At 70.7% G+C, this 57,671-nt stretch carries 45 protein-coding genes and 1 tRNA gene (2 of these 46 cut by a window edge); 32 read left to right on the top strand and 14 right to left on the bottom strand.

The annotated features are described in order from the left end of the window. Together VF632_RS08180 and VF632_RS08175 are read left to right on the top strand one after the other, a co-directional pair. On the top strand, nt 1–531 hold the 3' portion of the coding sequence (locus VF632_RS08180; RefSeq protein WP_331022385.1) for a hypothetical protein. 63 nt of this gene lie to the left of the window's left edge; the window shows 531 of its 594 coding nt (coding positions 64–594); its start codon lies beyond the left edge, outside the window; it ends in the stop codon at nt 529–531. A 168-nt stretch (nt 532–699) separates the two neighbouring features. Beyond that, a complete protein-coding gene (locus VF632_RS08175; RefSeq protein WP_331022384.1) occupies nt 700–2,820 on the top strand; it encodes a TonB-dependent receptor in 2,121 nt (706 codons plus the stop codon). A 117-nt stretch (nt 2,821–2,937) separates the two neighbouring features. On the opposite strand, the gene treY is transcribed toward VF632_RS08175, so the two are convergent. Further along, a complete protein-coding gene (gene treY, locus VF632_RS08170) occupies nt 2,938–5,832 on the bottom strand; it encodes a malto-oligosyltrehalose synthase (RefSeq protein WP_331022383.1) in 2,895 nt (964 codons plus the stop codon). Between the two features lie 659 nt (nt 5,833–6,491). Between treY and glgX the strand changes: the two genes are divergently transcribed. The 7 genes from glgX (at nt 6,492) to VF632_RS08135 (ending at nt 15,743) form a co-directional block, all read left to right on the top strand. Next, nucleotides 6,492–8,687: a glycogen debranching protein GlgX gene (gene glgX / locus VF632_RS08165; RefSeq protein ID WP_349263984.1), complete on the top strand. Its 2,196-nt coding sequence runs from the start codon at nt 6,492–6,494 to the stop codon at nt 8,685–8,687. Beyond that, nucleotides 8,680–10,569, top strand: a complete 1,890-nt coding sequence (gene treZ, locus VF632_RS08160; RefSeq protein ID WP_331022381.1) for a malto-oligosyltrehalose trehalohydrolase — start codon at nt 8,680–8,682, stop codon at nt 10,567–10,569. The genes glgX and treZ overlap by 8 nt, the downstream gene beginning before the upstream one ends. A 450-nt stretch (nt 10,570–11,019) precedes the next feature. Beyond that, a complete protein-coding gene (locus tag VF632_RS08155) occupies nt 11,020–12,321 on the top strand; it encodes an erythromycin esterase family protein (RefSeq protein WP_331022380.1) in 1,302 nt (433 codons plus the stop codon). 190 nt (nt 12,322–12,511) lie between these two features. Beyond that, nucleotides 12,512–12,787, top strand: coding sequence for a hypothetical protein (locus VF632_RS08150; protein WP_331022379.1), 276 nt, complete (start codon nt 12,512–12,514; stop codon nt 12,785–12,787). 77 nt (nt 12,788–12,864) lie between these two features. Then, nucleotides 12,865–13,113: a Txe/YoeB family addiction module toxin gene (locus tag VF632_RS08145; protein ID WP_331022378.1), complete on the top strand. Its 249-nt coding sequence runs from the start codon at nt 12,865–12,867 to the stop codon at nt 13,111–13,113. A gap of 239 nt (nt 13,114–13,352) precedes the next feature. Continuing rightward, a complete protein-coding gene (locus VF632_RS08140; protein ID WP_331022377.1) occupies nt 13,353–13,892 on the top strand; it encodes a hypothetical protein in 540 nt (179 codons plus the stop codon). Between the two features lie 30 nt (nt 13,893–13,922). Beyond that, nucleotides 13,923–15,743 (top strand): DEAD/DEAH box helicase, encoded by a 1,821-nt coding sequence (locus tag VF632_RS08135; protein ID WP_331022376.1) that lies wholly within the window; start codon nt 13,923–13,925, stop codon nt 15,741–15,743. Nucleotides 15,744–15,834: 91 nt separating this feature from the next. Here the strand turns inward: VF632_RS08135 and VF632_RS08130 are convergent, their stop codons facing one another. Next, a complete protein-coding gene (locus VF632_RS08130) occupies nt 15,835–16,677 on the bottom strand; it encodes a 1,4-dihydroxy-6-naphthoate synthase (RefSeq protein ID WP_331022375.1) in 843 nt (280 codons plus the stop codon). A 425-nt stretch (nt 16,678–17,102) separates the two neighbouring features. On the opposite strand from VF632_RS08130, the gene VF632_RS08125 reads away from it, so the two are divergent. From VF632_RS08125 to VF632_RS08115, 3 genes are all read left to right on the top strand, one after another. Further along, nucleotides 17,103–18,449, top strand: coding sequence for a sigma-54 interaction domain-containing protein (locus VF632_RS08125; RefSeq protein WP_331022374.1), 1,347 nt, complete (start codon nt 17,103–17,105; stop codon nt 18,447–18,449). A gap of 128 nt (nt 18,450–18,577) precedes the next feature. Continuing rightward, nucleotides 18,578–19,186 carry a hypothetical protein gene (locus tag VF632_RS08120; RefSeq protein ID WP_331022373.1) on the top strand — a complete coding sequence of 203 codons (609 nt, stop codon included), beginning with the start codon at nt 18,578–18,580 and terminating at the stop codon, nt 19,184–19,186. A gap of 8 nt (nt 19,187–19,194) precedes the next feature. Next, complete coding sequence (locus tag VF632_RS08115; RefSeq protein ID WP_331022372.1) at nt 19,195–20,205, top strand: tetratricopeptide repeat protein; 1,011 nt, start codon at nt 19,195–19,197, stop codon at nt 20,203–20,205. Nucleotides 20,206–20,608: 403 nt separating this feature from the next. On the opposite strand, the gene VF632_RS08110 is transcribed toward VF632_RS08115, so the two are convergent. Continuing rightward, entirely contained in the window at nt 20,609–22,195 is a 1,587-nt protein-coding gene (locus VF632_RS08110; RefSeq protein WP_331022371.1) for a peptide chain release factor 3, read from the bottom strand. 139 nt (nt 22,196–22,334) lie between these two features. Between VF632_RS08110 and VF632_RS08105 the strand changes: the two genes are divergently transcribed. Next, nucleotides 22,335–22,952 (top strand): plastocyanin/azurin family copper-binding protein, encoded by a 618-nt coding sequence (locus tag VF632_RS08105; protein ID WP_331022370.1) that lies wholly within the window; start codon nt 22,335–22,337, stop codon nt 22,950–22,952. Between the two features lie 76 nt (nt 22,953–23,028). Here the strand turns inward: VF632_RS08105 and VF632_RS08100 are convergent, their stop codons facing one another. Together VF632_RS08100 and VF632_RS08095 are read right to left on the bottom strand one after the other, a co-directional pair. Next, a complete protein-coding gene (locus VF632_RS08100) occupies nt 23,029–24,273 on the bottom strand; it encodes a hypothetical protein (RefSeq protein WP_331022369.1) in 1,245 nt (414 codons plus the stop codon). A gap of 711 nt (nt 24,274–24,984) precedes the next feature. Further along, complete coding sequence (locus tag VF632_RS08095; protein WP_331022368.1) at nt 24,985–25,383, bottom strand: DUF4383 domain-containing protein; 399 nt, start codon at nt 25,381–25,383, stop codon at nt 24,985–24,987. Between the two features lie 94 nt (nt 25,384–25,477). Between VF632_RS08095 and VF632_RS08090 the strand changes: the two genes are divergently transcribed. Continuing rightward, the gene (locus VF632_RS08090; protein ID WP_331022367.1) at nt 25,478–26,044 is read left to right on the top strand and encodes a hypothetical protein; all 567 of its coding nucleotides are present in this window, start codon (nt 25,478–25,480) and stop codon (nt 26,042–26,044) included. A gap of 491 nt (nt 26,045–26,535) precedes the next feature. Here VF632_RS08090 and VF632_RS08085 read toward each other — a convergent pair whose 3' ends face one another. The 8 genes from VF632_RS08085 to VF632_RS08050 all read right to left on the bottom strand — a co-directional run bounded on the left by VF632_RS08085 (nt 26,536) and on the right by VF632_RS08050 (nt 39,040). Continuing rightward, nucleotides 26,536–26,997, bottom strand: coding sequence for a hypothetical protein (locus VF632_RS08085; RefSeq protein ID WP_331022366.1), 462 nt, complete (start codon nt 26,995–26,997; stop codon nt 26,536–26,538). An 86-nt stretch (nt 26,998–27,083) separates the two neighbouring features. Next, nucleotides 27,084–28,073 carry a cyanophycinase gene (locus VF632_RS08080; RefSeq protein WP_331022365.1) on the bottom strand — a complete coding sequence of 330 codons (990 nt, stop codon included), beginning with the start codon at nt 28,071–28,073 and terminating at the stop codon, nt 27,084–27,086. Then, complete coding sequence (locus VF632_RS08075) at nt 28,070–29,125, bottom strand: cyanophycin synthetase family protein (protein ID WP_331022364.1); 1,056 nt, start codon at nt 29,123–29,125, stop codon at nt 28,070–28,072. Before VF632_RS08075 ends, VF632_RS08080 begins: the two co-directional genes overlap by 4 nt. 675 nt (nt 29,126–29,800) lie before the next feature. Then, the gene (locus tag VF632_RS08070) at nt 29,801–32,248 is read right to left on the bottom strand and encodes a PBP1A family penicillin-binding protein (RefSeq protein WP_331022363.1); all 2,448 of its coding nucleotides are present in this window, start codon (nt 32,246–32,248) and stop codon (nt 29,801–29,803) included. Between the two features lie 24 nt (nt 32,249–32,272). Next, on the bottom strand, nt 32,273–34,534 hold the full coding sequence (locus VF632_RS08065; protein ID WP_331022362.1) for a PBP1A family penicillin-binding protein: 2,262 nt from the start codon (nt 34,532–34,534) through the stop codon (nt 32,273–32,275). A gap of 731 nt (nt 34,535–35,265) precedes the next feature. Beyond that, nucleotides 35,266–35,541 carry a hypothetical protein gene (locus tag VF632_RS08060; protein ID WP_331022361.1) on the bottom strand — a complete coding sequence of 92 codons (276 nt, stop codon included), beginning with the start codon at nt 35,539–35,541 and terminating at the stop codon, nt 35,266–35,268. A gap of 77 nt (nt 35,542–35,618) precedes the next feature. Beyond that, on the bottom strand, nt 35,619–36,608 hold the full coding sequence (locus VF632_RS08055) for a polyprenyl synthetase family protein (protein ID WP_331022360.1): 990 nt from the start codon (nt 36,606–36,608) through the stop codon (nt 35,619–35,621). A gap of 71 nt (nt 36,609–36,679) precedes the next feature. Next, nucleotides 36,680–39,040, bottom strand: coding sequence for a tetratricopeptide repeat protein (locus tag VF632_RS08050; protein WP_331022359.1), 2,361 nt, complete (start codon nt 39,038–39,040; stop codon nt 36,680–36,682). Nucleotides 39,041–39,318: 278 nt separating this feature from the next. Here VF632_RS08050 and VF632_RS08045 point away from each other — a divergent pair, with 278 nt between their 5' ends. Continuing rightward, nucleotides 39,319–39,939 carry a DUF4142 domain-containing protein gene (locus VF632_RS08045; protein ID WP_331022358.1) on the top strand — a complete coding sequence of 207 codons (621 nt, stop codon included), beginning with the start codon at nt 39,319–39,321 and terminating at the stop codon, nt 39,937–39,939. A 553-nt stretch (nt 39,940–40,492) separates the two neighbouring features. Here VF632_RS08045 and VF632_RS08040 read toward each other — a convergent pair. Further along, nucleotides 40,493–42,679 carry a S8 family peptidase gene (locus VF632_RS08040; RefSeq protein WP_331022357.1) on the bottom strand — a complete coding sequence of 729 codons (2,187 nt, stop codon included), beginning with the start codon at nt 42,677–42,679 and terminating at the stop codon, nt 40,493–40,495. A 782-nt stretch (nt 42,680–43,461) separates the two neighbouring features. Between VF632_RS08040 and VF632_RS08035 the strand changes: the two genes are divergently transcribed. From VF632_RS08035 to VF632_RS07955, 17 genes are all read left to right on the top strand, one after another. After that, the gene (locus VF632_RS08035; protein ID WP_331022356.1) at nt 43,462–44,646 is read left to right on the top strand and encodes a DnaA ATPase domain-containing protein; all 1,185 of its coding nucleotides are present in this window, start codon (nt 43,462–43,464) and stop codon (nt 44,644–44,646) included. Nucleotide 44,647: 1 nt separating this feature from the next. Further along, entirely contained in the window at nt 44,648–46,264 is a 1,617-nt protein-coding gene (locus VF632_RS08030; RefSeq protein ID WP_331022355.1) for a DUF4388 domain-containing protein, read from the top strand. After that, entirely contained in the window at nt 46,261–47,121 is an 861-nt protein-coding gene (locus VF632_RS08025; RefSeq protein WP_331022354.1) for a protein-glutamate O-methyltransferase CheR, read from the top strand. The genes VF632_RS08030 and VF632_RS08025 overlap by 4 nt, the downstream gene beginning before the upstream one ends. Continuing rightward, the gene (locus tag VF632_RS08020; protein WP_331022353.1) at nt 47,118–47,615 is read left to right on the top strand and encodes a chemotaxis protein CheD; all 498 of its coding nucleotides are present in this window, start codon (nt 47,118–47,120) and stop codon (nt 47,613–47,615) included. Before VF632_RS08025 ends, VF632_RS08020 begins: the two co-directional genes overlap by 4 nt. Then, nucleotides 47,602–48,792: a chemotaxis response regulator protein-glutamate methylesterase gene (locus tag VF632_RS08015; RefSeq protein ID WP_331022352.1), complete on the top strand. Its 1,191-nt coding sequence runs from the start codon at nt 47,602–47,604 to the stop codon at nt 48,790–48,792. The genes VF632_RS08020 and VF632_RS08015 overlap by 14 nt, the downstream gene beginning before the upstream one ends. Continuing rightward, entirely contained in the window at nt 48,789–49,280 is a 492-nt protein-coding gene (locus VF632_RS08010) for a chemotaxis protein CheW (RefSeq protein WP_331022351.1), read from the top strand. The genes VF632_RS08015 and VF632_RS08010 overlap by 4 nt, the downstream gene beginning before the upstream one ends. Beyond that, nucleotides 49,277–49,801, top strand: coding sequence for a chemotaxis protein CheW (locus VF632_RS08005; RefSeq protein WP_331022350.1), 525 nt, complete (start codon nt 49,277–49,279; stop codon nt 49,799–49,801). Before VF632_RS08010 ends, VF632_RS08005 begins: the two co-directional genes overlap by 4 nt. Further along, nucleotides 49,798–50,643 (top strand): tetratricopeptide repeat protein, encoded by an 846-nt coding sequence (locus tag VF632_RS08000; protein ID WP_331022349.1) that lies wholly within the window; start codon nt 49,798–49,800, stop codon nt 50,641–50,643. The genes VF632_RS08005 and VF632_RS08000 overlap by 4 nt, the downstream gene beginning before the upstream one ends. 95 nt (nt 50,644–50,738) lie before the next feature. Further along, nucleotides 50,739–51,593, top strand: a complete 855-nt coding sequence (locus VF632_RS07995) for a peptidase MA family metallohydrolase (protein WP_331022348.1) — start codon at nt 50,739–50,741, stop codon at nt 51,591–51,593. A 40-nt stretch (nt 51,594–51,633) separates the two neighbouring features. After that, on the top strand, nt 51,634–51,912 hold the full coding sequence (locus VF632_RS07990; RefSeq protein WP_331022347.1) for a hypothetical protein: 279 nt from the start codon (nt 51,634–51,636) through the stop codon (nt 51,910–51,912). Continuing rightward, nucleotides 51,896–52,327 (top strand): PIN domain-containing protein, encoded by a 432-nt coding sequence (locus tag VF632_RS07985; RefSeq protein WP_331022346.1) that lies wholly within the window; start codon nt 51,896–51,898, stop codon nt 52,325–52,327. Before VF632_RS07990 ends, VF632_RS07985 begins: the two co-directional genes overlap by 17 nt. A 101-nt stretch (nt 52,328–52,428) precedes the next feature. Further along, nucleotides 52,429–52,662: a hypothetical protein gene (locus VF632_RS07980; protein ID WP_331022345.1), complete on the top strand. Its 234-nt coding sequence runs from the start codon at nt 52,429–52,431 to the stop codon at nt 52,660–52,662. A 13-nt stretch (nt 52,663–52,675) separates the two neighbouring features. Continuing rightward, a tRNA-Val gene (locus tag VF632_RS07975) sits at nt 52,676–52,749 on the top strand. Nucleotides 52,750–52,870: 121 nt separating this feature from the next. After that, nucleotides 52,871–53,164 carry a DUF6968 family protein gene (locus VF632_RS07970; protein WP_331022344.1) on the top strand — a complete coding sequence of 98 codons (294 nt, stop codon included), beginning with the start codon at nt 52,871–52,873 and terminating at the stop codon, nt 53,162–53,164. 371 nt (nt 53,165–53,535) lie between these two features. Further along, nucleotides 53,536–55,767 carry a PAS domain S-box protein gene (locus tag VF632_RS07965; protein ID WP_331022343.1) on the top strand — a complete coding sequence of 744 codons (2,232 nt, stop codon included), beginning with the start codon at nt 53,536–53,538 and terminating at the stop codon, nt 55,765–55,767. Between the two features lie 55 nt (nt 55,768–55,822). Further along, the gene (locus VF632_RS07960) at nt 55,823–56,254 is read left to right on the top strand and encodes a response regulator (RefSeq protein ID WP_349263983.1); all 432 of its coding nucleotides are present in this window, start codon (nt 55,823–55,825) and stop codon (nt 56,252–56,254) included. Then, nucleotides 56,251–57,671, top strand: the 5' portion of a protein-coding gene (locus VF632_RS07955; RefSeq protein ID WP_331022341.1) for a PAS domain S-box protein. 904 nt of this gene lie beyond the right edge of the window; only the first 1,421 of its 2,325 coding nucleotides appear in the window; its start codon is at nt 56,251–56,253; the stop codon falls past the right edge of the window. The genes VF632_RS07960 and VF632_RS07955 overlap by 4 nt, the downstream gene beginning before the upstream one ends.

The following is a 57,671-nucleotide window of genomic DNA, read 5'->3' as shown; positions in this document are numbered from 1 at the left end:
CTGCTTGCCTGTGCAATCGGGCTCGGCACGTCGCACATCGGCCACGCCGGATTGCTCTCGCTGCACCTGGCGACCGCCCATCACGAGACGCCTCCGCCGCCCCCGGCCGATCCGCCTCCCGCGATCCACACGCAGGCCGTCGTGCACGTCGCCCCTTCGGATGAGCCGCACGAGCATTCCGGGCGTGGAACCGACGCGCACGAGCATCCGGCGCATCATGCCGGAACGCACGAGCATCCGCGGGACGAGGATCATCACCACGCGGCTGATCGGCACGAGCCTGCGCCACCGGCGGAGCGGCCGATCGCGAACGCGCCGCACGAGCACGGCGGTCTGATCCACACCCACGACCCGCGGTCCGACGAGGAGCTGGTGCTTCCATCGGCACCGTACTCCGAATTCTACCTTCCTGCATCCGCGGCATCCCTGCCGCGCGTCGCACGGAACCGGTCGCGCACGCCGTGGATCGTCGCGGCGCCGGACCAGGCCGTTCCCTCCATCGAATCTCCCCCGCCCCAACTGCCGGGCTGAAGTCGTTTTTCAGCTTTTTCTCGCCTGGTTCCCAAGCGCGCGTGCGCTCGGCGGACCAGGCGCGGGGTGCGCGTTCGCATGCCCGAATCCGGCCGCGCCTGCGCAGCCGGATCCAGGCCCGCGCATCCCTGAAACCCGGCAAATCACGGACAGGGGACATTCGGGACGATGATCGATCCACACACAGGAACACACGAGCGAGCGCACCGTCTGACGAGGGCGATCCTGCTCGCGGCGCTGATGGGCATCGGTGGCGCGGGCGCGGCTGACGCGCAGACGCAGCCGGCGAGGCGCGACACGGCCGCGGCACCGGTGGTGATGGACACCATCAGCGTCACGGGCCGCATCGACGACTTGATCGGCATCGCGGGCACCGCGTCGGAGGGCTACGTGGGCGCGGCGGACCTTCGCTCGCGCCCCATCACGCGAGAGGGTGAGCTGCTGGAGACGGTGCCCGGGGTGATCGTCACCCAGCACTCGGGCGAGGGAAAGGCGAACCAGTACTTCGTCCGCGGCTTCAACCTGGACCACGGGACGGATTTCCAGACGCGGATCGAAGGGATGCCCGTCAACATGCCCACGCACGGCCACGGGCAGGGGTGGACGGACCTGAACTTCCTGATCCCGGAGCTGGTGGATCACCTGGAATACAAGCTGGGCGTCTACCACGCCGAGCTGGGTGACTTCGGCAGCGCGGGCGGCGCCGTGTTCCACCTGGTGCGCCGGCTGGACCGCCCCTTCGCCACCGTATCCGGCGGGCAGAACGGCCTGGCGCGCGTGGCGGCGGGCGCATCGGCCCCGGTGGGTGCCGGCGACTTCCTCGTCGCGGTGGAAGCGAAGTCGTACGACGGGCCGTGGGAGATGGGGCAGGACCTGCGCAAGCTCAGCGGCGTGGCGCGGTATTCGTGGGAGCGCGGGCCGTCGCGGTTCTCGCTGCTGGGGATGGCGTACCGCAGCCGGTGGAACGCGACGGACCAGATTCCCGCCCGCGCGGTGGCGAGCGGGTTGGTGGGCCGGTTCGGGCAGATCGAGGAGGATGACGGCGGAGATTCGGAGCGCTTCAGCCTGGCGGGCTCGTGGAGCCGCACACTGCCGGGCGCGGTGCAGCAGGTGCAGGTGTACGGCATCCATTCCGACCTGGACCTGTACTCCAACTTCACCTACTATCTGGACGACCCGGCGCAGGGAGACCAGTTCAACCAGGTGGACCGGCGCTCGGTGCTGGGGGTGGACGCCAAGCACGCGCATGACGTCCGCGGCCTGGGCGCCGCGCACCTGCTCTCCGTGGGACTGCAGGCCCGCACGGACGGCATCGGCGGGCTGGGGCTGCACCGGACCCGCGCACAGGAGCGCGTCGGGACGGTGCGGGAAGACCGCGTCCGGCAGTCCTCGACGGGCGTTTTCCTGGAGGCGGATTCCCGCTGGAGCTCGCGCTTCCGCACGGTGCTGGGCCTGCGCGCGGACGGCTACGCGTTCGACGTCGAGAGCGACCGGGCGGAGAACTCGGGGCGTCGTGCGGCGGGCATCGTCAGCCCCAAGGCATCGCTCATCTTCTCTCCGTCGCGGCAGACGGAGCTGTACCTGAGCGGCGGATACGGATTTCACAGCAACGACGCGCGCGGCACCACCATCACCGTCGATCCCATCAGCGGCGATCCGGCGGCGCGGGTGGATCCCCTCGTGCGCTCCCGCGGGGCGGAGCTCGGCATCCGGGCGGCGCCCGTGCAGGGCCTGCGCTCCACGCTGACGGTGTGGGGGCTGGAGCTGGACAGCGAGCTGCTGTTCGTGGGCGACGCGGGGGCGACGGAGCCCAGCGCGACGAGCAGGCGGAGCGGCGTGACCTGGGCCAACTTCTACCGGCCGATCCCATCGCTTTCCATTGACGCCGACGTGTCGTTCGCGCGGGCGCGGCTGGCGGACGTGCCGGTGGAGGAGAGCCGGATTCCCGGCGCGCTGGAGAACGTCTTCGCCGGCGGCATCGCCTGGATGCCGGAGCGGGGGCTGACTGGCGCGCTGCGGCTGCGGCACTTCGGGGCGTACCCGCTGATCGAGGACAACAGCGTCCGCGCGGACCCGGCGACGCTCTTCAACGCGGAAGCCGGCTACGCCTTCGCCTCGGGGCTGCGGGTGGAGGCCACCGTGCTGAACCTGCTGGATTCCAACGCAAGCGACATCCAGTACTACTACGCGTCGCGGCTGCCGGGCGAGCCGGCGGGCGGCGTGGAAGACGTACACTTTCACCCCGTGGAGCCGCGCCAGCTCAGGCTTTCGCTCCACTGGGCGTTCTGAACTGCAACAGCAATCCCACACGGAGGGCACGGAGGGCACAGAGGAAAAAGAAGGAGACAATATCTCCTCCGCCGTTCCTCCGTGTCCTCCGTGCCCTCCGTGTGAGGCCTTCTTTTTTCAGCCGATGCGCTCGAGCAGGGCCACGGGGAAGTTCGCGAAGACGTCCTCGACGTTCAGCGATCCATCCGCCCCCGACAGCTCCTCGCCCGTGAGCACGTTGCGGTAGCGGCCGGCCAGGTGCGCCGGCAGCGTCAGGCGCGTCCCCGCGAAGTCACCCGCCTCCGGCAGCGCGAATTCGCGAACCCGCGTAAGCTTCGCCACCAGGCGCGGCACCACGGCGATCACCGCCGCGCCCTCCGCCGTCCGCGCGAAGGCCACCACGTGCTCCGCCTTCTCTCCCTCCGACTCCAGAGGCACGTAGTCGCCCGTCCCGAACACCGCGGGATAGGCCGCGCGCAGCCGCAGCCCGGACTGTACGACGTGAAGCTTGATCCGCCCGTCGTGCCAGTTGTCGACGAGATCCCGCGCCGCCGCCACGCCGTCGCCATCCTCCGCGCGGCGCTTCAGGTCGTCCATCAGCCGGCGGCGGAGGTCGAAGTCCACGGGACGGCGGTTGTCGGGATCCACCAGCGAGAAGTCCCAGATCTCCTGCCCCTGGTAGATGTCGGGCACGCCGGGTGAGGCCAGCTTCACCAGCGTCTGCGCTAGCGAGTTCACCATCCCCAGCCGTGAGACCAGGGGATGAAACTCCGCCAGGCTTTCCACGAACGCATTCTCGCCCGGACGAAGCACGTCGGCCACGAAGTCGCGCAGCCCCTGGTCGTACGCCTCCGACGGGTTGATCCAGCTGGTGTGCATCTTGGCCTCGCGCGTGGCCTTTTCCATGTACGCCTGCACCCGGCCGATGAAGTCCTGCCGGGCCTGGTCGCTGGTGTCCGCGAACGGCCAGGCGCCCACGATGGTCTGGTACAGCAGGTACTCGTCGTTCGCGTGCGGAATGGGCCGCCGCTCGGTCCCCCGCTTGAAGCGCGCGTTCTCCGCCGCCCACGCGTTCACCCGGTCCGACCACAGCACCGGGATCTCGGAAAGCACGTTGATCCGGGCGCGCACGTCCTCGCTGCGCTTGGTGTCGTGCGTGCTGCTGGCCGACATGGCGTGCGGCCAGCGCTCGGCGCGCTCCAGGTTGAAGGCGTGGAACTCGTCGGGGCTGATTCCGAAGCGGTCGGGCTCGCCGCCCACCTCATTCAGCGAGATCAGCCGGTTGAAGACGTAGAAGGTGGTGTCTTCCACCCCCTTGGCCATCACCGGACCCGTCAGCTGCTGCACCTTCATCACGAAGCGCGCGTGCTGCTGCCGCGCCTCCTCGTCCAGCGAATCGGGCCACTCCAGCAGCAGCGTGTCGCGAACGAAGTCGAAGAGCGAACTGGGCATGTTGTGGTTGCGCTCGCGCGCCAGCTCCACCGCCTGCATCACGTAGCCGCGGTCGCGCTCAATGATCCTGCCGGCAAAGGCGTCGATGTAGGTGCGGTAGACGGGAAAGCAGGCGATCACCTCGCGCAGCGCGTCGCGAAGGCTGCCCCAGGTGAAGTCGCGGTAGCAGCGGTTCTGCTCGCTGATGCGGTCCAGCATGGTGGTCAGCACCGTGAGCTCGCTGACGAGCGAGGTGCGCAGGATCAGCAGCTTCTTCTGGTAGACCAGGTCTTCGAAGTCCGTCCGCTGCCCCGTGAACGTGCGGTAGATGGCGTCCAGCGCCGCCTCGTTCCCCGGGTCTACGAACAGGCCGTTGACGCGGTTCATGTACTCGTAGCCCACCGTTCCCGCCACTGGCCACTCCTCCGGAAGCGTCTCGTCGCCGGTCAGGATCTTTTCCACCAGCACGTAGAAGCGCTCCTTCGCGTCCAGCCCCACGCACTCGCGCTGCAGGTCGCGCAGGTAGCCCTGCGGATCGAACAGCCCGTCGGGGTGGTCGATGCGCAGCCCCGTCACGTGCCCCTCGCGCACCATGCGCAGGATCAGCTCATGCGAGTCGTGGAAGACCGCGGGCAGCTCCGTGCGCAGCCCCGCCAGGTCGTTGACGTCGAAGAAGCGCCGGTAGTTGATCTCCTCCGCCGCCACCCGCCAGAACGCAAGCCGGTACGCCTGGTCGTTCAGCAGCGTGGCCAGGCGGTCGAACGAGTGGGGCTCGCCCGGCGTGCCGTTGAACTCGGCGACGGCCGCATCCAGCGCCTCGCGCACCGCGTCGGAGGTTCCGTACAGCACGTCCAGCCGCCGGCGGGCGACCACGCGCTCGCGGTCGCGTTCGGTGACGCTTTCCGGGTCGGTGCTGGCCCGCGGCGGCAGGTGGCGCAGGGCGGTGAGAATGCTTTCCAGCTCCATGCGGTCGGGGTGGTCGGCCGCCAGCCCGGTCTTTTCCATCGCCAGCTGCAGCACGGGCGCGGTGGCGCCGGGGGCCACGGGAAGCACGGTCTCGTAGTACTCCACCCGGAACTGGCCGTCCTCGTACACCAGCTTCAGCTCGCCCGCCTCGAGCACGCAGCCGAACTGGTCGCCCAGCACGGGAAGCAGCACCTTGCCGTGCAGCTCGGGGTTCAGCGGCTCCCAGTCGATGTCGAAGTAGCGGGCGTAGGGCGAGGCGGGCCCGTTTTCCAGCACGCTCATCCACCACGGGTTCCGGTGGCCGCGCACGCCCATGGCCACGCCCATGTGGTTGGGAACGATGTCGAGCAGGTGGCCCATGTTCTGCTCACGCAGCGCCGCCGTCATGCGCGCGTGGTCGTGCTCGGTGCCGATCTCGCGGTTGAGCGTGCGGTGGTCCACGATGTCGTAGCCGTGCATGCTGCCCGGGCGGGCCTGCAGGTACGGCGACGCGTACAGGTCGCTGATCCCCAGCTCTGCCAGGTACGGAACGATGTCGGCGGCCTGCCGGAAGGTGAACCCGGCGTGCAGCTGCAGGCGATAGGTGGACGAGGGAACGCGGGTGGGCGCTCCCGGGGTGGTTTCGGGCTGGTTCACGGTCTGCCTTGTAAATTCCGGTGCTCGTCGCTGCCGTCGGGATGCGGCGCGGGCCGGCGCGCGGCGAGGCAAGATCCGGGCGAACGCGGGCCCAGCGGGTTCCCCTCCCCCGGCCCCTCCCCCGCAAACCGCGCGGGAGAGGGGGGAACTTCGGGCGGGGTTCGACAAGAGGGTCGGCGCATGCCGCGGCGGGCCCCTCCCCCAGCCCCTCCCCCGGCAAACTGCGCCGGGAGAGGGGGGAACTTGAGTTGCGGGTTGGCGGGTTTTCGGTGCATGCCTTGGGAGCCCCCTCCCCCCGTCCCCCGCTGCGCAGGGGAGGGGGAGACCTGAACCAGCGCTTCGGCTGGCCCCGCGCACTCGACTGGCTCCCTTCCCCCGCGCAGTTTGCGGGGGAAGGGCTGGGGATGGGGGGCGCCGGCCCGAGCACCGGGCCTGGCCTGACGCACCATACTCTGAAGTGTACCCCCTGCGGTGCGCACGGCGGACTTCGTGCCTTTGAAAGACGCGGCTGCGACACGTTCGCCGCCCGCGAAACGACGGAAGGAACCGACGGAATGGAATTCGACCAGAACACCGATAGCGAGCAGCCGCAGCCCCACGGGCTTCACCCCGACCAGGCCCCGACCGTGCCCTCGGGCCCCGTCAAGCGCCAGCCGGAGATGTACGTCCCGGGCTTCCTGGAAACGGCGGTCACCGCCTGGCCCGGCAAGCCCTTTCCCCTCGGCGCCACCTGGGACGAAAAGACCGGAGGCACCAACTTCGCCATCTACTCCGAGCTCGCCGTCGAGGTGGAGCTCTGCATCTTCGAAACCCCCGACGACCCCGAGCCTTCGCGCACCTACCGCCTGCGCGAGCGCACCGCCTTCGTGTGGCACGGCTTCGTCGAGGGGATCGGGCCCGGAACGTTCTACGGCTATCGCATCAACGGGCCGTACGATCCCAGCCTGGGACACCGCTGCAACCCGTTCAAGCTGCTGATCGATCCGTACGCCCGCGCGCTGGCCGGCAAGGTTGACTGGAGCGCCCGCGAGCGCGGCGAGGGCATGCCGTTCGGCTACCTGATGGACCAGCCCGGCGAAGACTTCGTCCTCGACGACGAGTTCGACTACCGCGCCGTGCCCAAGGGCGTGGTCATCGACGGCCATTTCGACTGGGGCGACGACCGGCGGCCCGACACGCCCTGGTACCAGACGGTGATCTACGAGGCCCACGTGAAGGGCCTCACCATGCTTCACCCCGACATCCCCGAAGACATCCGCGGTACGTACCGCGCCGTGTCGCACCCGGCCATCATCGAGCACCTGAAGTCGCTGGGCGTTACCGCCATCGAGCTGCTGCCGGTGCACGAGATCGTCGACGACTCGTTCCTGGTGGAGCGGGGGCTGCGCAACTACTGGGGCTACAACACCATCAACTACTTCGCCCCGGCGGGCCGCTACTCCTCGGTGCGCGGCTTCTGCGACCAGGTGCGCGAGTTCAAGGAGATGGTCAAGGCGCTGCACGAGGCCGGGATGGAGGTGATCCTGGACGTGGTGTACAACCACACGGCCGAGGGCAACCACATGGGGCCCACCCTTTCGTTCAAGGGCATCGACAACCCCACGTACTACCGCCAGGTGCCCGGCAATCCCCGGTTCTACATGGACTACACGGGAACGGGCAACTCGCTGAACATGCGCCATCCGCAGACGCTGCAGCTGGTGATGGACAGCCTGCGCTACTGGGTTCAGGAGATGCACGTCGACGGCTTCCGCTTCGACCTGGCCTCTACCCTGGCGCGCGAGCTTCACGAGGTGGACCGGCTGTCGGCGTTCTTCGACATCGTGCACCAGGACCCGGTCATCAGCCAGGTGAAGCTGATCGCCGAGCCCTGGGACGTGGGCGAGGGCGGATACCAGGTGGGCAACTTTCCCGTCCTCTGGGCCGAGTGGAACGGCAAGTACCGCGACACCGTGCGCGCCTACTGGCGGGGCGACGAGGGAAAGCTGGGCGAGCTGGGCTACCGGCTGACGGGGAGCAGCGACCTGTACGAAAGCGACGGCCGCCGGCCGCACGCCAGCATCAACTTCGTGATCGCGCACGACGGCTTCACGCTGAACGACCTGGTCAGCTACAACCACAAGCACAACGAAGCCAACGGCGAAAACAACCAGGACGGCGACAACAACAACCACTCCTTCAACTTCGGCGTCGAGGGGCCCACCGACCGGCAGGACATCATCCGCGCCCGCGAGCGGCAGAAGCGCAACTTCATGACGACGCTCCTGCTTTCCCAGGGCGTGCCCATGATCTGCCACGGCGACGAGATGGGCCGCACGCAGCACGGCAACAACAACGCGTACGCGCAGGACAACGAGCTGGCGTGGGTGCACTGGGACCTGGGCGAGCGCGACCGCGAGATGCTGGAGTTCACCCGGCGCGTGGCACGCCTTCGCCGCGACCATCCCACCTTCCGGCGCAGCAAGTTCTTCCGCGGGCGGGAGATCCGCGGCAGCGACGTGCGTGACGTCATGTGGCTGACCCCCGCCGGCAAGGAGATGACGGACGAGGAGTGGAACGTTGGATACGTGCGCTGCTTCGGGATGGCGCTGGGCGGCGAGGCCATGGAAGAGTGGAACGAGCGCGGCGAGCAGATCACCGACCAGAACTTCCTGCTGCTCTTCAACGTGGACGGGGGAGACATCGAGTTCACCCTTCCCGACCTGGGCGTTTCGCGCGGGTGGTGCGTGATGCTCGACACCGCGCGCCCCGAGGTGCAGGAAAAATCCGTCTGCTATCCCGACGGTGCCACGTTCACGATGGCGGGCCGGTCGATGGTGGTGCTGATCGAGGACGAGGCGAGGGAAGGTGAGTGAATCCAGCGAGTGGCGCCTGCCCTTCGGCGCCAACGTAGTAGACGGAGGAGTGGAGTTCCGCGTCTGGGCGCCCGCCAGCGAGCAGGTGGACGTCGTCATCTACGGCCCCGATGCCGAGCGCGTCGTACCGCTGGATGCCGGGGCGGACGGATACTTCGCCGCGACCGTCCCCGGCGTGGGTGCCGGGGCGCGCTACAAGTTCCGGCTGGATGGCGAGAGCGCCTTCCCCGACCCTGCGTCGCGCCACCAGCCCGACGACGTGCACGAGGCGTCGGCGGTCGTCGATCCATCCGCCTTTGCGTGGACGGACTCGGCGTGGCGGGGGCTGGCGGACGACGACGACCTGGTGATCTACGAGGTGCACGTAGGCACGGCCGCGGACGAGGGGACGTTCGACGCACTGATCGAGCGGCTGGACGAGATTGTGGCGCTGGGCGCCAACGCCGTCGAGCCGATGCCGGTGGCCGAGTTTCCCGGCGCCCGCAACTGGGGATACGACGGCGTGTTCCTGTATGCGCCCGAGTCGTCGTACGGCGGGCCCGACGCGTTCCGCCGCTTCGTCAACGCGGCGCACGGGCGCGGGCTCGCGGTGATCCTGGACGTGGTCTACAACCACCTTGGGCCCGAGGGCAACTACCTGCACGCCATCACCGGCGGCCGGTACTTCACCGACCGCCACTGCACCCCTTGGGGCGACGCCATCGACTACGAAAAAAAGCCGGTGCGCGAGTTCGCCATCCAGAACGCTATCCACTGGGCGCGCGAGTACCACGTGGACGGCCTGCGGCTCGATGCGACGCACGCCATTTTGGACGATTCGCCCACGCACGTGCTGACAGAGCTGGCCGAGCGGGTGCGCGCGTCGGTGGACCGCCGCTTCGTGCTGATCGCCGAGGACGAGCGCAACGAACGGCGCGTGGTCCTTCCCCCGCCCGAGGGGCACGGGCTGGACGGCGTGTGGGCTGACGACTTTCACCACCAGGTGCGGCGGCACACGGCGGGCGACCACGAGGCGTACTTCAGCGACTACACCGGCTCCGCGGCCGACCTCGTGAAGACGCTGCAGCGCGGCTGGTTCTACGAGGGGCAGGTGTCCCAGAACCACGAGGCGCCGCGCGGAACGGAGGCGGCGGGGCTGCCGCCCGGCGCGTTCGTGCACTGCATTCAGAACCACGACCAGGTGGGCAACCGCGCCATGGGCGACCGGCTGACGGACGGCGTTCCGCTGCCGGTGTACCGCGCCGCCTCGGCCGTGCTGCTCTTTTCGCCGTACACGCCGCTCCTGTGGATGGGGCAGGAGTGGGCCGCGTCGACGCCCTTCCAGTACTTCACCGACCACCCGGAAGAGTTGGGGAAGCTGGTGACGGAGGGGCGGCGCAAGGAGTTCGGCAAGTTCAGCGCGTTCGCCGATCCTGAGGTGCGCGAGAAGATCCCCGACCCGCAGGCGGCGGCCACGTTCGCGAACAGCAAGCTTCGCTGGGACGAGCGCGAGCGGATGCCGCACTCCGGCATCCTGGAGCTGTACCGCGAGCTGCTGCGCCTGCGCCGCACGCACCCGGCCCTGCGCCGCCGCACCCGCGAGGGCTTCGACGCCGTGGCGCTGGGCGAGCACGCGCTGGCCCTCCGCCGCACCGGCGAGGGCGGAAGCGCGCTGCTGCTCGTCGCCTCCTTCGGCGGCGCGCTGGATGTGGACCTCTCCACGGCGCCCGAGACGCAGCCCGTGGGCGGCGGAACGTGGGAACTGCTGCTGTCCACGGAGGAGGGACGGTTCGGCGCGGAGACGGAGGGCGAGGTGGCGCGCCTGTCGCCGCACGGGCGGCTGGAGATGCGCGGGCCAGGGGCCGTGGTGCTGGCGGCAGGGCCCCCCACCCGGCCGCGCTGACACCGTCCTCAGCCCTGCGGGGGCGACTGAAGTCGCGGCAACGAAGGCCCAAAGTCCGCCTTCGCGGACTGCGTCCGCCAGTCGAGTGTGCGGGGCCAGCCGAAGCACGATCGAATTCTCCCTTTCTCCCGCTTGCGGGGGAGAGGGCCGGGGAGAGAGGGCTGCCAGGGGCATGCGCCGAGATCAGTCGAAGCGCAACGTTCCTGTGCCAGCGTTCCTCGACGAGTGCACTCGCCTAACCGAAGCGCACCACACTGGCTCCCTTCCCCCGCGCAGTTTGCGGGGGAAGGGCTGGGGATGGGGGGCGCCGCGGCGTGCACCCGCGCCCGGCTGCCCGCGATCGAAGTTCTCCCCCCTCTGCATCCACCACACGCCCAAAACCTGCAGTATCTCCCCGGCAATCTACCTGTAGAAGGAAACCGACCCAGCCCAAGGGACATGGAGGAAGGGATGCAGGAGGAACGGCTGATCGAAGGAGTAAAGCGCATCTCGCGCCCGCTGCAGGACGACGGCGACCTGCAGCCCCTGCTGGACCGCGTGGGCGATGCGCGCGTGGTGCTGCTGGGCGAGGCGTCGCACGGCACCTCCGAGTTCTACACGTGGCGCGAGCGCATCACCCGCCGGCTGATCACGGAAAAGGGCTTCCACTTCATCGCCGTCGAGGGCGACTGGCCCGACTGCTACCTGGTGAACCGCTGGGCAAAGGGCGTCGACGGGCGCGAGACCGCGCGCGAGATGCTCCACACCTTCGAGCGCTGGCCCACGTGGATGTGGGCCAACGAAGAGGTGGCCTCCCTCGCCGAGTGGCTGCGCGCCCACAACGAGGGGCTGCCTGAAGACGGCCGCGTCGGCTTCTACGGGTTGGACGTGTACTCGCTGTGGGACTCCATGGACGTGGTGACGCGCTACCTGGAGGAGGTGGACCCCGAGGCCGCGCGCCGGGCGCGCAACGGCTACGGCTGCTTCGATCCGTACGAGCAGGACGTGCAGGACTACGCCATGGCCACCGCCCTGGTGCCCACCTCGTGCGAAGAAGCCGTCATGCGCATCCTGATGGACCTGCGCGGCAAGGGCCCCGACTACCGCACCGAGGGGCGCGAGGCCTTCTTCAACGCCGAGCAGAACGCGCTCGTCGCCCGCAACGCCGAGCGGTACTACCGCGCCATGATCCGGGGCGGCGCGCAGAGCTGGAACGTGCGCGACACCCACATGGTCGAAACGCTGGAGCGCCTGCTGAACCACCACGGCCCGCAGTCCAAGGCCATCGTGTGGGAGCACAACACGCACGTGGGCGATGCGCGGGCCACCGACATGGCGCGCGTGGGGATGGTGAACGTGGGCTCGCTGGCGCGCGACCGCTGGGGCGGCGAGGTGGTGATCGCGGGGTTCTCGTCCCACAGCGGCAGCGTGATCGCGGGAACGGAGTGGGGCGCACCCATGCAGCGAATGACCGTACCCGATGCGCGCGAAGGCAGTTGGGAGCACGTCTTCCATGCCGCCGGCGCGCACGACAAGCTGGTGATGATGGATGAGCTGGACGACGTGGAGGGGGCGGCGGACGCGCGCGGGCACCGGGCCATCGGCGTGGTCTACCACCCCACGCGGGAGTCGCGGGGCAACTACGTGCCCTCCGTCCTCCCGATGCGCTACGACGCAATGCTGTACATCGACCGGTCCAACGCCCTCTGCCCGCTGAAGATGCCGGCCAAGCTGGACCACGAACCCCCGGAAACCTTCCCGACGGGGATGTAGGCCCAACGAAGAGTGCGCGGCGGGCCCATCCCCGTCGCGCACTTGGCGTCACGTGCGTGCTGCAGATCGGCTCGCAGTCGTCGGCGTTCCAGGGCGATACAAACGTTTTTAAGGATAGGCCGATCCCATGGTGCCACCTAGCAATCCTGAGGCAGAGTGGACAAAGACAACAAGACCCTTGCGTGACAGTGTGGACGCACGCATCATTGCCGGCGAGAGTAGTCCGGCACGGGTGCGTCCAAAGGCGAGGGAGGGGATCATGACACTTGGAGTCGTCAGGCGGTTCGCGGGCACGAAGGAACGGTGGAACGGGGATGAATACCACGGATACCAGGATGACACCGAGTATCTGCTGGCCTCCCCCGAGAACGCGCGCGTGCTGATGGAGGCCCTCGCCGAAGCTCGTGCGGGCAAGGGAACCCGGTTCGCGAACGTCGAAGAGATACGCCGTGCGTTCGGATTTTGACGCGACGCTCGACCCGAGGCGGCGGGTCTCCGCAGAAGACCCCGCCCACGGTTCCGGCGGGGGAGCGCAGCCTCGTCATGATGGGCCGCTTCCTTGACGACCTGCTCGCCTGGAGCCGGTCGGATCCGCGGATGGTCGTCCGCGTTCTGGAACTGGTCCAGAGCATCGCACATGACCCTAAACAGGGAATCGGCAAGCCAGAACCGTTGAAGTACGACCTGTCCGGCTGCTGGTCCCGCCGCATCGACCAGGAGCACCGGCTGGTGTACGAGGTGCTTCCCGACCGCATCGAGCTGCTTTCCGCGCGCTACCACTACTCGAAGTGAGAGCAGGCCAAGGCCCTGTACCCACATGGCTCCTGCTTTTCATGAGTGAGTCGAGTGGACGGACGGAACGGAATCCTGTGACGGTGGTATGAAGATGGCCGAACGCCTGGAAGCGGAAAGTCCGGCACGTACCACTACTCGAAATGAGGGCGGCCACGGGGCCGCCTTTCTGTTTTGCGTCCCTTCCGCCCGCGCTGGTCCGCTGCTTGCGCCCGTGCATCCGATCGGAATCCGAGCACATGGGAGGCAGAGTGGACCAGACGGGGCGGGAGATGACGGACGAGCAACGAGCGGAACACGCTCTCGACGCGTATCTTGAGCGGCGCCGGCGCCGGCGCGCCGAAGACACCTGGTTCGGCGACGCGCGCGGGCTGCTGGACGCCGCCGCGGCGGGGGGCGACGCCGAGGAGGTCAGCCGCCGCCGCATCGACGTGGTGCAGGAGGCGGTGAACGTGGGGATGGCGCCCGAACTAGCCGAAATGCTGTACGACGTGGCCCAGGCCGAGGGGCTGGACCCCGTGCTGGGCTTCGAGCTGGTGCGCTCGGGGCTGGGGGTGCAGCCGCCCGAGCGGCTGGACAACGCCCCCGACTTCGCCACCACCGACAAGTACCGCCCCGAGTGGCTGGAGCCGCCGGTGGACCCCGACTCGCTTCTGCGCGAGCGGACCCTGCGCATGTCGTTCCGGCGGCTGCGCGGATTTCTGGAGCAGAACGAAGACCCGGCAGAGGCGTTCGGCGCCTTTGCCCGCGAGCCCGACGTGGGCGCCGTGGGTTACTGAAGGCCGGGAGAACGATACAGGAACGGACAGATGCCGGAAGAGATCGAGAACATCCCCCCGTCGTTCGCGGACCTCGGGCTGGAACCTGAAATCGTGGCCGCCCTGGAGGGGCTGGGCTACGAGGAGCCCACGCCCATCCAGGTGCGCGCCATTCCCGTGCTGCTGGCCGGCCGCGACATGATCGGCCGGGCGGCGACGGGCACGGGCAAGACGGCCGCGTTCGCGCTCCCCATCGTGCAGCGCATCGACGCCTCCGTCCGCAACGTGCAGGCGCTGGTGATGGCGCCCACGCGCGAGCTGGCGGTGCAGGTGGCAGAGGCCATGCACCGCTACGGCGCGGGGCGCGGCGTCTCCGTGCTCGCCGTGTACGGCGGCCAGGACATCACCCGCCAGCTTCGCGAGCTGCGGCGCGGGGTGAACGTGGTGGTCGGCACGCCCGGGCGGCTGCTGGACCACATCCGGCGCCGCTCGCTGGACCTTTCCAGCACGCAGTACCTGGTGCTCGACGAAGCCGACGAGATGCTGGACATGGGCTTCATCGAAGACATCGAAGCCATCATCGAGGAGCTTCCGGCCGAGCGGCAGACGGCGCTCTTTTCCGCCACGTTCCCGCCCCGCATCGCCGACCTGGCGCGCAAGGCGCTGCGCGATCCGGAACGCGTCACCATCGAGCGCGAGCGGCTGGAAACGCCCCTCGTCCGCCAGGCGGCGTACCTGGTGCCGCGCCAGCACAAGCTCGAGGCGCTGGCCCGCATCCTTGACCTGGAGGCGCCCACCTCGGCCATTATCTTCTGCCGCACGCGCGGTGAGGTCGACGAGCTGACCGAGGCGCTGGGCGTGCGTGGATACCACCCCGAGGCGCTTCACGGCGGCCTGGCGCAGGGGCAGCGCGACCGGGTGATGGGCAAGTTCCGCCAGGGCTCCGCCGACCTGCTGATCGCCACCGACGTGGCGGCGCGCGGGCTGGACGTGGAGCACGTGAGCCACGTTGTGAACTACGACATCCCGCAGACGCCGGAGGTGTACGTCCACCGCATCGGGCGCACGGGGCGCGCGGGGCGCGAAGGCACGGCCATCACCCTGGTGATTCCGCGCGAGCGCTTTCTGCTCAAGGCCATCGAGCGCACCACCGGGCAGTCCATCGAGCACGCCAAGGTGCCGCGCCCGGGCGAGGTGAAGGCCCGCCGCCGCGCGCGCCTGGCCGATTCGGTGCGCGACGCGCTCGCCACGGGCGAGGCGCTGCAGCCCTTCCGCGAGGTGATCGGGCCGCTGCTGGCGGAGTTCGACGCGGCGGAAGTGGCGGCTGCGGCCTTGAGCGTGGCCGCGGCGGGACGCGGAACGGAGGAGCTGCAGGGGTCCGACGTGGAGATCCCCGAGTTCGAGGGGCGCCCGGACCGCGGCGGCGACCGCGAGAGCCGCGGGCCGCGCGGGCGGGTGGACCGGGCGGAGTCCGGCGGCGGAGGGGGCGGCGGGGGCCGGAGTTCGGCGGGCAAGACCACGCTGTACATCGGCATCGGGCGGCGGCGCGGCATCCGCCCGGCGGACATCGTGGGCGCCATCGCGGGCGAGGCGAACGTGCCGGGCGACCGCATCGGCGCCATCGAGATCACCGACCAGTTCACGCTGGTGGACGTGGACGAGAACGATGCCGACGACATCGTGAACAAGCTGTCGCAGGCCAGCATCCGCGGTCGTCCCGTGGCGGTCCGCCGCTCTCGCGAGGACCGCGGCTCCGCCGCCGATGCCCAGTCGCGCCGCCCGCGGGGCGACTTCGGCGAGGCGCCGCGTCCGCGCCGGCCGCGCGGCGAATACGGCGGCACCGACCGGCCGTTCCGGGGCCGCCGCGACTGATCTACGTGTTTCGAACACGACGGGGCGCATCCTCAGCCGGGATGCGCCCCTTCGTTTTTCCCAATCTCGCCGACGTTGATGATGCGCGGTTTCAGTCCAGGAACGGAGCGGGAACGTCGGACGGCAGGATTCCGGCCTGTGCCGCGCGGGCGAACAGCTCGCGGACGGCCCTCTCGCCCTCCTCGCCCAGATCGACGGAGAAACGGTTGACGTACAGGTCGATGTGCTGCTTCGCGACCGCGTCGTCCATCTCCTGCGCATGCTCGCGCACGTAGCCGCGCGACGCCTCCGGCTCGGCGAACGCGTGCTCGACGGAGCGGCGGATGGCGTCGTCGATGCGGCGGATCGTCTCATCCCCCAGCGCACGGCGCGCCATGATGCCCCCCAGAGGAATGGGGTGGCCGGTCGTCTGCTCCCACCACTCTCCCAGGTCCACCACCTTCACGAGCCCGTGTTGTGGATAAGTGAATCGCGATTCATGAATGATGAGCCCCGCGTCCACGTCGCCGCGTGCAATCGCGGGCATGATGTCGCTGTAGACGAGCTCCGTTCCGGGCTGCGCATCGGGCGCGAACAGGCGCAGCAGCAGGTTGGCCGTGGTGTTGCGGCCAGGAATGGCGATCGGCGCCGTACGAAGCTCGTCGCGCGAAAGCTCGCGCCGCGCCACGATCAGCGGCCCGCACCCGCGTCCCAACGCGCCGCCGCTGCGCAGGAGCACGTAGTCGCGCAGCAGTGACGCCGCGGCGCCGTACGAAATCTTGGTGACGTCCAGCTCGGCGCCCGCGGCCAGCCGATTGAGGGTTTCCACATCCTCCAGCCGCTCCGAAAAGCGCAGCCCGTCCGCCCTGACGATGCCGTGCACCAGCGCGTGAAAGATGAACGTGTCGTTCGGGCACGGCGAATAGCCGAGCGTAAGCGTGCGATTTTCGGCCATCGGCTTCGACGAGGTGCGTGATCGAGATAGGCGGAATTTCGCGAGGAGGAAAGGCGCATGCAACCGTAGTATCCGGCTCAATCCAATCGGTCCGGTAATCAAGGTTGACGATACCGCAGGGAAAGGCGGAACCATCGTCGCGAGCGATCCCCGAACGGCCACCTAAAGTAAGCCAGTCCGCGCAGGCGGACTTCGTGTGGTCGTTGCAGCGAATTCATTCGCCCCTGCCGGGGCTGCCCCATCCCTCCAGCCGCGGACGTGCCCGGAACTCTCAACTCCTTTCCGTGTCTACCCTTCCACTCCCGGGAGCCGCGCACTGGCGCCGCCACGGCTGTCGGCTATATCGTATCGAAACGAGACAGTGCGCCACGTGACGCGACGAATCGCTTCAGCCGCTCCATCCGCCTTCCGCCCTACCCGCCGTAGTGAGCACCCTGGACGTCATCGCACGCAGCGAATCGTTCTCCGCCCTCTGGCCGGAGCTGGCCGCGCTCGCCGGTGCGCAGGCGCGCGTGGCCGCGTCCGCCGGTGAGCTGGGACCCGTGGCGGACGCGGTTGCGCTGGTGCTGTCGGTGGCGGGAGTGGAGGACGAGGCCGAGGTGGTGCTGCGCGAGCTGGCGGCGGCGGGCGCGCCGGCCCCGCTGGTGGTGGGTGCCCGGGAGGACCACCGCCTGGCCGCCGCCCTGGTACGCGCGGGTGCCGCGGACTACTTCGCGCTCCCCGGCGACGTGCAGGCGCTGCGCGACGAAGTGGGCGAGCGGGCGCGCCGGCGCGGCGCGGCCGAGGCGGGGGGCCGGCTGGCCGCGTCGCAGCGAAAGGCGTTCGACTTCGGCCGCATCATCGGCCGGAGCCCGCAGCTGAAGGCCGCGCTGGACCGGGCCGCGCGCATCATCCCCCATGGCACCGCCACCGTGCTGGTCACCGGCGAAACCGGGACCGGCAAGGAGCTGATGGCGCAGGCCATCCACTACAACGGGCCCCGTGCGGCGGGCGCGTTCGTGGAGCTGAACTGCAACGCCATTCCGCCCACGCTGATCGAAAGCGAGCTGTTCGGCCACGAAAAGGGTGCGTTCACCGACGCGCGCACCGCAAAGCCGGGGCTGTTCGAGGCGGCGGACCGGGGCACGCTCTTCCTGGACGAGATCGGCGACCTGCCGCTGACCCTGCAGGGCAAGCTGCTGAAGGTGCTGGAAGACAAGCAGGTGCGCCGCGTGGGCGCGCTCAAGGCGCGGACGGTGGACGTGAGGATCATCGCCGCCACCCATGTGGATTTGGCCGGCGCGGTGAAGCGGGGAAGCTTTCGCGAAGACCTGTTCTACCGCCTGAGCATCATCCCCATCCACCTGCCGCCCCTGCGCGACCGCGGCGAAGACGTGCTGCTGCTGGCCGAGCACTTCCTGCGCACCCTGGCCGCCCAGTACGGAATGCCGGTGCCCTCCCTCACCCCCGACCTTCGCCGCGCCCTGCTTTCGCACTCCTGGCCCGGCAACGTGCGCGAGCTGCGCAACGGGCTGGAGCGCGCGGTGCTGCTGAGCGACGGGCCCATCCGCCCCGACGACCTGTTCCACCGCGGCGCGGGCGGGGCTGTCGCAGGTGGCGGGAACGGTGGCCCGCTTCCGTTCCCCGCGACGCTGGACGAAATCGAGAAAGCGGCGGCGTTCGCCATGCTGGAGCGGGTGGACGGCAACAAGAGCGCGGCGGCCGACGCGCTGGGCATCAGCCGGTCGCGGCTGTACCGGCTGCTGGAGGGAACGGACGATGTATCGGAATGAGACAGGGCGTTGCGTCTCCGCACGGTGGCGATCGGCCGAAATCCAGCAACGACGCGTGTTTCCAGGCGGCCCGGGCATTGCCGCATCACCGCTGGAGCGCGACTGCACACCTCTTTGAAGTGACGCACATGCCGATCAAGCGATTTCTCCTCCTGCTGGCCCTGGTGCCCGCCCTGGCCGCCTGCGAAGACCCGTCGGGCGGGGGCGCGACCGTGGACGAGGACGAGCTCGTTTTCATCCAGTCCGCACCCGACGCGCCGCCGCTGGAGTCGTACGACACCACCTTCTGGGCGGTGAAGGGCCGCGACACGGAGCTGCGCATCGACTACAAGGTGGCCGGCCAGGCCGCCGGGCCCGAGTGCCTGCGCTTCCGCGTGCGCGACGACGCGCTGCTGCGCCGGCCCGACGGCTCGGCCATCCGCGAGGGCGACTCGGTGCAGATCCGCATCCGCGTGGCGAACACGGGCGCCTTCAACTTCGAGTTCTCGCCCGCGGGGCTGAAGTTCGATCCCAAGGAGCCCGCCGAGCTCCGGGTGAACTACGCCTATGCGGACCCCGACTTCGACGACGACGGCGACGTGGACGACGACGACGAGGACTTCCAGTTCGGCTGGTGGCGGCAGGAGGCTCCCGGGTTGCGGTGGGAGCGCATCGGCAGCGTGCGCGTGCACGATGCCGAAGAGGTGCGCGCGGACCTTACGGGGTTCACCCGCTACGCCCTGGCCGGCGGGCACTGAGCTCCACCGTGGACGCCACCGCCCCCCTTCCGGATTCGGAGCTGCTGGACCGCGCCCGCGCCCTGCGCGCGGCCGGGCAGTGGCCCGCGCTGGAGCGCCTGGGCTCCGGGCTTGCGCGCGAGGCCCTGCTGGCCGAGCCGGAGCTGGGGTTTCTGTACGCGCTGGCGTCGCGGGTGGTGGGGAGCACCGAACGCGCGCTGGAGCTGGCGGAACAGGTGGAGCGCGCGGCGGGGCAGCGCGGAGACCGCCGCGTTCGGGCCGAGGCGGCCAACCTGGTGGGCATCGCGCACTTCGAGGCGGGGCGGCTGGCGCAGGCTGGGGAGGTATGGGGCGGGCTGCTGGAGGCCGCCGCCGGGTGGGGCGACGACGAGGCGGCGACCCGGGCCAGCAACAACCTGGGCGTGCTGGCCAACGTGCGCGGACGGCGCGACCAGGCGCTGGTGCATTATGAGCGCGCCCTGGCGGCGTACCAGCGAACCGGCAACGTGCGCGGCTTGGCCGAAACGCACCACAACCTGGGGATCAGCTACCGCGACCTGGGCTTCGACCGCGAGGCCGACGCGCACTTCCGCCGCGCGATCGAGCTGGCGGGGCAGGCGGGGGCCGAGGACGTGGTGGCCATCGCCGAGACGGAGCGCGCATCCTTGCGGGCGCGCGCGGGCGACGGCGCGCTGGCCGAGGCGATGGTGGTGCGGGCGCTGGAGCGCTTCGAGCGCCTGGGCGAGCCGCTGGGCCGCGCCGACGCGCTGCGCGTGCGTGCCTCCGCCGCCCGCGCGGGGGGCCGCGAAGACGATGCGGCCGCGTACCTGGAGTCGGCCCTCGACGTTGCCCGCCAGCACGCGGACCCGCTGCTGCTTGCGGAGGTGCAGCGCGACCGCGGGCTGCTCCTGCGCGACACCGGCGACGTGGAAGGGGCGCGCGCGGCGCTGGCGGAATCCGCCGGCCACTTCGCCACCCTGGGTGCCACCGCGGAGTCCGAGGCGGTGGCGGCCATCGAGCGGGGATTGGGCGAGGCGTAGTTCCCCTGGCAGAGCATCCGCCAGCCTCGATACACGGCCGCGCACGACACCGAAACACCCACCCGAGCAAGCCAGTCCGCGAACGCGGACTTCGTGTGGTTGTTGCAGCGAATTCATTCGCCCGTGCCGCGCTGGGGCTGTCCCACTCTTCGGGCCACGGGCGATTCCGGAACTCGCAAATCCGTACACTGTCCAAACTTCCCCCGCCGCCCACTGGTGCCGCTACGCCCGTGCCGCTATCCTATAATGACAGTTCTAAATGCGCCACGTGGCGAACATGCCGCATCCGCCGTACCTCGACCCTTCGTGCCGTCCGCCGTTCGTGACCAACCTCGACGTAATCGAACGGTGCTTCCACGGCCTTAGGCCGGAGCCGGCCTCGCTCGGGGGTGCGCGGGATCGCTCAGGGAGCCACGTCGTAGAACGCGATCGCCTTTTCGCGGTCGATGGTGGTGCGCATGGTCCACTCGCTGTCGAACAGGACCAGCGGCTTCTGCTTGGCGTCGTACACCAGCATGCGGCCGTGGCCGGCGGCAAGGCGGTCGATCTCGGCCTTGGGCGCATCCACCCACCGCGCCGCCACGAACGACATGCGCTCCAGCCGAGCCCGCACGTTGTACTCGTGCTCCAGCCGGTGCAGCAGCACGTCGAACTGGAGCTGCCCCACCGCGCCCACGATGGGCGCCGGGCCGGTGAGCGACTCGGCGTAGAACACCTGCGCCGCGCCCTCTTCCGAAAGCTGCTGCAGCCCCGTGTCCAGCTGCTTGCGCTTCATGGGGTCGCCAATGACGATCCGCGCGAAGTGCTCGGGCGAGAACCGCGGGATGCCCCCGAACTCCAGCGTTCCGTCGGCCGAGAGGGTGTCGCCGATGCGCAGGTTGCCGCGGTCGTGAATGCCGATGACGTCGCCCGGCCACGCCTCGTCGATCAGCGTGCGCTCGCGCGCCATGAACTGCGTGGGGCTGGCCAGGCGAATGGGCTTGCCGGTGCGCACGTGCTTCACCTGCATCCCTGCCTCGAACCGGCCGGAGCACACCCGCACGAAGGCGATGCGGTCGCGGTGCTTGGGGTCCATGTTCGCCTGGATCTTGAATACGAACCCCGTGAACTCCGGCTTCTCCGGATCGATCGTGCCCGTGCTCGACTCGCGAGGGCCCGGCGCCGGCGCCAGCTCCAGGAAGCGCTTCAGGAACGGCTCCAGCCCAAAGTTGGTGAGCGCGCTGCCGAAGAACACCGGCGACACGTCGCCCGCCAGGAACGCCTCGGGGCTGAACTCCGCCCCCGCCATCTCCAGCAGCTCCAGGTCTTCCAGCAGCTGGTTGATGGACGCGTCGGGGAGCGCCGCCAGGATGTGCTCGTCGTCCAGCGTGCCTTCCTGCGCCGTCACCCGCGACGAGCCGTGGTCCTCGCCCCGCTGGAACAGGTACACCCGCTCCGACGGGCGGTCGTACACGCCCAGGAAGCGGTCGCCGTCCAGGATGGGCCACATCATCGGGTAGCACTTCATCCCCAGCTCGCGCTCCACGTCGTCGATCAGCTGCAGCGTGGGCGCGCCCGGCCGGTCGCACTTGTTCACGAAGGTGAACACGGGGGTGCGCCGCAGCCGGCACACCTCGAACAGCTTGCGCGTCTGCTCCTCGACGCCCTTGCGGTTGTCCAGCAGCATCACCGCGCTGTCGGCCGCCATCAGCGTGCGGTAGGTGTCTTCGGAGAAGTCCTGGTGGCCGGGGGTGTCGAGCAGGTTGATGGACTTGCCGCCGTACTCGAACTGCAGGACGCTGGAGGTCACGGAAATGCCGCGCTCCTGCTCCATCTGCATCCAGTCGGAGGTGGCGTGCCGGGCCGCGCGGCGCGCCTTGACGCTCCCCGCCAGGTGGATGGCCCCGCCGTACAGCAGGAGCTTTTCCGTGAGGGTGGTCTTGCCCGCGTCGGGGTGGCTGATAATGGCAAAGGTCCGCCGGCGGCGGACCTCTTCGCTCAACCTGCTCATGGCGGCTCGCTGGGTGGCTTTGGTCTACAGCCGCTGAATGTAACACGTTTCCGGCCCCGCCTCAACGCGTAGCCGCTTTCCCCGGGCGCCCGGCACGCCGCCGGAGCCCCGTTCAACCCCCCTGCAAAGGGAAAATCGCATGACCACGAACATTCGTTTCATCGGCTCGCTGGCCCTGGTGCTGGCGTTTGGTGCCGCCGCCGCGTGCGGCGGCGATGGCCCGCCCACCCAGCCGCAGACGGGCACCGTTGCGGGCAAGGTGTCGAACGGGGCCGCGGGGCTGGCCGGCGTCAGCGTCAGCATCGCGGGCGGGGGAAGCGCCACGACCGATGCCGGGGGCAACTTCTCCATCAGCGGCGTGGCCACCGGCGCGCACTCGGTGGCCATCGTCATGCCCGCGGGCTTCATCACCACGAACGCCGGGGAGGGCGCCAGCAAGGGGGTGACGGTGAGCGGGGGGCAGACCGCCACGGTGAACTTCGCGCTCACGCGGGGCGTCCTGGTCTCGGCCACCAGCAACGTCTTCACGCCGCAGGTGGTCACCGTACCCCCCGGCGCCACCGTGCGCTGGGTGGGCGTGACGGGCACCCACACCGTCACCCCCACCAACCCGGGACAGCCCGGCGCCTGGGCGTCGGCCAACCTGCCCGCCGGTGCCGTCTTCGAGCATACCTTCGGCACCACGGGAACCTTCGATTACCTGTGCATCCCGCACCAGGCCATGGGGATGACGGGCACGGTCACCGTCGGCGGCTGATCCGGCCCACCGCGCGCGCCGGCCCTCCGGCGCGCGCGGAGCACGAGCGTCTTTTCGCGAGCCTTGCCGGAGGGGGCTAGCGCCGCGCCGTCGAGAGCCCGGTGGCGAGCCAGCTTCCGAGCGCGCTGCCCATGATCGAGACCAGCACGAGCTCGTCACCCCCGGTGCCCCACGTGGCCACGCCGAGCGCCCCCACCAACGCGACCGCGGCCGTGTAGGCACCCATCATCCACCGCGGCCAGCCGGGGCGCATCTTCAGGGCTCCCGCCGTGGGAATCACCAGCGCTCCGGTGGCCAGGGCAGCCGTCAGCAACCGGTCGTCGCCGGTGGCCAGCCCCGCAATGCCCGTGGCGATGGCCGTGATCAGCAGCACCGCCAGCAGCGCGCCCGCCAGCACCCGGCCGCGCTCGACGGCGGCGCGGCCCTTCTGGTCCAGTGCCAGCAGCGCGTCGAACAGCGGGTCGGCCGCCCAGGTCATCAGCACGAACACCCCGTACGCCATCAGCAGGGGAGCGATGAACGGCGCCAGCGCCGGCTGCGCGTTCCTCACCCGCCGCAGCACGTTGTATCCCACCACGCCCCCCACGATCACCAGCCACCGCGTTTGCGGCGACAGCGAGTCCATCCACAGGAAGTACCGCAGCATCACGCGGTACACCGGGTTGCGCGCCTTGAGCGCGGCCACCAGCCCCTCACGCGCCCACTCCTGGCCGGGGTCGATCTCCAGCGCGTGGTAGAAGTGGGGAAGCGCCGCGTCGGGCGCCGCCCCGCCCTGCAGCGCCTGCCATCCGCGCCCGGCGCGGGCGAAGGCGTTGTGGGGGTCGGCGGCGGACGCGTCGACGAACGCCTGCTCGGCCTCGGGCGAGCGCAGCACCTGCAGCGCCAGCGCGCGCAGGTTGGCGCACGCGGGATGCTCCGGGTCCAGCGCCAGTCCCCTGTCGGCCGCGGCCAGCGCGCCCGCCCAGTCCTTTCGCTCGCCCAAGCAGCGCGCCGCCAGCGCGTGCGGCTCGGGGCTGCCGGGGGTCAGGACCGCGGCCTCGCGGGCGCACGCCAGGGCCTCCGCGAACTTGTCCGCGTCGGCCAGCACGTGGCCCAGCGCCCAGTGGCAGTATCCCAGCTCGGGCTCGTCCTCCACCGCCTGGCGCGCCTGGGCCAGGGCCTCGTCGCCGCGCTTGAGCGCCGCCAGGCAGAGCGCCCGCAGCGAGCGGCTGGCGGCATCGTACGGGTCCGTTTCCAGCCAGCGGGCCAGCAGCTGCTCGGCCTCGGCGAAGCGCCCCTCGTGAAGGGCGTTGACGATCTGGGTCGACGAATCGGAGTACACGGAACCGTTCGGATCGAGGGACGGTCGCGGGGGACGCACCATGATAAACGAAGGCTCGGGCTTCGCAAAAGCCCGGGCCCGCTTCGGCCGGGTTCGGCAGTCCGGCGCATTTGTCATCCCGAAGGACAGACTGTGTCAAAACTCAGCCATTGGAAGGTGCTGCAAATATAGCACGCTCACAATTGGCCTGTGAGCCACAAGCGCGACCATCGGAGGGGTCCGAAGACCCCCGAATTTCGGACACTTCGACCTACGCGCGGAGTTTTGACACGGTCTGAGGAGCGGCCCCGGCGAGCCTGCCTGAACACGGTAGACCGCAGCGACTGAGGGATCCGCCACACACTCCGCGGAAACCGCCGTGGTCGCGGCGGCACCGAACCAGCCGTGCTCGGCCGAGGACCCGGTGCATGCGTCGGCGCCCCCCATCCCCAACCCTTCCCCCGCAAACCCCGCGGGGGAAGGGAGCCAGTCGGGTGCGCTTCGGTGGATTTCGTGCTCGGGCTGGCTTGCTCACAGGCGCTGGAGACGTTCGACGTGCGACGGCGCATGCCTCGGCTGCCCTCTCCCCCCGGCCCCCTCTCCCGCAAGCGGGAGAGGGGGAGAATTCGCGTGCGCCTCGCCTGGCGTCGTGCACTCGACTGCGCGGGCAGTCTGCGCAGGCGGACTTTGGGCCCTTGTTGCCGCGACTTCAGTCGCCCCAGCGAGCACCGGTCACACGCGGGCACCCGCCTCACGGTGCACGACGCCGAAGTAGCCCAGCCCGGCTGCCAGCACCAGGTGCAGCGCCGGGTCCAGCCCGCCCAGCGGCACCAGCCCGAACCCCGTCGGCGCCACGAACCCCAGGAGGGCCAGCACCACGTAGATGACGGCCGCGCCCCTGTGATAGCCCCGGGACGCCGAAAGCGACCGCGCGGCCAGCAGCCCCCACACGCCGAACGCCAGGTGCACCAGGTTGTGCAGCAGGTTCACGGGAAACATCCCCAGCAGGTCCGGGGCGGGATCGGGGTGCGACTCCATCCCCATCCCGCCGGGAAGAAGGAATCCCATCACCGCGAACAGCACGAATGCCACACCAAAGATCATCGCGCCACGTTGGGTCAGCGTTCTCATTATCTCCTCCTGCGCGTGGTGGATACTGCGGGAAAGCTTCTTGCTAGCTGTATGGGGCAAGATTCAGGCAGATGCAACAACACGGAGGCACACGATGGCCCGATATGATTCGCAGTACCGGGAACTGGAGCTGGGCCCGCAGTGGGGCCGACCGCAGCCGCTGGACCCCAACTGGCGCGACGGCGACTGGCACGGCCACCGCATGGAGGCCGACCACCGCCACGGCGCGTACGGCCGTCACCGGATGCAGCACCAGAACGACCTGGGTTTCGCGGGCGGCTTCAACGGCGTGTACGACGAGGGCGACGGCCGCTACGACCGCCAGGGCATCTTCCATCACCCGCGCCTCGAAGGGCACGCGCGGCGCGCTCCGACCGGGCAGGCTCCGCCGCGGTACACGTACGACCAGGGCTTCCGCCACGTGGAGAACGGCGGCGTGCGGCGCGACGCGGGGTTCGTGGGGCAGTACAACCGCAACAGCGTGGGCCTTCGGTACGGCGGAGACTACCGCGGCCACGGCCAGGCGCCGGGCCCGCGGGGGCATGGGCAGTACGCGCCCGAGAGCGCCCGCCGGCCCACCAACGAGCGGGGCTACAACGGCTACAACCGCGGCGGCTTCGCCGACAACGGCGGCGGCGGGCCGATGGACCCGCGGAAGTAGCAGGCGAGAATCGGTCTCCGCTTCTCGCACGAAAAAGCCTCACCCGGGTGGATTCCGAGGTGAGGCTTCGTGCTGGTTGTCGATTGGTCGTTAGCCGCCGGCTTCGCTGGGGCGACTGAAGTCGCGGCAACAAGGGCCCGAAGTCCGCCTTCGCGGACTGCATGCGAAGTGGTGTGCGCGAGGCCACCCGAGGCGCAATCGGATTTGCCCCTCCGGTTCGGGGTTGTGCATCCAGTGAGGCACCGCAACCAGGCCTGTCATCCTGAGGCCCAGGCGAGCGATCCTCGCCCGTAGACGATCGCTCGCGGGCCGAAGGATCTAGCCGTGGACGCTTCCGAGCCCGGGCGCGGCAGCGGTCACGGATGCCGAGGCCTCGGCTCCGCTGGGGCGACTGAAGTCGCGGCAACGACGGCCCGAAGTCCGCCTTCGCGGACTGCATGCGTGGTTTGTCGCGCTTCGGTGGGTGTGATGCGAGCAGCCCAGCCGGTGGATCAGTCCACGTCTTCGCGGGGGGCATCGAACTGGCCGCTGAACTGCCACACCCCGCGCGGGCCGCTGAACGTGAGCTGGAGCGATCCGCGCGTGCGGGTGGCGCCGTACTCGGTGAAGGTGATGGTGCCCTGCGTGACCTGCGCCGAATACGTGATCACGTCCCCGCCGACCAACTCCCAGTAGTGGCTGCTCCCCGGCCGCTCGCTCGTCGGAACGACGGAGTACCCGCCCTGCCCGTTCGGCACGACAGCGATGCCGATCAGCTGTTCCGCGGACCCGGTGACGTGCTGCCCGGAGTTGATGTACAGCGTGTCGCGGTACACCGCGGCGTTCGCGGTTCCCGCCCACGGCTGGCCGTTGAGCGTGCCGGTGAGCTTGCCCGTCCGCTGCTGCGAGGTGGTCGGCAGGTCGCACGCAGCGAAGGGAATGAGCAGCAGCAGGGCGGTAATCAGGCGGCGCATGGCGGTCGTGGAGGCGCAGTGTTGATGAGGATCGAACTCCGCATCAACGCGCGCGCGGCGGATGTCGTGACATCCGCCGCCGTTCATCACCCCCGGTTGGCCGCCTCGGCCAGGTCGTCGGCCGCGCGCTGCTCGCCGCCCGCCCGCGCGTCGGCAGGGTCGCCGTCGTCGCTGCGCAGCACCTGCAGCTCGCCTGCGCCGCGTGCCTCGTCGCGGCGCGCCTGCAGCAGCACCTCGAGCTCGCGCTCGCGCAGGTTCAGCGTGTAGCCCGCGCCCACGATGCCCACGCGCAGGTAGCTGAGCGTCAGCGGGTGCCCCTCCATGCACTCGTCGGCGTTGTCGAAGCGCACCCCGCGCCCGTCCACGAAGGTTACCGATCCACGGCCCACCACCTTTCCCAGGTGTCCCTCCACCACCATCGCGGTGTCTTCGTCGATGCCCAGCCCCAGCAGCTCGGGGTTCTGCGCGATCACCATGAACAGCCGCTGAAGCCGCCGCCGCTGGGTGAAGTGCGTGTCGATCATCGCGCGAAAGCCCAGCAGCCCGAAGCCGGGGCCCAGGTGCACGGCCTGCATCTGCCCGTACTCGTCGGGCTCGCCGCCGGCCAGGATGGTCTCGGTGAGCGCCGCCGCGCCCGCGCTGGTGCCGCACACCGTGGCGCCGCGCGCGTAGGCCTCGCGGATGGCACGGTCCACGCGCGAGCCGCCCACCGTGGCGACCAGGTGCACCTGGTCGCCGCCGCCCAGGAAGATGCCGTCGGCCTGCTCGATCATCGACACGATGCGCCGGTCCTGCGCACGGTCGCGGCGGTCCAGGATGGGGATCTCGACGTTGGTGGCGCCCGCCGTCCGGAACGCATCCAGCCAGGAGCGCGCCGAACCCTCCGGGTCCGCCGACGCCGTGGTCAATCCCACGATCTTGCCCCCGTCGCGCCCCCCGCACACCTCCAGGAAGGCGGCCAGCGCGGCGCCGTCGGGCTCGCACGCCCCGCCGATCAGCACCAGCTTGCCTGCGTGCCGGTCCGTCCGCCGCCGTGTGGGAGAATCGCCGTTGGGTGCGTTCAGTTCCGCGATCACGCCTGTTCCTTTGCCATTCCCAGTTCCCGCAGCGAATGCACCGCCAGCGCCGCCGCTACCTGCGCCGGCACGTCCTCCCCCTCCTCCACCGCGCCCCCGTCGGTAAGCTCGCCGCCCACCTCGATGACGATGCGCCCGTCGCGCACCATGGCCACCGACCTCGCCACCCGCGTGTCGCGCACGGGCACCCGCTCGCGGGTGGAGAACACGGCCACGCGGCACCCGGCCTTGCGCGCCATGTCCTGCACCTCCCACTCGCGCGAGGGCACCACCACGATGCCGCCGCTGGGCACGGCGTCGGCCAGGGTGGACACCAGCTGCAGGTTGCGCTCCTCTTCCTGGTACCGTTCGGGCACGTCGGTCGGGTCGGCGTCCAGGATGACGGCCACCTCGCTGCGCGCGTACGGCAGCCCCGCGTTCAGCAGGTACGATGGAGCCACGTCCACGATCAGCGCCTCGTCGCTGATGCCGCGCTTCAGCATCTGCTCGCGCACCTGCGTGCGGTGCCCGCCGCCGGTAATGCCGCAGAGCACCGACTGGGTGAGCCCGGGCACGTCGGGCGACTCGGCCAGCGACTGCAGCTCGGCCACCATGTGCTCCACGCCTTCCAGCTCGCCCGCGAAGGCGCGCTGCACCGCCTCCAGCGCCAGCGCCGCGGCGCGAAGCCCCACCTCGGCGTGAAGGTGCTCGAAGACGACGGTGTACTCGCCCTCGCGGTCACCGCCGCGCGCGCGGCCGTAGCCAACGTCGTGCCCGATCATCCCCTGCAGCTCCAGTCCCACGTGCTCGGCGATGTGGGGCGCGTACGTGCCCCGCCGCAGCCGCGTGACGAAGCCGCCGCGCTCGCCGATGCTGCACCGATGCTCCCACAGCCCGGGAAAGGCGCGGATCAGCGCCTCGTTGAAGCCGGGAACCTCGGCGGAGTGGATTTCGTCGTACGCGCCCACCGCCACGTCCATGCGCGTGATGGGGCGGCGCGACCAGAAGTTGGCCCCGCGCAGCGAGCGCAGGCCCACCAGGCGGATTTCGCTGTACGGATCGGGCAGGGCCATGGGTTCTCGGATCGGGATTCGGACACGCGGTGGGGCTGGGGCAAGGCGGGTGCCGCTTCGGCGGATTTCGCGTTTGGGCGGGATTGCTGGCGAGTCTCGATGCACTTCGGCCGGTCCGGCGCAATCCCCGGCTGCCCTCTCCCCCCGGCCCCCTCTCCCGCGAGCGGGAGAGGGGGAGAACTTCGATCGCGTTTCGGCTGGCGCTGAGGCGAATGTCATCCCGATGGAGCGGCCCCGGCGAATCAGCCCCCCCACCGTGGCTCGCAGCGACTGAGGGATCCGCCACACACTCCGCCGCAACCGCCGTCGTCCGCGCGGCACCGAACCCAGCCGTGCTCGGCCGAGGACCCGGTGCATGCCCCTGGCGCCCCCCATCCCCAGCCCTTCCCCCGCAAACCCCCGCGGGGGAAGGGAGCTAGCCCGGTGCGCTTCGGTGGATTTCGCGTTTGAACGGGATTGCTGGCCGAGAGGGGGAGAACTGCACGGGGATTCGGGCGCGCCACCCAGTTGAACCCGCACTGCGGCAGGCCAGTCTGCGAAGGCAGACTTCGTGTGGTTGTTGCCGCGAATTCATTCGCCCCAGCGAGGCCGGAGCCCCCCAGCGAGGCCGGAGCCCCCAGCGAGGCCCGAGCCCCAGCGAGGCCGGAGCCCCCAGCGGGGTCGGGGCTCGCAGGGCTACCCTCGCTTCGTCCCGGTCCCGGTCCCCGTCCCCGAGCCCGTGGTGTCGGGCGGCGTCGGTGGCGGAGGCGTCGGCTCGGTGGGGACCGGCGGCTCCGGGCGAGGCTCGCTCGGCGGCGGGGGCGGGGTTTCGCGCGGACGCTCGGGCCGCGGCGCCGGCGGCGTGGACGGCCTTGGCGTCGTCGTGCGCGGCGTGGTGGTGCGCGGCAACGGCGTCCCCACGGTGCCCGGGAGCGGCGTGGCCACGGAGTCGCCGGCGCGGCGGCGGGCCTCCAGCTCCGGCCAGTCGATCCCCTTGTCGCGCAGGTCGCCCACGCCCACCGTGTCGGGATCGTACGACCCGGCGGGAAGGTCGTAGGCGTAGGCGCCCACCTCTTCGTCCATCCACGCCGTGTCCATCGCCATCCCGCTGTACGCGCCGGGGTCGCACACGGGACGCGGCGGGCGCGAGTTCACGAAGTACTCCGTGTACGTCTCCCCCCGCGCCGGGCACGACGGGTCCACCGCGAAGCCCGTCGCCCGGTCCACCGTTTCGGTGAGCACGCCGCGGGGCGGGCTCCACGCCGGGGGCATCTTCCGGTTGGCGTAGATGCGCGACATCATGCGCCCCCACACCGGCGCCGCGATGGTGCCGCCCGACGCGCCCTTGACGATGGTGGCCGGCCGGTCCAGCCCGAACCACACCGCGCCGACGAGGTCGGGCGTGTAGCCGACGAACCAGATGTCCGTCGCGCCGTTGGTCGTCCCCGTCTTCCCGGCTGCCGGGCCGCGGAAGCCCGCTCCGCGCACCGGGGTGCCGGTGCCGCGGTCCACCACGTCGCGCAGCATGCTGGTGAGCACGAACGCCGCGGCCGGGTCCACCGCCCGCTCGCGCCGGGGCGCGGCCTCGTACAGCACCTCGCCCTTGCTGTCCTCGATGCGCTGGATGACGTACGGGTCGGTCACGTTGCCGCCGTTGGCCAGCGCCGCGTAGGCCGACACCAGCTGGATGGGCCGCACCTCGGCCGAGCCCAGCGCCGTCGACGGAACGTTGGGGATGTCGGTGGTGATGCCCATCTCCCTGGCCCGGCGGATGACGTCGGCCATCCCCACCTGCTGCGCGATGCGCACCGTCACCGTGTTCTTGGAGCGCGCCAGCGCGTCGCGCACGGTGATGGGTCCGTCGTAGCGGCCCGTGTAGTTCTTGGGCTCCCAGGTTCCGCCCCCGGACAGGGCCAGCTTCAGCGGCGAGTCGTCGAAGCGCGTGGTGGGGGCTACGCTCTGCTCCAGCGCCGCCAGGTACACGAACGGCTTGAAGGCCGAGCCGGGCTGGCGCATTCCCTGGTACACGCGGTCGAACTTGCTGTCGTCGTAGTCGCGCCCGCTGACCAGCGCGCGCACGGCCCCCGTCTCGGCCTCCATCACCACCGCGAAGCCCTGCAGGTACGCCGTGGCGCCCTCGTCGGTCTCGCCCTTGGCCTCCGGATAGGTGGGGTGCCGGTACGCGCCGAATCGCCCCGCCTCGATGGCGTCGGCCTGGCGCGCCATCTCTTCCTCAGCCGCGCGCTGGGCCACCGGGTCCAGGGTGGTGTAGATGCGGAGCCCGGCGGTGAACAGCTCTGCGGGGACGCGCTCCTCCAGCTCGCGGCGCACCCGCTCCTGGAAGTACGAGCCGCGCTGCGACGAAGGCGGGCGGCGGGCCAGGCGAATGGGCGACGCCTGCGCCTCGGCGGCCTGCGCGGGGGTGATGTGCCCGCCCTTGGCCATCTCGCGCAGCACCAGGTCGCGGCGCTTCTTGGCGCGCTCGCGGCTTTCGCGCGGGTTGATGCGCGAGGGCGACTGCGGAAGCCCGCCGATGAGCGCCGCCTCGGCCAGCGTCAGCCGGCTGGCCGGCTTGCCGAAGTACACGCGCGCGGCCGCATCTACCCCGTACGCGCCCTCGCCCATGTACACGTGGTTCAGGTACAGCTCCAGGATCTTGTCCTTGCTGAACGCCCCCTCGATCTGCCGGGAGATGCGCACCTCCAGCACCTTGCGGCGCAGGGACTGCTCGCGGTAGTTCAGCTGGTCGGGAAAGAGGTTGCGGGCCAGCTGCATGGTGATGGTGCTGCCGCCCTCCTCCACCCCGCCCGCCCGCACGTTGCGGAACAGCGCGCCCAGGAAGCGCTTCCAGTCTACCCCGCCGTGGCTGTAGAAACGGCGGTCCTCCACCGAGAGAACCGCCAGGGGCATGTACTTGGGCATGGAATCCAGCGGCACGATGCGGCGGTTGACGCTGGCCAGCGTGCCCATGGACTTGCCGTTCATGTCGAACAGCTGCGAACCCTCGGCCTGGTACTTTTCCAGGTCGCCCACCGGGGCGCATCCGCCGAAGCCGCAGGGGGCGAACCACAGCCACCCGAAGGCGCCCAGCCCCAGCGCGGCGAAAATTCCAAGGCCGATCAACAGCTTTCGTCGCAGGGGCATATCGGGTACTCCGAGAGTGTGTCGTTACGGTTTCGCGCCCCCCGGTGCAGGGGATACGAAGTCTTCCGGCCGGGGCACGCGTGGCTGGCCCGGAAAAACGGGCCGGCCGGGGAGCTCGGGGGTGGGGTCCACGAACATTACGGACGGCGTCGATGCGCGGCGGGGGCACACGGCCTCGGGCACGTGCCGCGCCGAAAAGAAGTCCGGCGATCCCCCGCCGCACCCCTCGGCCATCACGCGCCCTCCGCTGACCCTTCGCACCACCACGTCGGCGGGCCGCTTCCACGGCTCTGGCGGCTTGCGTCTGGCGTATTCCGTACGCATAACCCGCGCCCACACCGGCACCGCCAGCAGGCCGCCCGTGGCGTTGGGCATGATGGTGCGCGGGTTGTCGAAGCCCATCCACACCCCCGCCAGCAGCTCGGGGGTGTAGCCCACGAACCACACGTCGGTGCTGCCGTTGGTGGTGCCCGTCTTTCCCGCCGCGGGCACGTCCCACGACAGGCCGCCGATCGCCGGGTCGCGCGCCGGGGCGCCGGAGCCGCGGTCCACCACCTCGCGCAGCATGTCGGTGAGGATCCACGAGATGCCGGGCGCCACCGCCTGGCGGGGCGGGGGCGCCGGCTCCCACAGCACCTGGCCGCGGTGGTTCTCCACGCGGACCACGTAGCGCGGCTCCACCCGCCAGCCGCCGTTTCCGAAGGCCGCGTAGGCGCCGATCATGTCCAGCGGGTACACGCCCGCGGAGCCGATGTAGACGGAGGGATAGCCGGGGATGCGCGTTTCCAGCCCGGTGCGCGCGGCCAGGTCGCGCAGCTTGGCGATCCCCGTCTCGCGCCCCAGCCGGATGGCGGCCCGGTTGCGCGAATAGCGCAGCGCCGACCGCAGCGACGCCCACCCGCCCCCGCGCCCCTCGTAGTTGCGGGGCGACCACACCTCGTTCCCCACCTGGATGGAGATGGGAGCGTCGGAGATGCCGGAAAGCGGCGAGCGGCCGTTTTCCAGCGCGGCCGCGTACACGAACGGCTTGAAGGCCGAGCCGGGCTGGCGAAGGGCCTGCGTGGCGCGGTTGAACTGCGAGTGCTTGAAGTCGCGCCCCCCCACCATCGCCCGGATCAGCCCGGAGTGCGGGTCCATCACCACCACCACGCCCTGCAGGTACGGCGTGTGGACCACGGGCTGGCCGGGCTTGAGCCCCTGGGTGAACCTTTCGTACGTGGGATGCCCGTAGCCGCCGAACGTGCCCCGTTCCACCTGCCGGATCTGCTCTTCCAACCCGCGCTCGGCCTCGGCCTGCAGCACGGGGTCGATGGCGGTGTGGATGCGCAGCCCGCCGGTGTACAGGAGCTCGCCGAACTGGTCCTCGAGCTCGCGCCGGACGGACTCCACGAAGTACGGGGCCTTGATGGCGCCGCCGGGAGGCGCCAGGACCACGGGCTCGGTGGCGGCCTGGTCTGCCTGGGCGCGGGTGATGAGGCCCATGTCGGCCATGGCGCTCAGCACGATGGCGCGGCGGCGCTCCGCCCGCTCCGGGTGCTGGCGCGGGTTGTAGGCGCTGGGTGCCTGCGGAAGCCCGGCGAGCACCGACACCTCCTGGTACGTCAGGTCGCGCGCGCGCTTGCCGAAGTAGGTGCGCGACGCCGCCTCGATGCCGTAGGCACCGGCGCCCAGGTAGATGTGGTTCAGGTACAGCTCCAGGATGTGGCGCTTGCTGAAGCGCCGCTCCATCTGCATGGCCAGCTTGATCTCGGCGAACTTGCGCCGCACGCTGGTCTCGTTGGCGGGGAGCTGCTGGGGGAACAGGTTGCGCGCCAGTTGCATGCTGATGGTGCTGCCGCCGGGGCCGCCCCACCCGCGGATGATGTTGTCGCGCACCGCGCCGATCATGCGCACGGGGTCTACGCCCTCGTGCTCGAAGAAGCGGCGGTCCTCGATGGCCACGAAGGCCATGTACACGTGCCGCGGCAGCGAGTCGATGTCCACCACGGTGCGGCGCTCGCGGAAGAACTGGCCCAGCACGCCGCCGCGCGAGTCCAGCACCAGGCTGGCCTGGCGCGGGGCGAAGCTGGCGATCTGCTCGGCCGAGGGGCAGGTGCCGGCGCACGCGCGCGTCCACGCGGCCACCACGCCGCCGGTGCTGCACGAGCCCATGCCCAGCGCGGCCAGCCCGATGACGAGCTTGCGCTCGGCCGGGTTGCGCCAGGCGCCGCGCAGCCGGGTCCATCCACTCACGATCCGCTCGCGCCACACTTCCGGCCGCGCGAACTTCTTCCACTCAGTAGCCAACGGTTCGCCCCGCCTTCTTCGGGTGAGTCCGCATTCGTCGCATCCATAGAATCATAGCGGATACATAGATACACGCTCGGGAGGGCAGGGGAAAGGGAAGTGCGTGAGTGCGTGAGTGCGGAAGTGCGTGTGCGGCACGTACGAGCCTGGGCGCGGAAGCGGTCACGGATGGCGAGGCCTCGGCCGTCGAGGGGCCTCACCCGGCGGCGCCGACACGCGTGCCGCCCTCTCCCACGAACAGCGTGGGAGAGGGGGTACACTTCAGGGCTTTGGGGCGTCCAGGCGAGTTCGGTGCTCGGGCCGGCGCCCCCCATCCCCAACCCTTCCCCCGCAAACTGCGCGGGGGAAGGGAGCCAGTCGGGTGCGCCGGGCCAGCCGGAGCGCACTCGAATTCTCCTCTCTCCCATGGGGTTTATGGGGGAGAGGCCGGGAGAGGGGGGCGACCGCGGCATGCGCCACTGTCAGTCGAAGCGCAGTTCAGGTCTCCCCCTCCCCTGCGCAGCGGGGGACGGGGGCCGGGGGGAGTGGGCTCCCAAGGCATGCACCGGCAGCCGTGCGAACCCCGATCGAAGTTCCCCCCTCTCCCGGCGCAGTTTGCCGGGGAAGGGGCAGGGGGAGGGGCCCACCCGACGAATGCACGAACGTCCGGCGAACCGCCCCGATACCCACACATGAAAAGCCCTCCCCTGCGCGAACGCGGGGGAGGGCTCCTTACTTCGTGTGGCGCGGACCTACAGCCAAGTGCGCACGGCCAGGGCGACGACCAGGACCCCCATCAGGCTCAGGAAATCCAGCCGCAGCACCAGCGGCCCCAGCGTAAACCCGACGGCCACCAGGTCGATCACCAGCGGGCCGAAGGCCGCCGCCACCGACGTGGTGAAGAACGCGCGCGCGGTGCTCTCGGGCATGAACCGGATGGCCAGCTCCGAAAGCAGCGCTCCCAGCAGCAGCCCAACCAGCACCACCACGAGCACACGGCCCGCGCGACGGCGTGTGGCGACGCTCATCTATATCTCCCCCCAACCCGTTCGAAATTGGCTCCCTCGATCTCGCCCCGAGCGCAGGCAAGAGCAGTGCCCCCGCATCAGCGGCGGCGCTCGATGGCGTAGACGATACTGTCGCGCAATGCTTCCAACGCCGGTCCCTCGGGCAGCCCGTCCAGCGCCTCGGAGGCGCGCTGCGCGCATTCCATGGCCTGCGCGTGCGCGTATTCCAGCCCGCCCTGCCCCTTCACGATCTCCACCACCCCCGCGATCATCGCCTCGCTGGGCTCGGGGTGCGCGAACAGCGCCTCCACCTCGGCCCGCTCCCCCGGCGCCAGCCGCGGCAGCGCGTGGATCAGCGGCAGCGTCACCTTGTGCTCGCGCAGGTCCAGCCCCGTGGGCTTGCCCGTGATCGCCGAGTCGGCCGTGTAGTCCAGCAGGTCGTCGGCGATCTGGAAGGCCAGCCCCAGCTCGCGGCCGAAGGTCTTCAGCGCCTGGCGGTGCGCCGGGGCCCCGGTCAGCGCGCCCAGCTCGCAGGCGGCCCCCATCAGCGAGGCCGTCTTGCTGTCGATCAGGCGGAAGTAGTCGGCCTCGGAAAAGTCCAGCGCGTCGTGCGACGAAAGCTGGCGCATTTCGCCCACCGTCATGGCGTTCGCCGCGTCGGCCAGCACCTGGATGGGCTCCAGCTTGCCCAGCCGGGTGATTTCCATCAGCGACCGCGTGTACAGGTAGTCGCCCATGATGATGGCCACTTGGTGGCTCCACAGGGCGTTCACCGTGGGCATGCCGCGGCGCAGCACCGAGTGGTCCACCGCATCGTCGTGCACCAGCGTGGCCAGGTGCACCAGCTCCACGATGGCGGCCAGCGTCTCGGCCTGGGGCGACTGCTCGCCCTCGACGTTGTCGCACAGCAGCAGCAGGCTGGGGCGGAACAGCTTGCCGCGGATCTTCAGCAGGTACTCGTTTACCGTTTCCACCGGGGCGAAATCCGACACCACGATGCGGCGGATTTCGTCCACGACGCCATCCACACGCTCCCGGATGGGGGCCTGGATGTCGGCGAGGCGGGGAACGGCGGTGCGCGCGGTCATGCGTGGCGGATCGGCTTCTTGGCTGATGGGTTTCCCGCGAAAGCTAGGGCGCGCGCCGCCCGTCGTCAAACCTACGCCGCCCCACGGCTTGCGCGCAGCCGGTCCACCCGCTGGGCCGTGTCGCGGAAGCGGATGTCGACGGACACCACGCGCTCGTAGTACTCCAGCGCCGTGTCGGGCCGGCCGGTGCCCTCGTCCACGCGGCCCAGCAGGTACAGCACCCCCACCAGGTCGCCGTCGGCCACGCCGGGCAGCTTCAGCGCGCGGTCCAGCACACGGCCGGCGACGGCGTACTGCGTCTTTTCGACGAAGCACTGGCCCAGCAGCTCCAGGGTGGCCAGCGGCTTGGCCCCGCCGCGCAGCGCCACCTGGAACTCGGAGATGGCTTCGTCGATCAGCCCCATCTCCATGAAGGCCACGCCCAGGTCGTAGTGGCTGGCGTTGTCCTCGACGTCGATGTTCTCGGCCACCTTCTGGCGGAAGCTGGCCAGCATCTCGGCGAAGTCCTTGTCCTCGTCGCCGCTGGGCTCCTTTTCCTCCACGATGAACCGCGTGGACGCTTCGCCCTCGTCGTCGTCGCCCAGGATCAGCGCGCCCAGGTCCACGTACTCGTTTTCCGGCGGGGCCGCGGGGGCGGGCGGCGGGGCGGCGGGGCGGACGGGTGCGGCGGCCGGAGGCGCGGCGGGGGCCCGTGGGGCCGGGGCGGCCGGGGGCGGGGCGAGCTGCGCGGCGGCGGCGCGCGCCTCCACGTTGTGCGGGTCCAGCTCCAGCACGCGCTTGAACACCGCCGCGGCCTTGCCGTCGTGCCCGTGGCGCGCGAAGTGGCGGCCCAGGTCCAGGTACGCCTCCACCTGTGGCTCGGGCCGGCCGCTGCGGAAGGCGTACTCCACGCGCTTCTGCAGCAGCAGCCCGTCGTCGGGCCGTAGCCCGATGAGGGCCGTGATGGGCGCCACCGCCTCGTAGTACATCCCCCGGGCGGCCAGGGCTCGATGCGCGTTCTCCAGCACCCCCTCCACGTCGTGGGCCAGCCCGCGCGCGCGCAGCTCCCGCACCAGCTCGTCGCGCGAGGCCTCGTCGGCGGGCTCGGCGGCCACGTGGGCGCGCAGGTCCTCCAGCCGGTCCACCGTGTGGACGAACGCCGGTTCCGGCTCCGGCGCCCGGCGCCGCGCGGGTGCACGGCGCGGGGCGGGCGGCGGCGGGGGCGCGGCGGGCTCGTCGTCGAAGCTCATCAGCGGCAGGTCGCCGCCTCCCTCCTCGTCGTCCGCGCCGTCCCCGTCGTCGTCCATCCGCGGCAGCCGGCCGCCATACCCGCCGGCGTCCCCGCCGAAGTCGCCGCCGTCCATCAGCGGCAGGTCGCCCCCGGCGTCCTCTCCGTCGTCCAGCCCCATCAGCGGCAGCCGATCGCCCGTGTCCTCTTCGTCCTGGAAGCCGACCAGCGAAAGCCCGCGGTCGCCCTGGTCGTCTCCCTCGTCCAGGGACGGGAGGTCCAGCGAGGTGGGCTCGAAGTCCAGGGTGCCCCCGTCCAGCCCCATCAGCCCGGATGGCCGCGGCGGCTCCGGCGCGGGGCGGGAGGGAGACCGCGGGGCGGGCGCCGGCGGGCCCTCGTCCAGCGCCGTGGATTCCAGCCCCAGCAGCTGCGGGACGTCGCCGTCGTCCTCGTCGCCGCCCAGGTTCACGGCGGTGGGCTCGATGGTGGGGCTCAGGTCCAGCGCGGGAAGCTCCGCGACCTCGGCCGGCTTGGGGCGGGCGGCGGTGCGGCCATCGTGGAGCGCGGCGCGAAAGTCGTCGACGGCGTGCGCCTGGTTGCGCAGCAGCGGCGAGTCGTCGGCGTTGGGGTCCACCCCGCGGATCTGCTCGCGGAGGGCCTGGGCCGTCGCGTCGTCGCCGCCCTGCACGGCGGCGCCCAGCAGGATGCGGAACTGCTCGATGGCGGGGTCGCGCTGCCCGTGGGCCAGCAGCTGCTCGGCCAGCACGCGGCGCACGCCCACGTCCTGCGACAGGTCGGCGAACTCGCGGAGGGCTTCGAAGGCGGCGTCGGCCTTGCCCGCCTTCTTCATCCGCTCGGCGTACTCCAGAAAGTTCTGGCGCGCGTCGGCCACGAAGCCCGCGGCGGCGCTGATCTGCCCCAGCTTGTGGTACACCTGCGTGCGCCCGGGGACGATGCGCAGCAGCTTGCGGCAGAGCGCGATGGCGTTGTTGTAGAGCCCCGAATCGGCGTACGCGCTCACGGCGCGCTCGTACGCTTCTACCGCCCGGTCCGTCTCGTTGACGCGCAGGTGAAGGTCGCCCACGCGGTTCCACAGGGCGATGTCTACCTCTTCGCCCTCCGGCTCCTCCTGGAGCAGCTGGCGATACAGGTTGGCGGCCTCGCGCCACTGATCCTTGTTCTCAGCGGCGCGTGCCTGGTCTCTCAGCTTCGGAGCGGTCGCCATGCGATGGAGTTCGGGCGGGGCTGGCACGGAACCGCGAAAGATAGCGGACGCGCTAAGTGCGTACAAGGATTGAGGAAGCGGGATGCCGGCCCACGTTACCCGCCCTGAACGGGATTTGTCGCGGGCGCCAAGCGTAGCTCGTCGGCCCCACTCGTGCGGCAGCGATGCGCATCATTCGGCGTCTGCGGCCTCCTGCGGCACCGCCGTTGCCACCACCCCGCGCCTCCTTGCGGCGGGGTGCCGCGTGGAATCGTGTGGTTTTCAACGGGAGAGGCAAGATGATCGGCAAGCAGTCCAGCACCAAACGCGTCCTCGGGTTCGCGCTCGCGGCCCTGGTATCGGCCGGCATTTCGGCGTGCGCGGCGGGGATGGGAGCGACCGCCAACGTGGGCGCCGAGGCGCACGCCAGCATGTCGGCGGTGCACGTGGCGGAGATCGAGGAGGGGTCGATGGGCGCGCAGCGCGCCACCAACGCGCAGGTCCGCGCGTTCGCGCAGCACCTGGTGACCGACCACCGCCCGTTCCTGCAGCAGGAGCAGCAGCTCGCCAGCCAGATGGGGCTTCAGGCCGCGGCGACGGCGAACGTGCAGCTGCCCGGGCTTCAGGCGGGCGTGGACGTGAACGCCAACACGCAGGCGCTGATGATGTCCATCCCCACCAGCCGGGCGCTGGTGGAGCAGCACATGCGCGCCATGGCCGACCTTGGCGACGAGACGGGCGCGGAGTTCGACCGCGAGTTCATGGACCGGCAGATCGCGGCGCACCGCCAGGCGCTGGCGCTGGCGACGCGCTTCGAGGGCGCCGTGCAGAACACGCAGCAGCGCATCCTGATTGCCCAGGAGCGCGCCGCCGTGCAGGCGCACCTGGAGATGGCCACGCAGATCCGCGCGGGCCTGTAGTCCGCCCAGGGGACAGGTGATGGATCGAGGGGACGGACCCGCGGGTCCGTCCCCTCGTTCTTTCCAGCATCCAGGCGCTGGGGCGAATGAATTCAATTCGCGGCAGCGACGGCCCGAAGTCCGCCTGCGCGGACTGCACGCGTGGTCGAGCGCATGAGGCCAGCCGAAGCGCGCCGGGCTGGCACCCTTCCCCCGCGCAGTTTGCGGGGGAAGGGCTGGGGATGGGGGGCGCCGACAGCATGTGCCGGATCCCGCCTGAGCCGGCGCGAAGTTCTCCCCCTCTCCCGCTCGCGGGAGAGGGGGCCGGGGGGAGAGGGCAGCCGAGGAATGCGCCGGAGCCCGTCCAAACGCCTCGCTGCTCGCCAGGGTTGCTGGAGGTTGAGCATGCGCCGGACCGGTCGAAACGCCTCGCTTTCACCAGGGTTGCTGGAGATCGCGCGAGTGGAAGGAGGCGCTACAGTGAGGGGGCGATCGGCGCGGCGACGCGACAAAGAAACGGGGGTGCCGGCGCTGTGCCGGCACCCCCGTCGGGTGAAGCTGTCCTACCGGGCGATCACCGGTTGATGCTGGCGATCACGCGGGCGGCGGCGGCGGAAAGGTCCGCGCCCATGGCCGCCGTCATCCGTCCCGAGCGCACCTGCGCCTCGACCTGGTTGATGAAGGCCTCCAGCTGCTGCGTCGCGGCGGTGCGGTTGCCGCGGTCCAGCGACTCGCGGGCGGCCTGCAGCGTCGCCGAGAGCGCGGTCACCGTGCCGGCGCTCATTCCGCTGGCGGCCACCGGGGCGAGCAGCGTGGCCTGGATGCCCTGCTGCGCCGTCAGCACCGTCACCGACGCGCTGCCGGTGCCCGCGCCGCCGTCGTCGTCGGCCACCGTCACGAGCACCGTGTGGGTGCCGGCCGCGGTGTAGACGTGGCTGAGCGAGAACGACTTGCCGCTCAGCGCCAGCCCCTGCGGCCCCGCGCCGTCGCCGTAGTCCACGGTCGCCGTCCACGTGTCGGGGTCGGCGTCGGCGAACGAGCCGGCCGCCGTGTAGCGCTCACCCGGCAGCAGCGTGGCGCCGGCGATCCCCGAAACGTTCGGGGCGATGTTGGCGATCACGGCCGTCGTGTTGGTGGTCGTGGCCAGCCCGGCCGCGTCCGTCACCGTCAGCGTGACCGTGTAGGAGCCGGCGCGCAGGTAGGTGTGCGCGGGGCTGGCCAGCGTGGAGGTGTTGGCGGCGCCGGAGGCCGGGTCGCCGAAGTTCCACGCGAAGGTCACCGGCTTGCCGTTGGGGTCGTTCGAGGTGCTGCCGTCGAACTGCACCGCCACGCCCTTGTTGCCGGCGTAGCCGCTGCCCGGGGCCGCGACCGGCGGCGCGTTGGGGTCCTTGCCGGTGACCGCGCGGTAGACGTTGATGCGGCCGGCACCCGTGCGGTTGTCCCATCCCGGCGCTTCCACGTCGTCCGCCGTCTGGATCATGCGGGCGCGGACGTCGGCGGCGCGGGTCATTCCCGTGGCGTACAGCAGGGCGGCCAGGCCGGCCACCTGCGGGGTGGCCATCGAGGTGCCCGACTTCCAGGTGTAGCTGTTGCTGGAGTGCAGGGGCGCCAGGATGAAGCTCGCGGCGGTGTTCTTGGGATTGCTGTCGCCGCCGGGCGCCGAGATCTCGATCTGCGCGCCGTAGTTGCTGTAGCTGGCCTTGGTGTCGCCCCAGTTGGTGGCGCCCACGGCCATGCACTCGGGGAAGCGCGCCGGGTAGCCGATGCCGCCCGTGTAGCCGTTCGGCTTGTTGTCGTCGTTGCCGGTGGCGCAGACGGGAAGCGCTTCCTTGCTCAGGGCGTACTGCATGGCGGCCTGCTGCGCCGCCGAGCCGGTGCCGTCGGGGTTACCGCCGAAGCTGCCCAGGCTCATGTTGATGACGTTGGCGCCGTTGTTGGCCGCCCACACGATGGCGTTGGCGGTGGCCGAGTTCGGGCAGCTGCCCGCCGAGTTGCACACCTTGCCGATGAGCAGCTTGATGTTGGTGCCGTAGGCCACGCCCGGGATCCGAACGTCGGCGCGCGAAGCCGCGATGCCGGCCACGTGCGAGCCGTGTCCCTGGTCGTCGGTGTAGTTGCCGGTGCCGACGGTGGTGGTGTCGGCCAGGAAGCGGCGGCCGCCGACGATCTTGCCCGCGAACGCCGGGTGCGTGGTGCGGATGCCGGTGTCCAGGATGGCGATGGTCGCCGAGCCCGCGAAGTTGGGGCCCAGGTGGTCGTACGTCTCGGCCCAGTCGATGTCGGCGTCCGCCTTGCCCGTGGTGACGATGCCCAAGCCCTGGAGCGACATGTCCATGGTGCCGGGGTTGTGCAGGTCCCACTTCCACAGGGCGATGTCGCCGTCGGGCAGGTCGCAGCTCACCGACGTTTCGCACGGGCCCACGCGCATGATGCCGTCGGGCTCGGCGAACTCCACGTTGGGGTTCCTGCTCAGCTGCGCGGCGATGGCTGCTTCTTCGCCGACCGGCACCTCGAGGATCTCCGTGCGCTCCAGCAGCATGTCGCCCTTCTTGCGGGCGCGGTGCTGCTGCGCGATTTCCGAGCGGGCGGCGCCCGGGCGGAAGCGGACGATGATCTGGCCGGGGACGATTTCCTCGGGCGCGGCGGAAGCGTTCAGCGAAACGGGCGAGTTGGCGCCCAGGCCGGTGGCGACGGGGCTGAGGTCCGAACAGGCGGACAGGCCGGTGACGCCAGCAAGGAACAGCGGGAAAGCACGCTTCATGGAGGTCCTCGAAAAACGTGGAGGGGCTCAACCGGCAACGCCGGCGATGGTTGCTCCGCCGGGTGGCGGAAAGCGGGAGAGACGGTCCAGGCACACGGGCGTTGGACAGCACTAATCCTATCGCCGCCACCCCGTTTCGTCAAGGCCCGCGGTTTCGGTGTAAGCTGTTTAAACGCAGTTACTTGGATGTGTGGCGCGCGTCACGGGCCGGCACCGCGAGCCCGGTGCTACGATCGGCTCCGCTCCGCAGCCGATGGCGGATACTGAATATCTCCCGTGGAGATTGATGTCGAGGGCCCCCGGCTCTGCTGGGGCGAATGAATTCGCGGCAACGACGGCCCGAAGTCCGCTTTCGCGGACTGCACGCGTGGTCGAGCGCACGAGGCCAGCCGAAGCGCACCGGGCTGGCTCCCTTCCCCCGCGCAGTTTGCGGGGGAAGGGCTGGGGATGGGGGGCGCCGTCGGCATGCGCCGGAACCCGCCTGATCCGCCGCGAAGTTCTCCCTCTCTCCGCCCAGCAATACCGTGAGGGGAGGGGGGTCGGGGGGGCGGGTCGGGGAGAGGGGCCCCCAGCCGGGGCATGCGCAGGCGCCATTCGAAGCGCCCCACGATCTGCCAGCCCCTGGATGACAACGGGTGCGCACGTGCGCGCGACATCTCCCGCCACGTACCGCACACCTCGTCTCATTCCCCATCCGCCGATCGCCCTCCGCGGCCCGCGCGCGCCCCTCGCCGGATGGCGCGCATCCTCTTACCTTACCTGGCCCAACCGCCATCGCAGCCATGACCGTTTCGCAGGACCCGCGCTTCACCTTCGACAGCTTCGTCGTCGGCCCCGACAACCGGATGGCCGCCGCCGCGGCTCGCCGTGCCGCCGAATCGCCGCGCACCGCCTACAACCCGCTGTTCATCCACGGCGTCAGCGGCGCCGGCAAGACGCACCTGCTCCGCGCTGTCGGCACGCTGGCGGCCACGCTGCAGCCCGACATGCACGTGGTCTACCTGACGGCCGACCAGCTGGTGGACCGCGTGTCGGCGGCGGTGGGCGCCGGCGCGGTGGAGGCGCTGCGCGACGAGCTGCTGGACGCCGACATGCTGCTGCTGGACGAGGCGCACCAGCTGGCCGGGCGCGCCCGCACGCAGGAAGAGCTGGTTTCGCTGTGGGACGAGCTGGAGCAGCGCGCCCAGATCGTGGTGGCCGCCGAGGGCGCCAGCCCCGAGCTGCCGGGGGTGGACGACGCGCTGCGCGCCTGCTTCACCCGCGGGCTGGCGGTGGACCTTCCCCCCGCCGACGACGGGGCGCGCACCGAGATCGCCCGCAACGCCGCCCGCCAGCGCGGCATCGAGCTGGCCCCCTCGGCCGCCGAGCAGATCGCCCGCCTTCCCGTGGACGGCGCCGCCGGGCTGATCGCCGCGGTGGAGCGCGTGGGCGCGGCCCAGGCGGAGCGCGGCGAGGCCCTGGTGGACGAGGAGCTGGCCGCCGTCGCCCAGCCGGAGCCCTCCACCGCGCCCGGCGACGAGTTCAGCTCCTTCCTCTTCGACATCTCCGCCACGGTGGAGGAGATCGTCGAAACCGCCCCGTGGCGCCGCAAGCTGGCCGAGGCCATCCTGCGCTGGGAGGGCGAAGGGATGCGCACCCGCCGCCTGGAAGAGGCGCTGGAGGCCGACACCGCACCCGACCTGGACGGGCTGCTGGAGGGCTTCGCGCTGGACGTCGCCCGCCTGCGCGAGGTGGCGGCGGAGCTGGAGGGACTCAGGGCCGAGGCCGCGAAGTCGCCCGTGCTGGCGGACCCCGAGCGGGTGAGCGAGGCCGAGGCGCTCCTGGTCAGCGCCCGGGCCGCCGCCGAGCGCAAGGCCGAGGAAGTGGCCAACGCCCGGCCCCAGGTGGACCGCTGGTACTTCAACGCCGAAAAGACCGTGCTGGACTGGCTGGCCCTGGACGACCGCCTGATCGAGGAGCTGGCCTGACATGGCGATCAAGGGCAACCTGAAGGAGGCCAGCCTTCCCGACGTTCTGCAGCTGCTGGCCATGGGGCAGAAGACCGGCTGCCTGGCGCTGACGGACCGCAGCAACTTCGGCTACGTGTTCTTCGAGCGCGGCCGCATCACCTACGCCTCCATCGTCAACCGGCGCGACCGGCTGGGCGACCTGCTGGTGAAGAACGGGCTGCTGAACCCGGTAGACCTGGCCGCCGCCATCGAGGAGCAGCCCCGCCATCCCGGCGTGCGCCTGGGCGAGCTGCTCATCCGCCGCGGCGCCATCACCCGCGACCAGCTGGAGCAGTACATCCGCATCCAGATCGAGGAGGCCGTCTACTTCCTCTTCACCTGGACGCAGGGAACGTTCAGCTTCGAGCCCGAGCAGCGCCCGGAAGAGGGCGCCATGCTGGTGTCCATCAACCCCGAGAACCTGCTGCTGGAGGGCGCCCGCCGGATCGACGAGTGGAGCCTGATCGAAAAGAAGATCCCCTCGCTGGACCTGGTGTTCGAGATCGACCGCAGCAAGCCCCTGGCGTCGCTGGAGCTTTCCGACGACCAGCGGAAGATCCTGCCGCTGATCGATGGCCGGCGCAGCGTGCAGGAATTGATCGAGGAGTCGGGGATGGTGGAGTTCGACGTGGGCAAGGCGCTGTTCGGCTACATCCAGGCCGGCATCGCGCACCCCGTCGGGCGGCGGCAGGCGCAGGTGAAGGAGGTTCCGCAGGCGCGCATCGACGAGCACCGCAACCTGGGCGTGGCCTTCTACCGCACGGCCATGTACGACGAGGCCACGCGCGAATTCCGCCGCGTGGCCGAGCTTCAGCCCCGCAACGTGGACGCGCGCTTTCACCTGGCGCTGATCGGCCTGCGCAAGGGCGACGACCGCTTCGCGCTTCGCTATCTCCGCGAGGTCGTGGAGATCGGCGGGCCGCGCGCCACGGTGTTCCACTCCATGTCGCTGGCGCTGGAGCGGCTGGGTCGCGTGGCCGACGCGCGCCTCGCGGCCGACGAGGCGCTGAAGCTGGCGCCCAAACGGCCGCAGGTGCTGCTTTCGCGCGCCGTGCTGCTGCTGAAGGCGGGCGAGGCGCACGAGGCGGCGGAGGCGTTCCGCGAGTACCGCCGGGTGATGGAGGGCAAGCGCGTGCCCCCCGCGTACTACGCCTTCGCCGTGCTGGCCGAGGCCGCCGCCGGGGCCCCCGACGCGGCCATCCGCCTGGGCGAGGAGGCCATCGCGCAGCATCCCCACGCCGCGCCGGTGTACCTGCACCTGGGCAGCGTGTACGAGCGCAAGGGAAACTGGGAAAAGGCCGAGGCCATGTACCGCCGCGCGGCAGACGAAGACCGAGAGCTGCCGCAGGCGCACAAGGCGCTGGGCGACGCCCTGTACCGCCGCGGGGCGTACGACGACGCGGCCGAGTGCTACGGGCGGGCCGCGCGGCTGAACCCGCGCCTGGGCGACGACGTGTACTTTCGCATGGGCAACATCCACTACAAGCGGATGGAGCGGCAGCAGGCGGTGGAGCTGTGGCGCAAGGCGCTGGAGATCAATCCCCAGAACTCCGTCGTGCGCACCAACCTGGAGCTGGTGGAGAGCGTGCTGCGATGAGGCCGCCCAGTGGTCCCCCCGCCTTCCCCGGCTTCACCCTTCCCCTGGAGGGTGACGACGAGGGATTGGAGAAGCTGAAGCGGAAGATCGAATCCGATCGCGGCTTCAACTGCCAGTTCTACAAGGAAAAGTGCCTGCGCCGCCGCATCGCCGTGCGCATGCGCGCCCGCGGGCAGATGTCGTTTGCCGACTACTCGGCGCTGCTGGACCGCGAGCCGGCGGAGTACGACCACCTGCTCGACACGCTGACCATCAACGTCACCAAGTTCTTCCGCAACCTGGAAACGTGGAACGCGCTGGAGCAGCACGTGCTTCCCGAGCTGTTCACCGGGCGCGCGCCGGTGAAGGTGTGGAGCGCCGGCAGCGCCAGCGGCGAAGAGGCGTACACCTGCTCCATGCTGTTCCGCGACTGGCTGGCGCGGAACGGGCGTAGCCACGAGGCAGGGCGCATCCAGATCACCGGTACCGACATCGACCGGCGCAGCCTGGAGGCGGCGCGGCGGGGCGAGTACCCGGACCTGTCGATGGCCGAGACCCCGCCCGACGCGCAGGCGCGCTGGTTCACCGGCGGGCCGCCCTGGGCGGTGAAGCCCGAGGTGAAGGAGGGCGTGGCCTTCGAGCACCGTGACCTGATCTCCGGCGAGCCGCTGGCGGGGCAGAACCTGATCTTTTGCCGGAACGTGGTGATCTACTTCGACCGAGAGATCCAGGAGCGGCTGTTCCGGCGCTTTCACGACGCGCTGGCGCCGGGCGGGTACCTGGTGATGGGCAAGGTGGAAACGCTGATCGGCGAGGCGCGGCTGCTGTTCAAGCCCATCAACAACCGCGAGCGCATCTTCCGCAGGCCTCCCGTATGAACGGCCGCGCCAGCGCCACCACCTACGTGAAGGTGGCCCAGCACGCCGTCGGCGGGCCCGAGGACCTGCTGGTGACCCTTGGCCTGGGCTCGTGCGTGGCCATTCTCCTTCACGACCCCGACGCCCGCGTGGGAGGGATGGCGCACGTCCTTCTGCCGGAGCCGGCGCTTTCGCGCGACCGCAGCAACGAGAGCAAGTTCGCCACGACCGCGGTGCCGCTCCTCGTGCGCGAGATGGCCCGGCGCGGCGCCCGGCCGGGGCGGCTGCAGGCGCGGCTGGTGGGGGGCGCGGCCATGTTCCAGACGCTGATGGTGCCGGGCACGCTGAACATGGGCGAGCGCAACGTGCGCGCGGCGCGCGAGGCGCTGGAGCGCGCGGGAATCCCCGTGCTCAGCGAGAACGTGGGCGGCGACTACGGGCGGTCGGTGCGCTTCGCCGTGGGGCAGGGGCGCACTACCGTGAGCTCGGTGGGAAAGCCCGATGTCGTTCTCTGAGCGGCGCCCGCAGACCGTGCTGGTGGTGGACGACAGCGCCTTCATGCGGCGCGTCATCACCGACATCCTTTCGCGCACCGACGAGTTTCGCGTCGTGGGCACCGCGCGCGACGGGCACGACGCCCTGCGCAAGGTGCACCAGCTGGACCCAGACCTGGTGACCATGGACGTGGAGATGCCCGGGCTCGACGGGCTTTCCGCGCTGGGGTACATCATGAGCGAAACGCCCCGCCCCGTGGTGATGCTTTCGGCGTACACCACCGAGCGGGGCGAGGCCACGATGCGCGCACTGGACTACGGCGCGGTGGATTTCGTCGCCAAGCCGTCGGGCACCATCTCGCTGAACCTGGACACCGTCGCCGACCGGCTGCTGGACGCCCTGCGCGCCGCCGCCGCCGCCAACCTGTCCGTGCTCCCGGTGCAGATGCGCCGGTCCGCCCTGCGCCCGGCCCCGGCCGCCGCGCCGGGCCGCGGTTCGCTGTCGATGCCCGTGGCGCCGCCGGTCGCGCCTTCCGTCGACGTCGCGCCGCCCGCGCCCGCGCCTCCTCGCTTCCCGGCGGCGCACGAGACGGCGGCGGACCTGGCCGTGGTGGTGGCCGCGTCGACGGGCGGGCCGCGGGCCCTGACGGAGCTGATCCCCCGTCTGCGCGCGCCGCTGGGGGCCGCCGTGCTGGTGGTGCAGCACATGCCGCCGCGCTTCACCCGCTCGCTGGCGGAACGGATCGACGGGATGTCGGAGCTGGCCGTGAGCGAGGCGGTGGACGGCGAGCCGGTGCTGGCGGACCACGTGTACTTTGCGCCTGGCGACTTTCACATGCGCGTGGTGCGCGAGGGCGGGCAGGCGCGGCTGGCGCTGGACCAGGAGCCCTCGCTGTGGGGGGTGCGCCCCGCCGCGGACTACCTGTTCCGCACCGCGGCGGAGGTGTTCGGCGCGCGGACCGTGGGCGTGGTGCTGACCGGGATGGGCAAGGACGGCGCGGAGGGGCTGCGCGAGATCGTGCAGGCGGGCGGGTCGGGGATCGCCCAGGACCGCGCCAGTTCCGTGATTTACGGGATGCCCGCCGCGGCGGCGAAGAGCGCCGGCAGCATCATGCCGCTGGACCAGATCCACACGGGGATCGAGCGCGAGGTGGACCTGCGCCCGCGGCAGACGATCGTCGTTCGGGAGGACGCGTGATCGCCCCCGCGCAGGAGCTGGGTTTCCGCGCTCTCCTGGCTCGGGGCGAGGGGGCGCAGGTGGTGGCGTTCCGTATGGGCGGCGAGCTTCACGGCTGCGACATCCGGCTGGTGGAGGAGGTGGTGACCAGGCAGCGCATCCATCCCCTTCCCGACGTGCCGCCGCACCTGCTGGGCATGATCCTGCTGCGCGGGGAGATGGTGCCCGTGGTGGACGTCTCCGCCGCGCTGGGGCTGTCGCTTTCGCCCGGCGGGGCGCGGCCCATCCTGGTCACCGGCGTGGGCGGCGCGCGGGTGGGCGTGGCGGCCGACGCGGTGCACGAGGTGATGGAGGTGCCGGCCGAGGCGCTTCGCCCCGCGCCGCACGCGGCGGGCGACCGCGATGCGTACGTGGTGGGCGTGGCCCGGCTGGCGCCCGGGCTCGTGACGTTGATCGACCTCGCGGAGCTGCTTCGTGAGCGGACCACCCTGGACACCCGGACAGCATGAGGAACGTTCGTCAGGCGGCGGTGCCGCAGGTGCAGCTGGTCACCTTCAGCGTGGGCGGCGAGGAGTTCGGGCTGGACGTGTTCTCGGTGCACGAGATCCTGCGCCACCAGGAGGTGACGCCCGTTCCCCGCGCCCCGGCGTTCGTGGAGGGGGTGCTCGACGTGCGCGGTACGGTCGTCCCCGTGGTGGACCTGCGCCGCCGCTTCGAAGTGGCCGAGATCGGCTACGACGACGAGACGCGCATCGTGCTGGTGGAGTTCGCCGGCGAGCGGCTGGGGCTGGTGGTGGACAGTGTGACGGAGGTGCTGCGCGCGCCGGAAACCTGCATCTCCGCGCCCCCGGCGTACATCAAGGGCCTTTCCGCCGAGTTCATCCGCGGCATCGTGCGGCACAATGGGCGGCTGATCATCCTGATGGACCTGGACCGCATCCTGAGCAGCGAAGAGCGCATCGCCCTGGAAAGCGCGGACCTGGAGGGCGCGAACGTGCAGGCGGCGGAAGGGGTGGTGGAGGGGGCATGACCTCGCGGGAGCTGCTGGACGCGTTTCTGGCCCGCTATGGGCGGATCGAGGGCGAGCTGGAAGCCGCCAGCGCCGCGGACCGCGAGCGCCTGCGCGGTGAGATCGTGGCGCTGTTCCGCGAAACGGAAACGGCGCTGGAGGAGCTGGCCGCCTTCAAGGAGCGCATCCGGGCGCTGGTCGAGCGCTACAAGTCTCTCCCCCCGCCTCCCGCGCCGGCGCAGCAGCACACCATCGTTTCCGACCACATCGGCAGCAGCACGTACATCGAGCGCGGGTGGACGGCCATCGCCTCGGGCGATGCGAAGCGCGCGGTGAAGGAGCTGGAGCGCGCGCTGGAGCTGGCGCCCAACGATCCCCACGCCGAAAGCCTGCTGGGGTGGGCGCAGATGCTTCGCGAACAGTACGACGACGCGCTGATGACCTACCACAAGGTGCTGATGAAGGACCCCAACAACCCGCTGGCGCGGGTGAACCTGGGGTACATCTGCCTGAAGAAGGGAATTTTCGGCGAGGCCATCGAGCACCTGAGCAAGGCCATCCGGCAGGACGCCGACCGCAAGAGCAGCCTGTACGCGCACTTCTACATGGGGCTGGTGTACCTTGAGCGCGAGATGTACGACGACGCGCGCGGCTTCTTCCGGCAGACGCTGGAGCTGGGGCCCAACATGCTGGAGGCGTGGTGGGAGATCGGGCGGGCGTACTACCGGGAGGGGAACAAGGCCGCGGCGGCCGACGCGTGGCGCACGGGCCACCAGACCAACCGCTTCAACCTGTGGGGCGAGCGCTGCGGCAAGGCGCTGGCCCAGCTGGAGTCCGGCAAGCCGGTAGAGGCCGCCGGCTGATCCGCCTGGCGCTCGCGTTTCTCCTCCTGCTCACCGGCGCGTCCCCCGCGCTCGCGCAGTCCCCCCCTGACACGCTCCGCTCCGGCACGCTGCGGGTGATCCACGCGCCCCGGCACGCCGCCCTGGCCCGCGAGGTGATGGCCCAGGCCGTGGCGCCCATGCCGCTCCCGGGCTTCCGCCGCGGCGCCGCCCCCGAGTCCACTACGATCGTCCTGGCCACCAGCCCGCGCGCCTTTTCGGCGGCGACGGGCGGGCGTACCCCCGAGTGGGCGGGCGGCGTGGCCATGCCGTACGAGCGGACTATCGTCATCCCCGCCTATCCCGTTCCCGGCGTGGACCGCCGCCAGGCCGACGCCACGCTGCGCCACGAGATCGTTCACCTGGTCCTTCACGAACGCCTGCCGGGGACCATCCCGCGCTGGTTCGACGAGGGGTACGCCGAGGTGGCGTCGGGCAGCTGGAACGCCGACGAGGCGTGGGCGCTGCGGGTGGCGTTCATGCTGGGGCGGGCGCCGCCGCTGGATTCGCTGGAGCTGGCCTGGCCGGCGGGCGAGGGGCAGGCGCGGCTGGCGTACCTGCTGAGCGCCACGATGGTGGACCATCTGCGCCGCCGCGCGGGGGAGCGCGGCTTTCAGCTGCTGCTGCACAACTGGCGGCGGCTGGGCACGCTGGACGCCGCCATCCGCGAAACCTTCGCGATGACGCCGGGGCAGCTGGAGGACGAGTGGAAGAAGGCGGTGCGCTCGCGCTACGGATGGATGCAGATGGGGGCCAACGTGGGCGCCGTGTGGGGTGTGGCGCTCCTGCTCGCCCTGGTCGCCTGGATCCCGCGGCGCCGCCGCAACCGCGCGCGCGTGGCGGAGATGGAGCGCGAGTACCACATGCTCCCCCCGCCGCGCGAGGACGGCGTGAACGTGGAGTATCCCCTGGCCGAGGAGGACGAGGACTGAGGCATCGTTTTACGCCACGTCGCGTGTCCACACTGTACCCTTGCGCTTCTTCCACTGCATGGCGATATTGGTCCAGAGCGTTTCTTTTGACGTGGAGGAGGCCTTGAAAAGATCAGCACGGAAGAATGCGAGGCTCTCGCGTGCACGAGGTCCGGCGCACCTCGGCAAGACGAAGGCACATGGCTGCCCGGCCGCCGCGGAGCCTCAGGAAGAGGTTTTTCGCGAAATGTTGCTGGCCGGCTTCGACGCCATCCGTGGCATGGAGATCGACGACGTGTATCCCGCCAACCAGACGGACGTGGATGAAGTATATCGTTGATACGCAGATGCTGGTGCGGGCGACGCGCTCCAAAGAAGAGGCCGAGAGATACGCAACGTTTCTCTCGGCCTTCTCGTCGTCCGTGTACCTGTGCTCCGTGGTCGCCCAGGAACTGCTGGCCGGCAGCCGCGACACGGAAGCTCGTCGCCTGGAAGCCTTCATCGCGCGGTTCGAAAAGCTGCGTAGAACCGCCACGCCTACCCATGCCAGTTGGAGACGCGCGGGAGAAATCCTCTGCCGGCTACGCAGAGCGGGGTTCACGATCACGCCTTCACTGACCATCGACGTACTGATTGCCTGCACCGCCACGCAAATTGGTGCGGAAGTCATTCACGACAACGCGCGGGATTATCGCGCGATCCAGGCGAGGCTCTCGTTCCGGCACCGGACGGATTACCCGCCAGTAGCGCCGTGAGGCAACCTGAACTGGCTTCTGCGGCATCTCATCGGGCGACACGACGTTGCCGCGGACGCTCCGGGGTTGACGCTTTCGCCCCGCAGCCCTAAACTTTTCGCATGTCGAGACCTACACCTTCCAAGCCGCGGACCGTCGCTTCGTCCGCCATCGCGCCGGTTGCCGACGCCGAGAGCACGCTCCGCTTCGGGCCGCTGAACGGGGCACTGCTGGGTATCGGCCTGGCGAGCATCGTGTACGGGTTCATGTTGCTGGCCGGCGGCAGCACCGTGGGCGCGCCGCTGCTGCTGGTGCTGGGCTTCGCCGTCCTGGTGCCGCTCGGCATCATCCTGTAGTCCACGACCGAACGGGCGCTTAGCTCAGCTGGTTAGAGCACCGGTTTTACACACCGGGGGTCGGGGGTTCGAATCCCTCAGCGCCCATTCCTCAAGATCGCCGCCCCGATGCCCTGCCCGGCGTCGGGGTTTCGATTTGGGCCTCCTTCGTTCTATTCGATCAGCATGGCCGCATACGGCCTTTGGGCAGGGCCAATCGATGAGCCGGATGAGCATGGAGAACTTCGACGACCGTGTGATCGCCGAGCGCGAGCTGGAAAGGGCCGGAGAGAATCCGGGGCGGGTCGTGGTGCGGATGGGGATGCCGGTCCGAGTTGCGGATGGCGAATGGGGCTGCCCGTTCCAGATCCGGGGAGCCGGCGACGAGCGGGTCCGGACCGCCTACGGGTTGGATGGAGTTCAGGCGCTGCAGCTTTGCATGGAGATGATCCGGGCCGATCTCGGAGCACTGCAGCCCTCCCATCGGCTGACCTGGCTTGGCGAGGACGATCTGGGCTTCTAGCCAGGCGTAGTTGACGGAGCAGAACGGGCCAGGCGAATCGCCGGCCCGTTCATGCATTCCGTAGATCACGACGCCGAAAACGAGCGCAGCGATCCCGGCATTCCATTCCGCCTCACCACCGCGTATCTTATGCGCGGCTCCTTTCCAGCACACCTCTCTGATGATCGCCCGGCACCACCTGCGGGGCACGCCGCTTCCATGACCGATCCCGGCTGTTCAGCGCGCGCCGGGCAGGCCCCCGGGAGCGACCCCTTCCTGTCGTTCCTTGGCGCCCACCCGCTGCCGGCGCCGGTGCACGATTCCGCGTCGCTCCACGTTCTGGCGGCGAACCCGGCGGCACTGCATCTTACGGATACGAATTCGGCCGTTTTGTGCATCTCACGCTCGCCGAGCTGGACACCGCCCCCACCCCCGCGGACCATGGCACACGCACCCACCGGCACGCGGACGGCTCGGCGATACGGGTGGAGCTCGCCTCCGGCGCGGTGCGGTACGCCGGCCGCGACGCGCGCCTGGTGACCGCGCGCGAGGTGCCGGGCGACCCGCTCGGCGAGCTGGGCGACCGGCGCTTTCGCCAGGCGCTGGAGCACGCCCCCATCGGCATGGCGCTGGTGGCGCCCGACGGGCGGTGGACGATGGTGAACCGCGCGCTCTGCCGTATCACCGGGTACTCCGAAGAAGAGCTGCTGGGGCCGGCCTTCCACGGCGTCACCCGTCCCGGCGACCTGGGCGCCGACCTGGCCCAGGTGCAGGCGCTGCTGGCGGGCGAGGGCGACAGCTACGAGATGGAAAAGCGCTACGTGCGGCGCGACGGGCAGGCGGTGTGGGTGCTGCTGACCGTGGCCGTGGTGCGCGACGACGCCGGCCAGCCGGTGCAGTTCATCGCCCAGATGCAGGACATCACCGAGCAGCGCGACGCCCGCGTGGCCCTGCGAAGGAGCGAGGCGCGCTTCCGCTCGCTGATCGAGAACGCCACCGACGTCATTACCGTGCTCGACGCAGACGGACGCATCCGCTTCGAGAGCCCGTCGGTGACGCGCATCCTGGGCTACGAGCCCGACGAGCTGCTGGGCCGGCCGGTGACGGACTTCATCCACCCCGACGACCGCGCGCACGTGCTGGAAGCGCTGGCCGCCCGCGTCCGCGACCCCGGCGTGGTGCAGTCGGTGGAGCTGCGCTTCCGCCACCGCCACGGCGGCTGGCGCATCCTGGCCGCACGGGGCGCCAACCGGCTGGACGACCCCGCCGTGCGCGGAATCGTCATCAACTCGCGCGACGTCACCGAGCGCCGCCACGCCGAAGCGGAGCTGCGCCGCACGGCCGAGCACCTGCGGGAGCTGGTGGCCGCGCAGCAGGAGTTCGCCACCGCCGGGCTGAACCTGGAGCCGCTGATGGTGAGCATCGCCGCGCGTGCCTGCACGCTGACGGGGGCGGACGGTGGGGTGGTGGAGCTGCAGGAGGGCGACGAGATGGTGTACCGCGCCGCGTCCGGGTCCATGCAGCCGCACCTGGGGCTGCGGCTGCCGATGGAGGGCAGCCTGTCGGGGCTGAGCGTGCGCACGGGCCAGGTGCTGCGCTGCGACGATTCGGAAACGGACCCGCGCGTGGCCCTTGCCGCCACGCGGCGGGTGGGCGTCCGGTCCATGCTGGTGGTTCCGCTGGTGGCCGAGGGGCGGCGGCTGGGGGTGCTGAAGGTGGTGTCGTCGCGGCCCCACGCGTTCGGCGAGGGCGAGGGGAACACCCTGTCGCTGCTGGCGGGGGTGATGTCGGCGGCCATGCGAGACGCGCTGGCGTACGAGACGGAGCAGCGCCTGCTGACCACCAGCCGCGAGGCCGAGGACAAGCTGCAGGCCTACGCCCGCGAGCTGCAGCGCAGCAACCGCGAGCTGCAGGACTTTGCCTACGTGGCCTCGCACGACCTGCAGGAGCCGCTGCGCAAGATCCAGGCGTTCGGCGACCGGCTGGCCACGCGCGCGGGTGCCGCGCTCGACGAGCAGGGGCGCGACTACCTGGCACGCATGCGGAGCGCCGCCGCGCGGATGCAGGGGCTGATCCAGGACCTGCTGGCGTATTCGCGGGTGGGCACCCGGCCGCAGCCGTTCGTGCGCGTGAACCTGTACCCGCTGGCGCACGAGGCGGTGAGCGACCTGCAGGTGCGCATCGCCGCCACGGGCGGCCGCGTCTACGTCGGTCCGCTGCCCACGGTGGAGGCGGACCTGACGCAGATGAGGCAGCTGCTGCTGAACCTGGTGGGCAACGCGGTGAAGTTCCATCGGCCCGGCGTGCCCCCGGTGGTGCGGGTGAAGGGGCGGCTGCTCCCGGCCGACGAGGCGCCGGCGCGGCCGGATGTCCTTTCCTGGGCCGAGGTGACGGTGGCCGACGAGGGGATCGGGTTCGACGAAAAGTACCTGGACCGCATCTTTTCGCCCTTTCAGCGCCTTCACGGGCGCGGCGAGTATGAGGGCACGGGAATGGGGTTGGCCATCTGCCGGCGCATCGCCGAGCGGCACGGCGGCACCCTTACGGCCCAGAGCCAGCCGGGGCGCGGCTCCGCGTTCATCATCCGCATTCCCGCCCTTCGGGCGGCGCAGCAGGAGGCCTGACTCCATGACGCCCGACCCCATGACCCCTGTGCAGGGGAGCCGCGTGTTGATCCTGATGGCCGACGACGACGCCGACGACCGGCTGCTGGCCTCCGACGCCCTGGCCGAGGCGCGGCTGAACAACGAGCTGCGCTTCGTGGAAGACGGCGAGGAGCTGATGGACTACCTGAACCGGCGCGGCCGGTGGTCGGCCCCGGGCGCCGCCCCCCGCCCGGGGCTGATCCTGCTCGACCTGAACATGCCCCGAAAGGACGGCCGCGAGGCGCTGCGCGAGATCAAGGCCCATCCCGAGCTGCGCCGCATTCCCGTGGTGGTGCTCACCACCTCCCGCGCGGAAGAGGACGTGCTGCGCAGCTACGACCTGGGCGCCAGCTCGTTCATCTCCAAGCCCGTGACCTTCGGCGGGCTGGTGAGCGCCATGAAGGCGCTGGGGCGCTACTACATCGAGATCGTGGAGCTGCCCCCCGCGGCCGGGGAGGGGGAATGAGCCCCGAGACACTGCGCGTGCTGCTGGTGGAGGACGACGAGGACGACTTCGTCCTGACCCGCGCCCTGCTTTCGGAGGCGCGGGGGGTGAAGTTCCAGCTGCAGTGGGCGCCCACGGTGGAAGACGGGCTCGCCGCCCTGCGCGACGGGGCGTTCGACGCCGTGCTGCTGGACTTTTACCTGGGCGGGGCCAGCGGGCTGGACTTCCTGGACCGCCTGACGAGCCGCGCGGCCACCCCGCCGGTGCTGCTGCTGACCGGCGTGGGCGACGACGGGGTAGACATGGCCGCCATGCGCGCCGGCGCGGCCGACTTCCTGGTGAAGAGCGAGATCACCCCGCTGCTGCTGGAGCGGGCCGTGCGCTACGCCGTGCAGCAGCACCGCTCCGAGCAGGCGCTGCGCGAAAGCGAGGAGCGCTTCCGGCAGCTGGCCGAAAACATCGGCGCGGTGTTCTGGCTGTACGACCTGGCCCAGGAGCGCACCGTGTACGTGAGCCCCGCGTACGAGCGCATCTGGGCCCGCACCATCGACGAGCTGTACGCCGACTCCGGCGTGTGGCTGCGGTCCCTGCACCCCGACGACACCCAGGCCCTGGCGGGCGTCATGGGCACGGTGGAGCCGTACGAGGTGGAGTACCGCATCGTCCGCCCCGATGGCGATTTCCGCTGGATCCGCGACCGGGGCTTTCCCATCCGTGACGCGCACGGCGCCGCCTTCCGCACGGCCGGCATCGCCGAAGACATCACCGAGCGGCGCGCGGCCCAGGACACGCTGGCCAGCCGCGAGGCGTACTTCCGCGCGCTGATGGAGAATGCACAGGACCTGGTGGTGAGCCTGGACCTGGAGGGCAAGGTGCGCGACCACAGCCCCTCGGTGGAGCGGCTGCTGGGCTACACCTACGACGAGCTGCACGAGCGCAACATTTTCGAGCTCATCCACCCCGAAGACGTGGGCGAGGTGCTGAACGCGTTCATGTCCATCCTGGGCCAGCCGGGCGCCTCGGTCACGCGCGAGTACCGCATCCGGATGGCGGATGGCGGGTGGCGCATCCTGGAAAGCACGGGCTACAACCTGGTCGAGCACCCGGCCGTCCGCGCCGTGGTGGTGAACTCGCACGACGTCACCGACCGGCGCCAGGCGGAGGAAGAGCTGCGCGCGAGCGAGGAGCAGCTTCGCCAGTCGCAGAAGCTGGAGGCGGTGGGGCGCCTGGCCGGCGGCATCGCCCACGACTTCAACAACCTGCTGACGGCCATCCAGGGCAACGCCGAGATGCTGCTGATGGAGGCGCCGGAAACGGGGCCGCTGCGCGAAGACCTGATGGAGATCAAGCGCGCCTCCATCCGCGCCGCGGGGCTCACGCGGCAGCTGCTGGCGTTCAGCCGCAAGCAGATGCTGGCGCCCAAGGTGCTGGACCTGAA

It is taken from the genome of Longimicrobium sp., assembly GCF_036388275.1.
Lineage (GTDB): Bacteria > Gemmatimonadota > Gemmatimonadetes > Longimicrobiales > Longimicrobiaceae > Longimicrobium.
The sequence above is the reverse complement of the archived record's forward strand: the minus strand, read 5'-3'. Positions and strand labels throughout refer to the sequence as shown.

Coding starts and splice junctions, on each gene's coding strand:
- VF632_RS08005 (WP_331022350.1), top strand. CDS start 49,277: ATGAGGAACGTTCGTCAGGCGGCGGTGCCGCAGGTGCAGCTGGTCACC.
- VF632_RS07960 (WP_349263983.1), top strand. CDS start 55,823: ATGGCCGACGACGACGCCGACGACCGGCTGCTGGCCTCCGACGCCCTG.
- VF632_RS08155 (WP_331022380.1), top strand. CDS start 11,020: ATGCAGGAGGAACGGCTGATCGAAGGAGTAAAGCGCATCTCGCGCCCG.
- VF632_RS08035 (WP_331022356.1), top strand. CDS start 43,462: ATGACCGTTTCGCAGGACCCGCGCTTCACCTTCGACAGCTTCGTCGTC.
- VF632_RS08015 (WP_331022352.1), top strand. CDS start 47,602: ATGTCGTTCTCTGAGCGGCGCCCGCAGACCGTGCTGGTGGTGGACGAC.
- glgX (WP_349263984.1), top strand. CDS start 6,492: ATGTACGTCCCGGGCTTCCTGGAAACGGCGGTCACCGCCTGGCCCGGC.
- VF632_RS08095 (WP_331022368.1), bottom strand. CDS start 25,383: ATGAGAACGCTGACCCAACGTGGCGCGATGATCTTTGGTGTGGCATTC.
- VF632_RS08055 (WP_331022360.1), bottom strand. CDS start 36,608: ATGACCGCGCGCACCGCCGTTCCCCGCCTCGCCGACATCCAGGCCCCC.
- VF632_RS07970 (WP_331022344.1), top strand. CDS start 52,871: ATGAGCATGGAGAACTTCGACGACCGTGTGATCGCCGAGCGCGAGCTG.
- VF632_RS08040 (WP_331022357.1), bottom strand. CDS start 42,679: ATGAAGCGTGCTTTCCCGCTGTTCCTTGCTGGCGTCACCGGCCTGTCC.
- VF632_RS08020 (WP_331022353.1), top strand. CDS start 47,118: ATGAACGGCCGCGCCAGCGCCACCACCTACGTGAAGGTGGCCCAGCAC.
- VF632_RS08075 (WP_331022364.1), bottom strand. CDS start 29,125: ATGGCCCTGCCCGATCCGTACAGCGAAATCCGCCTGGTGGGCCTGCGC.
- VF632_RS08130 (WP_331022375.1), bottom strand. CDS start 16,677: ATGGCCGAAAATCGCACGCTTACGCTCGGCTATTCGCCGTGCCCGAAC.
- VF632_RS08145 (WP_331022378.1), top strand. CDS start 12,865: ATGATGGGCCGCTTCCTTGACGACCTGCTCGCCTGGAGCCGGTCGGAT.
- VF632_RS08120 (WP_331022373.1), top strand. CDS start 18,578: ATGCCGATCAAGCGATTTCTCCTCCTGCTGGCCCTGGTGCCCGCCCTG.
- VF632_RS08050 (WP_331022359.1), bottom strand. CDS start 39,040: ATGGCGACCGCTCCGAAGCTGAGAGACCAGGCACGCGCCGCTGAGAAC.
- VF632_RS08090 (WP_331022367.1), top strand. CDS start 25,478: ATGGCCCGATATGATTCGCAGTACCGGGAACTGGAGCTGGGCCCGCAG.
- VF632_RS08085 (WP_331022366.1), bottom strand. CDS start 26,997: ATGCGCCGCCTGATTACCGCCCTGCTGCTGCTCATTCCCTTCGCTGCG.
- VF632_RS08140 (WP_331022377.1), top strand. CDS start 13,353: ATGGGAGGCAGAGTGGACCAGACGGGGCGGGAGATGACGGACGAGCAA.
- VF632_RS08105 (WP_331022370.1), top strand. CDS start 22,335: ATGACCACGAACATTCGTTTCATCGGCTCGCTGGCCCTGGTGCTGGCG.
- VF632_RS08025 (WP_331022354.1), top strand. CDS start 46,261: ATGAGGCCGCCCAGTGGTCCCCCCGCCTTCCCCGGCTTCACCCTTCCC.
- VF632_RS08000 (WP_331022349.1), top strand. CDS start 49,798: ATGACCTCGCGGGAGCTGCTGGACGCGTTTCTGGCCCGCTATGGGCGG.
- VF632_RS08045 (WP_331022358.1), top strand. CDS start 39,319: ATGATCGGCAAGCAGTCCAGCACCAAACGCGTCCTCGGGTTCGCGCTC.
- VF632_RS08175 (WP_331022384.1), top strand. CDS start 700: ATGATCGATCCACACACAGGAACACACGAGCGAGCGCACCGTCTGACG.
- VF632_RS08070 (WP_331022363.1), bottom strand. CDS start 32,248: ATGCCCCTGCGACGAAAGCTGTTGATCGGCCTTGGAATTTTCGCCGCG.
- VF632_RS08110 (WP_331022371.1), bottom strand. CDS start 22,195: ATGAGCAGGTTGAGCGAAGAGGTCCGCCGCCGGCGGACCTTTGCCATT.
- VF632_RS08030 (WP_331022355.1), top strand. CDS start 44,648: ATGGCGATCAAGGGCAACCTGAAGGAGGCCAGCCTTCCCGACGTTCTG.
- VF632_RS08135 (WP_331022376.1), top strand. CDS start 13,923: ATGCCGGAAGAGATCGAGAACATCCCCCCGTCGTTCGCGGACCTCGGG.
- VF632_RS08060 (WP_331022361.1), bottom strand. CDS start 35,541: ATGAGCGTCGCCACACGCCGTCGCGCGGGCCGTGTGCTCGTGGTGGTG.
- VF632_RS07985 (WP_331022346.1), top strand. CDS start 51,896: ATGAAGTATATCGTTGATACGCAGATGCTGGTGCGGGCGACGCGCTCC.
- VF632_RS07980 (WP_331022345.1), top strand. CDS start 52,429: ATGTCGAGACCTACACCTTCCAAGCCGCGGACCGTCGCTTCGTCCGCC.